Origin of the sequence: Escherichia sp. MOD1-EC4550, from assembly GCF_963876935.1 — a bacterium.
Lineage (GTDB): Bacteria > Pseudomonadota > Gammaproteobacteria > Enterobacterales > Enterobacteriaceae > Escherichia > Escherichia coli_F.
Map to the genome: position 1 here is coordinate 228439 of NZ_CAWNSE010000015.1, position 57671 is coordinate 286109.

Sequence of the window (57671 nt, forward strand, 5' to 3'; positions counted from 1 at the left end):
ACGCCTGTAACAGCCCGTTTAATCCGGCATGATTAGCCAGCAATCCCATAAAGGTTGTTGAATCAATGCTGCCAAGCGTCGCCAGCTGCCAGAAAATATATGCCACCAGGGGGATCGCACTACCGGTTATAAACACCCAGCGTAGCTTACGAATATTGCCATCCATATAACTGACAATGCTCGGCACGCTACCGTGAAAACCAAACGACGTAAAAATCACTGGGATTGCAGACAGTGCCAGCCCCTGTTGCAACGGCAGGGTTAAAAGATTCACCTTATGAATATGCGGAAGTAGCAGTACCAGCATCACCACCAGAAAAATAATTTTGGCGCTGAACAGAAAACGGTTAAATAAATCGACCAGCGAAGTTCCGACACAAACCACGCCACCGGCAACAAAAGTGAACAACAGCACGCCAGCGGTTGCCGACATTGAAATACCTGTCCAGTCGCTGATGCTGGAAGCCAACAATTCACCAGCACCGCTGATGTATGCCGCAGTCAGAGCATACATTAAGAACATCATACTGAAGCCCGTCAGCCACTGACCGTAGCGTCCCAGATAGCGTTTTGCCAGCGTGCCCAGACCGGTATCTGCCGGGACATGCTGGTACACCTCCAGTAGTAATAGCGCCGTGTAGCACATCAACGCCCAAAGCCCAATCAACAAGATTAACGTGACGCTAAAACCAACACCTGCCGCAGCCAGCGGCATTGCCAGCATGCCTGCGCCAATTGTGGTTCCCGCCACGATAAAAACACTTCCCAGAGTTCTGTTTTTCACGCTTTCTTCTGTCCTGACGATCTTTATGAGTGATATCTGCGGCGCAGGTTAAGGCATAACGGCGGATTCGTCAAACCGGCGTTACATATGGTGTAAATATAAATGTACAATAAAATGCGTTCAGTCCTGCGCTGGCGCAAAGTCTTGGTAAGCGGCAATCGCTACGCTAGCCTTTTTTTGAGGAGGAACGATGGACTCTATTCACGGTCATGAAGTGTTAAATATGATGATTGAATCAGGTGAGCAATATACGCATGCCAGTCTGGAAGCTGCGATTAAAGCGCGTTTTGGTGAACAGGTACGTTTTCACACTTGCTCGGCAGAAGGGATGACAGCGGGAGAGCTGGTAGCGTTTCTGGCAGCAAAAGGCAAATTTATACCTTCGGAAGAAGGTTTTTCGACCGATCAGAGTAAGATTTGCCGTCACTGATTTGAAACGGCGGCAGTAAACCTGCCGCCGGAGAACATTAGTTTTGTGTGTCGAGGGTAGAGAGTTCTTTGTCGATAAAATACAAACCTTCGCCGCTTTTGCCTGCAAGGCTTAATTTATCAATAATCGATTTGAACAGTTTCTCTTCTTCATGCTGCTCAGAAACATACCATTGCAGGAAATTAAATGTTGGGTAGTCCTGATTGGTCATTGCAGCATGAGCCAGTTCGTTAATTTTCTGCGTGATTAATTGTTCGTGTTTATAGGTTTCCTGGAATAATTCATCAAGTGAGGAATATTCAGCAAACGGAGATTCAACGGTATTAATACGCGGTAAGTTGCCGGTATCAGTCAGATAATCAAACAGACGCTGCATATGCGTCATCTCTTCCTGGGCGTGGCGGCGCAGGAACGCGGCAGCACCTTCGAAGGTATGATAGCTGCACCAGGCGCTCATTTGCTGATAAAGCAGTGAAGAGTACAGTTCCAGGTTCATCTGCTCATTAAGTTTTTCAATCATTTCTGGTTTCAGCATGATAGTGCTCCACAAAGGTTATATTTGTTGCTGTGGCGTCACTATAATTTGTTATTTTATTATTTGCAAAAGGTAAAATATAAACTTCATTTATTAAAAATACGAATGGGAATAAAACGCATTACCGCTATTTATTTAATCAGCGAAGATCCCCCTCGCTGATTAAAACGTTTAGAGAAAGACAGGGAAGGCGGAATGATGGCACTGATATGACAAAGTGAATTCCGTATTCAAACATAAGGAACCCGCAAAGAGGCTACAGTTGCCTACTGGCTGACCAAAGGGGATAGCGTGGGTATAGCCTTCCTGCTGGCATGCGCGATCGGCGATCCCGCGACTGACATAACGATCGGTACGGGCATGCTGCAAAAAAGCCTGATCATAAACCAACCGAACAATACCTGTTGCCGCGTCAACTTCGCCCACATGAGCCTGGCGAGTAACTGTGCACCCCGCCAGCGTTATTAATGAAAGAGTCAGAATCAGAAGTCTCATGGTCCAGCCAGAAGAGTAAAAGAAAGCAGTATTTTACGCGTTACAGCGCTGCGACAATGGCCGGAAAAGACGCCTGGCAGGCGCTATTTCTCGCCATCTGTATGTGTCAGAAATGGGGGGGGCTGCTTTTTGATTATCATTTTTATAACATTAAAGGGGTATATATGTGATTTGCATCACATAAAGATTGATTTTTGTGATGATTGTCATATTATAAGTGCAAAGACAATAACACCTGCATAACAAATAGTCGGAGTGCCGCGATGAAACTGCGCAAGATCCTGAAAAGTATGTTCAATAACTATTGCAAGACGTTCAAAGACGTACCGCCAGGCAATATGTTCCGATAACAAAAAACCTGCTCCGGCAGGTTTTTTTGTGTCCTGATGACGGTGTATGTGACTATCGCTGAAGATGTGAAGCCGCTACTATAACGGCTTTCAAAATGCTATCAGGAGTTTACGATGTCCCAGCCGCTGAATGCCGATCAGGAACTGGTTTCTGATGTGGTTGCTTGCCAGTTGGTTATCAAACAAATTCTCGACGTTCTGGATGTAATCGCGCCCGTTGAAGTTCGCGAAAAAATGTCCAGCCAGCTGAAGAATATCGACTTTACTCACCATCCCGCCGCCGCAGACCCGGTCACCATGCGGGCAATCCAAAAAGCCATCGCGCTGATTGAACTCAAGTTTACCCCACAGGGCGAATCCCATTAAAAAAACCGCTGCTTCAAACAGATGAGGCAGCGGTTTCTCAAAAACTTCATCGGGGCAATGCATTAGCGCCGATGTATGATCAATGCAGCTGGTGTGACACGACATTTAGAACATGTTGGTCGGTCTGCACAGGGCACATACCCGCAAGTTTCGCACTGCGCACTTCATCAAGAATGGTTTGCAGCAATAGGCCATCATGCTGCTGCTCTTTTTCCAGCTCGCGCAGGAAATTGACGGTTGAATCATCATTCAGTTCTTTAGCTTCATCGGCTAACTGTGCCAGCGTGCTTGAACGTTGCTCGTATTCTTCCATCGTTTTTTGGAAAAGTTCTTCCAGTGAGTTCAGTTTTTCACCGGGAACATCAATGGCTTTAACGATGGGAGTAGCGCCGACACTCTTCATAAAGTTAAACATGCGCATCATTTGGGTCACGTTACTCTGTGCCTGTGCGCGAAGGAAAGTGGCGGTGCCGTTCAGACTCTGTTCAGAACACCAGTTACTCAGGTGAAGGTAGAGATTGGATGCGTAAAACTCGCGGTTCATTTGAGAGTTGAGTTTGAGAAGCATTCCAGCGGTTGCCATACCTAATATCCTTATATCCAGAAGTGGAGAGGTGCAAGATAAATCAAAACACCATAATTACTGTTTGCAGAATAATTCCTTTCTGCCGGTCCGAAATGTGATCGTGGAGTCAATTCTGACGATGATCTGAAATAAGAATAACGTCTGAACGGGTATAAGAAAATGCTTAAATCATCAAGTTTATATATTTTTACATTTCATTGATGAAATCAATGTAACTGCAATGAATTTTAATGATGATGCTTTTTGTATCTTGTTGATATTAATAGAGGGATTTGAATTCATGATGAAGCAATGATTTTTTAAAACGTTTTTTCATTTTTGCGATATGGCTCTCAGTATACGTGTTCTGTTAATTAATGAGCACGGTGATAATTAATGGCGAAATGAATGACGCTCATTTTCCACATCTTTGAGTTGCGGTTATTACACCATTTCAAAAACTCAACGCCAGGTAATGCACCCTATTGACTGGTTAAAAAGAAGACATCCCGCATGGGTACCAAAGACAACAAGGATTTCCAGGCTAATCTTATGGATTAATCTGCTGCGTGCTCGGTGATTTGTCTGACAAATAAGCTTTTCCTTATGTCTTTTCCCGCTAAATTTATGCACGTTCTCACTGTAATTCTGCGATGTGATATTGCTCTCCTATGGAGAATTAATTTCTCGCTAAAACTATGTCAACACAGTTACTTATCTTTTAGTTAAAAGGTAATGCTTTGTTTTCCGATTAATTTAACGAAAGTCATTCGTTTTTGCCCTACACAAAACGACACTAAAGCTGGAGAGAACCATGCACAAATTTACTAAAGCCCTGGCAGCCATTGGTCTGGCAGCCGTTATGTCACAATCCGCTATGGCGGAGAACTTGAAGCTCGGTTTCCTGGTGAAGCAACCGGAAGAGCCGTGGTTCCAGACCGAATGGAAGTTTGCCGATAAAGCCGGGAAGGATTTAGGGTTTGAGGTTATTAAGATTGCCGTGCCGGATGGCGAAAAAACATTGAACGCGATCGACAGCCTGGCAGCCAGTGGCGCAAAAGGTTTCGTTATTTGTACTCCGGACCCGAAGCTCGGCTCTGCCATCGTGGCGAAAGCGCGTGGCTACGATATGAAAGTCATTGCCGTGGATGACCAGTTTGTTAACGCCAAAGGCAAGCCAATGGATACCGTTCCGCTGGTGATGATGGCAGCGACCAAAATTGGCGAACGTCAGGGCCAGGAACTGTATAAAGAGATGCAGAAACGTGGCTGGGATGTCAAAGAAAGCGCGGTGATGGCGATTACCTCCAACGAACTGGATACGGCTCGTCGCCGTACTACGGGTTCTATGGATGCGCTGAAAGCTGCAGGATTCCCGGATAAACAAATTTATCAGGTACCTACCAAATCTAACGACATCCCGGGGGCATTTGACGCTGCCAACTCAATGCTGGTTCAACATCCGGAAGTTAAACATTGGCTGATCGTCGGTATGAACGACAGCACCGTGCTGGGCGGCGTACGCGCGACGGAAGGTCAGGGCTTTAAAGCGGCCGATATTATCGGTATCGGTATTAACGGTGTGGATGCGGTGAGCGAACTGTCTAAGGCACAGGCAACCGGCTTCTACGGATCACTGCTGCCAAGCCCGGACGTACATGGTTATAAGTCCAGCGAAATGCTTTACAACTGGGTCGCAAAAGGTGTCGAACCGACCAAATTCACCGAAGTTACCGACGTGGTGTTGATCACGCGTGACAATTTTAAAGAAGAACTGGAGAAAAAAGGGTTAGGCGGTAAGTAATCTGCCGAAAAAATTCCCCTCTGCATGATGCAGAGGGGGTGTGAACGACCAGTGATTCTCGGAGACGTTATGCAACAGTCTACCCCGTATCTCTCATTTCGCGGCATCGGTAAAACGTTTCCCGGCGTTAAGGCGCTGACGGATATTAGTTTTGACTGCTATGCCGGTCAGGTTCATGCGTTGATGGGTGAAAATGGCGCAGGAAAATCAACTCTCTTAAAAATCCTCAGCGGCAACTATGCGCCAACCACGGGTTCTGTAGTGATTAATGGACAAGAAATGTCCTTTTCCGACACGACCGCGGCACTTAACGCGGGTGTGGCGATTATTTATCAGGAACTGCATCTCGTGCCGGAAATGACCGTCGCGGAAAACATCTATCTCGGCCAGCTTCCTCATAAAGGCGGCATAGTGAATCGCTCACTGCTGAATTATGAAGCGGGTTTACAACTTAAGCATCTTGGTATGGATATTGACCCGGATACGCCGCTGAAATATCTCTCTATTGGTCAGTGGCAGATGGTTGAGATTGCCAAAGCGCTGGCGCGTAACGCCAAAATCATCGCCTTTGATGAGCCAACCAGTTCCCTTTCTGCCCGTGAAATCGACAATCTTTTCCGCGTTATTCGTGAACTGCGTAAAGAAGGGCGCGTGATCTTATATGTTTCTCACCGTATGGAAGAAATATTTGCCCTCAGTGATGCCATCACCGTCTTTAAAGATGGGCGTTATGTCAAAACCTTTACCGATATGCAGCAGGTTGATCATGACGCGCTGGTGCAGGCGATGGTCGGGCGCGACATCGGCGATATCTACGGCTGGCAACCGCGTAGTTATGGCGAGGAGCGGCTGCGTCTTGATGCTGTGAAAGCACCAGGCGTGCGTACGCCAATAAGTCTGGCGGTTCGTAGTGGTGAAATTGTCGGTCTGTTTGGTCTGGTGGGGGCCGGGCGCAGTGAATTAATGAAAGGCATGTTTGGCGGGACGCAAATCACCGCCGGTCAGGTTTATATCGACCAACAGCCGATTGATATTCGTAAACCGAGCCACGCTATTGCCGCAGGCATGATGCTCTGCCCGGAAGATCGTAAAGCGGAAGGCATTATTCCTGTGCACTCCGTTCGCGACAATATCAACATCAGTGCCAGACGCAAACATGTGCTCGGCGGTTGTGTAATCAACAACGGTTGGGAAGAAAACAATGCCGATCACCACATTCGTTCGCTCAACATCAAAACGCCGGGCGCAGAGCAACTGATCATGAATCTTTCAGGCGGAAATCAGCAAAAAGCCATTCTGGGCCGCTGGTTATCGGAAGAGATGAAGGTCATTTTGCTGGATGAACCTACGCGCGGCATTGATGTTGGTGCTAAGCATGAAATTTACAACGTGATTTATGCGCTGGCAGCGCAGGGCGTGGCGGTGCTGTTTGCCTCCAGCGACTTACCTGAAGTCCTCGGCGTTGCCGACCGGATTGTGGTGATGCGCGAAGGCGAAATCGCCGGTGAATTGTTACACGAGCAGGCAGATGAGCGTCAGGCATTAAGCCTTGCGATGCCTAAAGTCAGCCAGGCAGTTGCCTGAGTAAGGAGAGTATGATGTCTTCTGTTTCTACATCGGGTTCTGGCGCACCTAAGTCGTCTTTCAGCTTTGGGCGTATCAGGGATCAGTACGGCATGTTGGTGGTGTTTGCTGTGCTTTTTATCGCCTGTGCCATTTTTGTCCCAAATTTTGCCACCTTCATTAATATGAAAGGGTTGGGCCTGGCAATTTCTATGTCGGGGATGGTGGCGTGTGGCATGTTGTTCTGCCTTGCTTCCGGTGACTTTGACCTTTCTGTCGCCTCCGTAATTGCCTGTGCGGGTGTCACCACGGCGGTGGTTATCAACCTGACTGAAAGCCTGTGGATTGGCGTGGCAGCGGGTTTGTTGCTGGGCGTTCTCTGTGGTCTGGTCAATGGCTTTGTTATCGCCAAACTGAAAATAAATGCCCTGATCACGACACTGGCAACGATGCAGATTGTTCGAGGTCTGGCGTACATCATTTCAGACGGTAAAGCGGTCGGTATCGAAGATGAAAGCTTCTTTGCCCTTGGTTACGCCAACTGGTTCGGTCTGCCTGCGCCAATCTGGCTTACCGTCGCGTGTCTGATTGTCTTTGGTTTGCTGTTGAATAAAACCACCTTCGGTCGTAACACCCTGGCGATTGGCGGGAACGAAGAGGCCGCGCGTCTGGCAGGTGTACCGGTTGTTCGCACCAAAATTATTATCTTTGTTCTCTCTGGACTGGTATCAGCGATAGCCGGAATTATTCTGGCTTCACGTATGACCAGTGGGCAGCCAATGACGTCGATTGGCTATGAGCTGATTGTTATCTCCGCCTGCGTTTTAGGTGGCGTTTCTCTGAAAGGTGGCATCGGAAAAATCTCATATGTGGTGGCGGGTATCTTAATTTTAGGTACCGTGGAAAACGCCATGAACCTGCTTAATATTTCTCCTTTCGCCCAGTACGTGGTTCGCGGCTTAATCCTGCTGGCAGCGGTGATCTTTGACCGTTACAAGCAAAAAGCGAAACGTACTGTTTGATGATTTTTTCTGCAACAATTTAGCGTTTTTTCCCACCACAGCCAGCCGCCACAACGGTTGGCTGTTCTTCGTTACAAATGGCGACCCCCGTCACACTGTCTATACTTACATGTCTGTAAAGCGCGTTCTGCGCAACACAATAAGAAAAGAGAAGGAGGAGAACCGGGTGACAGAACCGTTAACCGAAACCCCTGAACTATCCGCGAAATATGCCTGGTTTTTTGATCTCGATGGAACGCTGGCGGAAATTAAACCGCATCCCGATCAGGTGGTCGTGCCTGACAATATTCTGCAAGGACTTCAGCTACTGGCAACCGCAAGTGATGGTGCATTGGCATTGATATCAGGGCGCTCAATGGTAGAGCTTGACGCTTTGGCAAAACCTTATCGTTTCCCGTTAGCGGGCGTGCATGGGGCGGAGCGCCGTGACATCAATGGTAAAACGCATATCGTTCATCTGCCGGATGCGATTGCGCGTGATATTAGCGTGCAACTGCATACGGCTATCGCCCAGCTTCCCGGGGCGGAGCTGGAGACGAAAGGGATGGCCTTTGCGCTGCATTATCGTCAGGCTCCGCAGCATGAAGACGCATTAATGACATTAGCGCAACGTATTACTCAGATCTGGCCACAAATGGCGTTACAGCAGGGAAAGTGTGTTGTCGAGATCAAGCCGCGAGGCACCAGTAAAGGTGAGGCGATTGCTGCCTTTATGCAGGAAGCTCCCTTTATCGGGCGAACGCCGGTATTTCTGGGCGATGATTTAACCGATGAATCTGGCTTCGCTGTCGTTAACCGGCTGGGCGGAATGTCAGTAAAAATTGGCACAGGCGCAACTCAGGCATCATGGCGACTGGCGGGCGTGCCGGATGTCTGGAGCTGGCTTGAAATGATAACCACCGCATTACAACAAAAAAGAGAAAATAACAGGAGTGATGACTATGAGTCGTTTAGTCGTAGTATCTAACCGGATTGCACCACCAGATGAGCACGCCGCCAGTGCCGGTGGCCTTGCCGTTGGCATACTGGGGGCACTGAAAGCCGCAGGTGGACTGTGGTTTGGCTGGAGTGGCGAAACAGGAAATGAGGATCAGCCACTAAAAAAGGTGAAAAAGGGTAACATTACGTGGGCCTCTTTTAACCTCAGCGAACAGGATCTTGACGAATACTACAACCAATTCTCCAATGCCGTTCTCTGGCCTGCTTTTCATTATCGGCTCGATCTGGTGCAATTTCAGCGTCCTGCCTGGGATGGCTACCTACGCGTAAATGCAATGCTGGCAGATAAATTATTGCCGCTCCTGCAAGACGATGACATTATCTGGATCCACGATTATCACCTGTTGCCCTTTGCGCATGAATTACGCAAACGAGGGGTGAATAATCGCATTGGTTTCTTCCTGCATATTCCATTCCCGACGCCGGAAATCTTCAACGCGCTGCCGACATATGACACCTTGCTTGAACAGCTTTGTGATTATGATTTGCTGGGTTTCCAGACGGAGAATGATCGTCTGGCGTTCCTGGATTGCCTTTCTAACCTGACCCGCGTCACGACGCGTAGCGCAAAAAGCCATACGGCGTGGGGCAAAGCGTTTCGAACGGAAGTTTACCCGATCGGCATTGAACCGAAAGAAATAGCGAAACAGGCTGCCGGACCACTGCCGCCAAAACTGGCGCAACTCAAAGCGGAACTGAAAAACGTACAGAACATCTTTTCTGTTGAACGACTGGATTATTCCAAAGGTTTGCCGGAGCGTTTTCTCGCCTATGAAGCGTTACTGGAAAAATATCCGCAACATCACGGTAAAATTCGTTATACCCAGATTGCGCCAACGTCGCGTGGTGATGTGCAAGCCTATCAGGATATTCGTCATCAGCTCGAAAATGAAGCCGGACGAATTAATGGTAAATATGGGCAATTAGGCTGGACGCCGCTTTATTATTTGAATCAGCATTTTGACCGTAAATTACTGATGAAAATATTCCGCTACTCTGACGTGGGCTTAGTGACGCCACTGCGTGACGGGATGAACCTGGTGGCAAAAGAGTATGTTGCCGCTCAGGACCCAGCCAACCCGGGCGTACTTGTTCTTTCGCAATTTGCGGGAGCGGCAAACGAGTTAACGTCGGCGTTAATTGTTAATCCCTACGATCGTGACGAAGTTGCAGCTGCGCTGGATCGTGCATTGACTATGTCGCTGGCGGAACGTATTTCCCGTCATGCAGAAATGCTGGACGTTATCGTGAAAAACGATATTAACCACTGGCAGGAGTGCTTCATTAGCGACCTAAAGCAGATAGTTCCGCGAAGCGCGGAAAGCCAGCAGCGCGATAAAGTTGCTACCTTTCCTAAGCTTGCGTAAGTGCGGTTAATCTCCCGTAAGTGGAACTAACAGCACATCGACCTCACTTGAGGCAATCACTCTTTTCGCCGAGCAGGATGCTCGCGAAAAGAAACTGTGATTGTGATTACCGCAAATCACCAAATCGAAATGATGTTTGCGACAAACCTCCAGAATATGTTCGCTTAACTCACCGTAGGCAATAAACGTCTCGTCAACGGGATACCCCGCATCCTGAATTAACTTATCAAGAAAGCTTTGCGTTTCTTCCTGCATCACGCTGCGTAAATCTTCAAGCATCGGCGCGGCTAATTGATTGTACATTTCCGGGTCGGAAGCGAGAGTAATTAAACTGATGTGTCCCTTTACTGGACTGGCGATAGATACCGCTTTTGCTAGCAGTTGCTGACTTTCCGGTGTAACCGCAACGGCGACAAGAATATTGCTATAGCTCATAACCTGTTCCTTATTCTGTGAACTTCAGGTGACATTAAAGCTTTACTCCTAATGGAGGAAGGACGCAATTCGAACTCAGTCAAACAGGTAAATATTAGCCTGGTTATTAGTAAAAACAATTAATCAATGACGCCCAGCAATCATATAATTTCAATTGTTATTATAAGGAAAAAATGTACTAATTCCCCTTATTAAACAAATGGGTAATATATGTAAAACATTTTGTTAACATTAAGTGGGTTGTTGCCTGTCTTTGCCTTAAATCAGTTTATTGTATTGTAAGTGCCTGTTTGTAAATAGATTGACTGATTTTGCATTAGACCAATTATTTATAGCAGATGATTATTTACGGTGAGTTATTTTAACTGTGCGAAACATCTCATTTCGATTATTACGGTTTCACTTTTGCTTACCATCGGTGTGAAAAACTTTTTAACAGATTGAAATACACCCAAAACAAAAGTATGACTTATACATTTATGTTAAGTAATTGAGTGTTTTATGTGATCTGCATCACACATTATTGAAAATCGCAGTACCCCTCCGTTGTATGTGCGTGTAGTGACGAGTACAGTTGCGTCGATTTAGGAAAAATCTTAGATAAGTGTAAAGTACCCCCTCTATTTGTAAGGACCTATTAAACCCAATAAGGTGGGGCTGTTTTATTGCAGCTTATCGCAACTATTCTAATGCTAATTACTTTTTACCGGGGCTTCCCGGCGACATCACGGGGTGCGGTGATACCGCATAAAAATAAAGTTGGTTATTCTGGGTGGGAATAATGCATACCTCCGAGTTGCTGAAACACATTTATGACATCAACTTGTCATATTTACTACTTGCACAGCGTCTGATTGTTCAGGACAAAGCGTCCGCAATGTTTCGTCTCGGCATAAATGAAGAAATGGCGACAACGTTAGCGGCACTGACTCTTCCGCAAATGGTTAAGCTGGCAGAAACCAATCAACTGGTTTGTCACTTTCGTTTTGACAGCCACCAGACGATTACTCAGTTGACGCAAGATTCCCGCGTTGACGATCTCCAGCAAATTCATACCGGCATCATGCTCTCAACACGCTTGCTGAATGATGTTAATCAGCCTGAAGAAGCGCTGCGCAAGAAAAGGGCGTGATCATGAGTGAAAAAAGCATTGTTCAGGAAGCGCGGGATATTCAGCTGGCAATGGAATTGATCACCCTGGGCGCTCGTTTGCAGATGCTGGAAAGCGAAACACAGTTAAGTCGCGGACGCCTGATAAAACTCTATAAAGAACTGCGCGGAAGCCCACCGCCGAAAGGCATGCTGCCATTCTCAACCGACTGGTTTATGACCTGGGAACAAAACGTTCATGCTTCGATGTTCTGTAACGCATGGCAGTTTTTACTGAAAACCGGCTTGTGTAATGGCGTCGATGCGGTAATCAAAGCCTACCGTTTATACCTTGAACAGTGCCCGCAAGCAGAAGAAGGACCGCTACTGGCATTAACCCGTGCCTGGACATTGGTACGGTTTGTTGAAAGTGGATTACTGCAACTTTCCAGCTGCAACTGCTGCGGCGGCAATTTTATTACCCACGCTCACCAGCCTGTTGGCAGCTTTGCCTGCAGCTTATGTCAGCCGCCATCCCGGGCAGTAAAAAGACGTAAACTTTCCCAGAATCCTGCCGATATTATCCCACAACTGCTGGATGAACAGAGAGTACAGGCTGTTTAACTGATACGGTGTGGCGAAACATTCCAGCAGCGGTAACGACGTACCGCTGCTTTTTTTTGCCCCAATCGCGCGTTAACGTCTGACGACTGAACATCCTGTCATGGTCAACAGTGGAAGGATGATGTCGTGCTTATCTTATTAGGTTACCTGGTTGTTCTCGGTACAGTTTTCGGCGGTTATCTGATGACCGGTGGAAGCCTTGGAGCACTCTATCAACCCGCTGAACTGGTGATTATTGCCGGTGCAGGGATTGGGTCGTTTATCGTCGGCAATAATGGCAAAGCGATTAAAGGCACGCTGAAGGCGCTGCCGTTGCTGTTTCGTCGCTCCAAATACACCAAAGCTATGTATATGGATCTGCTGGCTCTGCTTTATCGGTTGATGGCGAAATCGCGGCAGATGGGGATGTTTTCGCTGGAACGCGATATTGAAAATCCCCGTGAGAGCGAGATCTTCGCCAGCTACCCACGCATCCTTGCGGATAGCGTCATGCTTGATTTTATCGTCGATTATCTGCGTCTGATTATCAGCGGTCACATGAATACCTTCGAAATTGAAGCCCTGATGGATGAAGAGATTGAGACGCACGAAAGCGAAGCAGAAGTCCCGGCGAACAGTCTGGCGTTGGTCGGGGACTCACTTCCGGCGTTTGGTATTGTCGCGGCTGTGATGGGGGTCGTTCACGCGTTAGGTTCAGCCGATCGTCCTGCCGCCGAGCTGGGGGCGCTTATCGCACATGCGATGGTGGGGACTTTCCTCGGTATTTTATTGGCTTACGGATTTATTTCCCCATTAGCGAGTGTTTTACGTCAGAAAAGCGCCGAAACCAGCAAAATGATGCAATGCGTCAAAGTCACACTGCTTTCTAATCTGAACGGTTACGCACCGCCTATCGCCGTTGAGTTTGGTCGCAAAACGCTCTATTCCAGCGAACGTCCGTCGTTTATTGAACTGGAAGAGCATGTGCGTGCGGTGAAAAATCCGCAACAACAGACGACAACCGAGGAAGCATGAAGAATCAAGCGCATCCGATTATTGTCGTCAAACGACGCAAAGCCAAAAGCCACGGGGCAGCACATGGATCGTGGAAGATTGCTTATGCCGACTTTATGACCGCGATGATGGCCTTTTTTCTGGTGATGTGGCTAATCTCCATCTCCAGCCCAAAAGAGCTGATTCAGATTGCGGAGTACTTCCGGACTCCACTGGCGACTGCGGTTACGGGCGGCGATCGCATTTCTAATAGTGAAAGCCCAATTCCCGGTGGGGGTGATGATTACACCCAAAGCCAGGGGGAAGTGAATAAGCAGCCGAACATCGAAGAGCTGAAAAAACGCATGGAGCAAAGTCGATTGCGGAAATTGCGTGGCGATCTCGACCAGTTGATTGAATCCGATCCGAAACTGCGGGCGTTACGTCCACATCTCAAAATCGATCTGGTCCAGGAAGGTCTACGTATTCAGATCATCGATAGCCAGAATCGCCCGATGTTCAGAACCGGCAGTGCCGACGTCGAACCCTATATGCGCGACATTCTGCGCGCCATCGCGCCCGTACTGAACGGTATTCCCAATCGTATAAGCCTCTCGGGTCATACCGATGATTTCCCTTACGCCAGTGGTGAGAAAGGTTACAGCAACTGGGAGCTTTCTGCCGATCGGGCCAATGCATCCCGCCGCGAACTGATGGTTGGCGGATTGGATGGCGGCAAAGTGTTACGTGTCGTCGGCATGGCGGCAACGATGCGCTTAAGCGATCGCGGTCCTGATGATGCTGTCAACCGTCGCATCAGCCTGCTGGTACTGAACAAACAAGCCGAACAGGCCATTTTGCATGAAAACGCCGAAAGCCAGAATGAGCCAGTAAGCGCCCTGGAAAAACCTGAGGTTGCACCACAGGTCAGTGTTCCCACAATGCCATCAGCCGAACCGAGGTGACAGCGTGAGTATGGATATAAGCGATTTTTATCAGACATTTTTTGATGAAGCGGACGAACTGTTGGCTGATATGGAGCAGCATCTGCTGGTTTTGCAGCCGGAAGCGCCAGATGCCGAACAATTGAATGCCATCTTTCGGGCTGCCCACTCGATCAAAGGAGGGGCAGGAACTTTTGGCTTCAGCGTTTTGCAGGAAACCACGCATCTGATGGAAAACCTGCTCGATGAAGCCAGACGAGGTGAGATGCAACTCAACACCGACATTATCAATCTGTTTTTGGAAACGAAGGACATCATGCAAGAACAGCTCGACGCTTATAAACAGTCGCAAGAGCCGGATGCCGCCAGCTTCGATTATATCTGCCAGGCCTTGCGTCAACTGGCATTAGAAGCGAAAGGCGAAACGCCATCTGCAGTGAGCCGATTAAGTGTGGTTGCCAAAAGTGAACCGCAAGATGAGCAGAGCCGCAATCAGTCGCCGCGACGAATTATCCTTTCTCGCCTGAAGGCCGGGGAAGTCGACCTGCTGGAAGAAGAGCTGGGGCATCTGACAACGTTAACTGACGTGGTTAAAGGGGCGGATTCTCTCTCGGCAATATTACCGGGCGACATCGCCGAAGATGACATCACAGCGGTACTCTGTTTTGTGATCGAGGCCGATCAGATTACCTTTGAAACAGCAGAAGTTTCGCCAAAAACATCTCCCCCACCAGTGCTTAAACTGGCAACCGAACAAGCGCCAACTGGACGCGTGGAGCGGGAAAAAACGACACGCAGCAGTGAATCCACCAGCATTCGTGTGGCGGTAGAAAAGGTTGATCAATTGATTAACCTCGTCGGAGAGCTGGTCATCACTCAGTCTATGCTTGCCCAGCGTTCCAGCGAACTTGACCCGGTTAATCATGGTGATTTGATTACCAGCATGGGGCAGTTACAACGTAACGCCCGTGATTTGCAGGAATCAGTGATGTCGATTCGCATGATGCCGATGGAGTATGTCTTTAGTCGCTATCCCCGGCTGGTGCGTGATCTGGCGGGAAAACTCGGCAAGCAGGTAGAACTGACGCTGGTGGGGAGTTCTACCGAACTCGACAAGAGCCTGATAGAACGCATTATCGACCCGCTGACCCACCTGGTACGCAATAGCCTCGATCACGGTATTGAACTGCCAGAAAAACGGCTCGCCACAGGTAAAAACAGCGTCGGAAATTTAATTCTGTCTGCCGAACATCAGGGCGGCAACATTTGCATTGAAGTGACCGACGATGGGGCGGGGCTAAACCGTGAGCGAATTCTGGCAAAAGCGGCCTCGCAAGGTTTGACTGTCAGCGAAAACATGAGCGACGACGAAGTCGCGATGCTGATATTTGCACCTGGCTTCTCCACGGCGGAACAGGTCACCGACGTCTCCGGGCGCGGCGTCGGCATGGACGTCGTTAAACGTAATATCCAGGAGATGGGCGGTCATGTCGAAATCCAGTCGAAGCAGGGTACTGGCACTACGATCCGCATTTTACTGCCGCTGACGCTGGCCATCCTCGACGGCATGTCCGTACGCGTTGCGGATGAAGTTTTCATTCTGCCGCTGAATGCGGTCATGGAATCACTGCAACCCCGTGAAGCCGATCTGCATCCACTGGCCGGCGGCGAGCGGGTGCTGGAAGTGCGGGGTGAATATCTGCCCATCGTCGAACTGTGGAAAGTATTCAACGTCGCGGGCGCGAAAACCGAAGCCACCCAGGGAATTGTGGTGATCTTACAAAGTGGCGGTCGCCGCTACGCCTTGCTGGTGGATCAATTAATTGGTCAACACCAGGTTGTGGTTAAAAACCTTGAAAGTAACTATCGCAAAGTCCCCGGCATTTCTGCTGCGACCATTCTTGGCGACGGCAGCGTGGCACTGATTGTTGATGTCTCCGCCTTGCAGGCGATAAACCGCGAACAACGTATGGCGAACACCGCCGCCTGAATGAGTAAAAAGGTAACAATATGACCGGTATGACGAATGTAACAAAGCTGGCCAGCGAGCCGTCAGGCCAGGAATTTCTGGTATTTACCCTTGGTGATGAAGAGTACGGTATTGATATTCTGAAAGTGCAGGAGATCCGTGGCTATGATCAGGTAACACGGATTGCGAACACGCCAACGTTTATCAAAGGCGTCACGAATCTGCGCGGTGTTATTGTGCCGATTGTGGACTTACGAATTAAGTTCAGCCAGGTGGATGTGGACTATAACGACAACACGGTAGTTATCGTCCTGAATCTCGGACAGCGGGTGGTCGGCATCGTGGTTGACGGCGTCTCAGATGTGCTTTCATTGACGGCGGAGCAAATTCGTCCGGCACCGGAATTTGCCGTGACGCTTTCAACAGAATATCTCACTGGACTCGGCGCACTGGGCGACCGCATGTTGATTCTGGTGAACATCGAAAAACTGCTGAACAGTGAAGAGATGGCGCTGTTAGATAGCGCGGCGTCAGAAGTGGCGTAATTATCCCGATTTTCTCAATTGCAATGAACCCGATGATCTGCGCATCGGGTTTTTTATGTCAATTTTGCGGTGGATGGCATCATTAATAAAGTTTCCCTCCTTCTTGCCGATAACGAGATCAACTTGTTTTCAGGAAGGTGCCTTATGATTAACCGTATCCGCGTAGTCACGCTGTTGGTAATGGTGCTGGGGGTATTCGCACTGTTACAACTTATTTCCGGCAGTCTGTTTTTTTCCTCCCTTCACCATAGCCAGAAGAGCTTTGTGGTTTCCAATCAATTACGGGAACAGCAGGGCGAGCTGACGTCAACCTGGGATTTAATGCTGCAAACGCGCATTAACCTGAGTCGATCAGCGGTGCGGATGATGATGGATTCCTCCAATCAACAAAGTAACGCCAAAGTTGAATTGCTTGATAGCGCCAGGAAAACTTTGGCCCAGGCCGCGACACATTATAAAAAATTCAAAAGCATGGCGCCGTTACCTGAAATGGTCGCTACCAGTCGTAATATTGATGAAAAATATAAAAACTATCACACAGCATTAACTGAACTGATTGATTATCTTGATTATGGCAATACTGGAGCTTATTTCGCTCAGCCAACCCAGGGAATGCAAAATGCAATGGGCGAAGCGTTTGCTCAGTACGCCCTCAGCAGTGAAAAAATGTATCGCGATATCGTCACTGACAACGCAGATGATTATCGATTTGCCCAGTGGCAACTGGCGGTTATCGCGCTGGTGGTGGTAATGATTCTGCTGGTGGCGTGGTACGGCATTCGCCGTATGTTGCTTACACCGCTGGCAAAAATTATTGCTCATATTCGCGAAATCGCCGGTGGTAACCTGGCGAATACCCTGACCATTGATGGGCGCAGTGAAATGGGCGATCTGGCGCAGAGCGTCTCACATATGCAACGCTCTTTGACTGACACCGTCACTCATGTGCGCGAAGGCTCTGATGCCATCTATGCTGGCACCCGTGAAATTGCGGCGGGCAATACCGATCTTTCTTCCCGTACTGAACAGCAAGCATCCGCGCTGGAAGAAACTGCTGCCAGCATGGAGCAACTCACCGCGACGGTGAAGCAAAATGCCGATAACGCCCGCCAGGCCTCGCAACTGGCGCAAAGTGCCTCCGACACCGCCCAGCATGGCGGCAAAGTAGTGGATGGCGTAGTGAAAACGATGCATGAGATCGCCGATAGTTCGAAGAAAATTGCCGACATTATCAGCGTTATCGACGGTATTGCCTTCCAGACTAATATCCTCGCGCTGAATGCCGCGGTTGAAGCCGCGCGAGCGGGTGAACAAGGCCGTGGTTTTGCCGTGGTGGCGGGCGAAGTGCGTAATCTTGCCAGTCGCAGCGCCCAGGCGGCAAAAGAGATCAAAGCCCTCATTGAAGACTCCGTCTCGCGCGTTGATACCGGTTCGGTGCTGGTCGAAAGCGCCGGGGAAACAATGAACAATATCGTCAATGCTGTCACTCGCGTGACTGACATTATGGGCGAGATTGCATCGGCATCAGATGAACAGAGCCGCGGCATCGATCAAGTCGCATTGGCGGTTTCGGAAATGGATCGCGTCACGCAACAGAACGCATCGCTGGTGCAGGAATCAGCTGCTGCCGCCGCTGCGCTGGAAGAACAGGCCAGTCGTTTAACACAAGCGGTTTCTGCGTTCCATCTGGCAGCCAGCCCACTCACCAATAAAACGCAAACATCATCTCGTCCTGCCAGTGAGCAACCACCGGCACAGCCACGACTGCGAATTGCTGAACAAGATCCAAACTGGGAAACATTTTAACGAGCATTGACTAACGCGGTCATTGCCGCCTGAGGGGGAGCGTTGATGTTTAATCGTATTCGAATTTCGACCACGCTGTTTTTAATTTTGATTCTCTGCGGGATCTTGCAGATTGGCAGTAACGGCATGTCTTTTTGGGCATTTCGCGATGATTTGCAACGATTGAATCAGGTCGAGCAGAGCAATCAGCAACGTGCGGCATTAGCGCAAACTCGGGCGGTGATGTTACAGGCCAGCACCGCGCTGAATAAAGCGGGCACTCTGACGGCGCTTAGCTATCCGGCAGATGACATTAAAACGTTGATGACGACGGCGCGCGCCAGTCTGACGCAATCCTCTACGTTATTTAATAGTTTTATGGCGATGACTGCGGGCAACGAGCACGTGAGGGCGTTGCAAAAAGAGACGGAGAAAAGTTTTGCCCGTTGGCACAACGATCTCGAACATCAGGCGACCTGGCTTGAAAGTAATCAACTTTCGGATTTCCTCACTGCGCCGGTGCAGGAATCACAGAATGCGTTTGACGTTAACTTTGAGGCCTGGCAGCAGGAGATCAACCATGTGCTGGAAGCCGCCAGTGCGCAAAGCCAGCGTAACTATCAGATTTCGGCGCTGGTGTTTATCAGCATGATTATTGTTGCAGCGCTCTACATCAGCAGTGCGCTGTGGTGGACGCGCAAGATGATTGTTCAACCACTGGCCATCATCGGTAGCCATTTTGACAGCATTGCTGCGGGTAATCTGGCGCGTCCGATTGCGGTATATGGTCGCAATGAGATCACCGCCATTTTTGCCAGCCTGAAGACCATGCAGAAGGCTTTACGTGGGACGGTGAGCGATGTGCGTAAGGGAAGCCAGGAGATGCACATTGGTATCGCGGAGATTGTCGCAGGCAATAACGATCTCTCAAGTCGTACCGAACAGCAGGCGGCATCGCTGGCACAAACGGCCGCCAGTATGGAGCAATTAACCGCCACGGTAGGGCAAAACGCCGATAACGCACGACAGGCGTCGGAACTGGCAAAAAATGCCGCCACAACGGCGCAGTCGGGCGGTGTTCAGGTCAGTACCATGACTCACACCATGCAGGAGATCGCCACCAGCTCGCAAAAAATTGGCGACATTATTAGCGTTATCGACGGCATTGCTTTCCAGACCAATATTCTGGCCCTGAATGCGGCAGTGGAAGCGGCTCGCGCCGGAGAGCAGGGGCGTGGTTTTGCGGTAGTGGCAGGTGAAGTGCGCAATCTTGCCAGCCGTAGCGCCCAGGCGGCAAAAGAGATCAAAGGACTGATCGAAGAGTCTGTCAATCGTGTCCAGCAGGGTTCGAAACTGGTGAATAACGCCGCCGCGACTATGACCGATATTGTCAGTTCGGTGACCCGCGTGAACGACATTATGGGAGAAATTGCCTCTGCGTCGGAAGAACAACGGCGGGGAATTGAGCAGGTTGCACAGGCTGTCAGCCAGATGGATCAGGTGACTCAGCAGAACGCCTCGCTGGTAGAAGAAGCGGCGGCGGCAACGGAACAACTGGCGAACCAGGCTGACCATCTTTCGTCGCGTGTGGCGGTATTTACCCTTGAAGAACATGAAGTAGCACGACATGAGTCGGCGCAGTTACAGATTGTGCCAGTGGTATCCTGAAGTGATTGAGAAGGCGCTATGACTTCATCTCTGCCCTGTGGGCAAACGTCTTTATTGTTACAGATGACCGAGCGCCTGGCGCTTTCCGACGCGCATTTTCGGCGGATAAGTCAATTGATCTATCAACGAGCCGGGATCGTCCTGGCCGACCATAAACGCGATATGGTCTACAACCGATTAGTTCGTCGCTTGCGTTCGCTGGGACTGACAGATTTCGGCCATTACTTGAACTTGCTGGAATCTAATCAGCACAGCGGTGAGTGGCAGGCGTTTATCAATTCGCTGACCACGAATCTGACAGCATTTTTCCGTGAGGCACACCATTTTCCTCTGCTCGCGGATCATGCCCGGCGTCGTTCTGGCGAGTATCGTGTATGGAGCGCGGCGGCTTCGACCGGCGAAGAACCGTACAGCATTGCGATGACACTGGCTGACACATTGGGCACCGCGCCCGGACGCTGGAAAGTGTTTGCCAGCGACATTGACACCGAAGTGCTGGAAAAAGCCAGAAGCGGTATTTATCGCCATGAAGAGTTGAAAAACCTGACGCCGCAGCAACTGCAGCGGTACTTCATGCGGGGGACGGGACCGCATGAAGGATTGGTGCGTGTGCGTCAGGAGCTGGCGAACTATGTTGATTTTGCCCCGCTGAATTTACTGGCGAAACAATACACCGTGCCGGGGCCGTTTGATGCGATCTTCTGTCGTAACGTCATGATCTACTTCGATCAAACTACCCAGCAGGAGATTTTGCGCCGCTTTGTTCCGCTCCTTAAACCCGACGGATTGCTGTTTGCGGGTCACTCTGAAAACTTTAGCCACCTTGAGCGCCGCTTCACGCTGCGTGGTCAGACGGTGTATGCGCTAAGTAAGGATTAACGATGAGCAAAATCAGGGTGTTATCTGTCGATGATTCGGCACTAATGCGCCAGATCATGACAGAAATCATCAACAGCCATAGCGACATGGAAATGGTGGCGACCGCCCCTGATCCGCTGGTTGCGCGTGATTTGATTAAGAAATTCGATCCCGATGTATTGACGCTGGATGTTGAAATGCCGCGGATGGACGGACTGGATTTTCTCGAAAAATTAATGCGTTTGCGTCCAATGCCCGTTGTGATGGTTTCTTCCCTGACCGGCAAAGGGTCAGAAGTTACGCTGCGCGCGCTGGAGCTGGGGGCGATAGATTTTGTCACCAAACCGCAGTTGGGTATTCGCGAAGGAATGCTGGCGTATAGCGAAATGATTGCTGAAAAGGTACGCACGGCAGCAAAGGCGAGCCTTGCGGCACATAAACCATTGTCGGCACCGACAACGCTGAAAGCGGGGCCGTTGTTGAGTTCTGAAAAACTGATTGCGATTGGTGCTTCAACGGGGGGAACTGAGGCAATTCGTCACGTCCTGCAACCGTTACCGCTTTCCAGCCCGGCACTGTTAATTACCCAGCATATGCCGCCCGGTTTCACCCGCTCTTTTGCCGACAGACTTAATAAGCTGTGCCAGATCGGGGTTAAAGAAGCCGAAGACGGAGAACGTGTCTTGCCGGGGCATGCCTATATTGCGCCGGGCGATCGGCATATGGAGCTGGCGCGTAGTGGCGCAAATTATCAAATCAAAATTCACGACGGCCCGGCGGTTAACCGTCATCGGCCTTCGGTAGATGTGTTGTTCCATTCTGTCGCCAAACAGGCGGGGCGTAATGCGGTTGGGGTGATCCTGACCGGTATGGGCAACGACGGCGCGGCGGGAATGTTGGCGATGCGTCAGGCGGGAGCATGGACCCTTGCACAAAACGAAGCAAGTTGCGTGGTGTTCGGCATGCCGCGCGAGGCCATCAATATGGGTGGTGTTTGCGAAGTGGTCGATCTTAGCCAGGTAAGCCAGCAAATGCTGGCGAAAATCAGTGCCGGACAGGCGATACGTATTTAAATCAGGAGTGTGAAATGGCGGATAAAGAACTTAAATTTTTGGTTGTGGATGACTTTTCCACCATGCGACGCATTGTGCGTAACCTGCTGAAAGAGCTGGGATTCAATAATGTTGAGGAAGCGGAAGATGGCGTCGACGCCCTCAATAAGTTGCAGGCAGGCGGTTATGGATTTGTTATCTCCGACTGGAACATGCCCAACATGGATGGCCTGGAATTGCTGAAAACGATTCGTGCGGATGGCGCGATGTCGGCATTGCCGGTGTTAATGGTGACTGCAGAAGCGAAGAAAGAGAACATCATTGCTGCGGCGCAAGCGGGGGCCAGTGGCTATGTGGTGAAGCCATTTACCGCCGCGACGCTGGAGGAAAAACTCAACAAAATCTTTGAGAAACTGGGCATGTGAGGATGCGACTATGATGCAACCATCAATCAAACCTGCTGACGAGCATTCAGCTGGCGATATCATTGCGCGCATCGGCAGCCTGACGCGTATGTTGCGCGACAGTTTGCGCGAGCTGGGGCTGGATCAGGCAATTGCCGAAGCGGCGGAAGCCATCCCCGATGCCCGCGATCGTTTGTACTATGTTGTGCAGATGACTGCCCAGGCTGCAGAGCGGGCGCTGAACAGTGTTGAAGCGTCACAACCACATCAGGATCAAATGGAGAAATCAGCAAAAGCATTAACCCAACGTTGGGATGACTGGTTTGCCGATCCGATTGACCTTGCCGATGCCCGTGAACTGGTGACAGATACGCGGCAATTTCTGGCAGATGTCCCCGCGCATACCAGCTTTACTAACGCGCAACTACTGGAAATCATGATGGCGCAGGATTTTCAGGACCTCACCGGACAGGTCATTAAGCGGATGATGGATGTCATTCAGGAGATCGAACGTCAATTGCTGATGGTGCTGTTGGAAAACATCCCGGAACAGGAGTCGCGTCCAAAACGTGAAAACCAGAGTTTGCTTAATGGACCTCAGGTTGATACCAGCAAAGCCGGTGTGGTAGCCAGTCAGGATCAGGTGGACGATTTGTTGGATAGTCTTGGATTTTGATTTGTATTGCCTGATGTGGCGTAACCGCGTCATATCAGGCGATGACGCCGCATCCGACAAACGCACACCATGCTTGATGTGTGCAGCAAAAGCCCTAAATCCCCCCTGTTTTGCCCCTTACTCAGACCATTGAACGCTTTGCGCTCTGGCATCATTCACGCTTAATACTCTTTCCAGGATTGGCGACGTGTCTGACGAGAGCGACGACAAAACAGAAGCCCCCACACCCCACCGACTTGAAAAAGCGCGGGAGGAGGGGCAGATCCCGCGTTCCCGTGAACTGACCTCACTGCTGATTTTGTTGGTGGGCGTCTGTGTTATCTGGTTTGGCGGTGTGTCGCTGGCCCGTCGATTGTCGGGCATGCTCTCCGCTGGGCTGCATTTTGATCACAATATTATCAATGACCCGAATCTGATCCTCGGGCAGATTATTCTGCTGATCAGAGAAGCCATGTTGGGGCTGCTGCCGCTGATTAGCGGCGTGGTGCTGGTGGCGCTCATTTCTCCGGTCATGCTGGGGGGGCTGGTATTTAGCGGCAAATCCTTGCAGCCAAAGTTTTCCAAACTCAACCCACTACCGGGAATTAAACGGATGTTCTCGGCACAGACTGGCGCGGAGTTGCTTAAAGCGATTTTGAAAACCATCCTGGTTGGCAGCGTGACGGGGTTTTATCTCTGGCATCACTGGCCGCAGATGATGCGCTTAATGGCTGAGTCTCCGATTACTGCCATGGGTAATGCGATGGATCTGGTTGGGCTATGCGCACTGCTGGTGGTGCTTGGTGTTATTCCGATGGTGGGATTTGACGTTTTTTTCCAAATCTTTAGCCACCTGAAAAAACTGCGTATGTCGCGGCAGGATATTCGTGATGAGTTTAAACAAAGCGAAGGCGACCCTCATGTTAAGGGGCGGATCCGTCAGATGCAGCGAGCTGCCGCACGGCGTCGGATGATGAACGATGTGCCGAAAGCGGATGTCATTGTCAATAACCCGACCCACTATTCGGTAGCGTTGCAGTATGACGAAAACAAAATGAGCGCACCGAAAGTGGTCGCTAAAGGTGCAGGGCTTGTCGCACTGCGCATTCGTGAAATTGGCGCTGAAAATAACGTCCCTACGCTTGAAGCGCCGCCGCTGGCGCGAGCGCTGTATCGACATGCGGAGATCGGTCAACAAATCCCAGGCCAACTGTACGCCGCGGTGGCGGAGGTGCTGGCCTGGGTCTGGCAACTGAAACGCTGGCGTCTGGCTGGCGGACAGCGCCCTGTTCAACCTACTCATCTTCCGGTGCCGGAAGCCCTGGATTTTATTAACGAGAAACCGACCCATGAGTAATCTGGCCGCGATGCTGCGCCTGCCCGCAAACCTGAAATCGACACAATGGCAGATCCTTGCCGGACCGATTTTGATCCTGTTGATCTTGTCGATGATGGTGCTGCCCCTGCCCGCATTCATACTCGACCTGCTGTTCACCTTCAATATTGCCTTGTCGATAATGGTGTTGCTGGTCGCGATGTTTACCCAGCGCACGCTTGAGTTTGCTGCGTTTCCGACCATTCTGTTGTTTACCACCCTGTTACGTCTGGCACTTAACGTGGCTTCAACCCGTATCATTTTGATGGAAGGGCATACTGGCGCGGCGGCGGCAGGGAAGGTGGTCGAAGCGTTCGGTCACTTCCTCGTTGGTGGCAATTTCGCTATCGGTATCGTGGTGTTCGTCATTCTCGTGATCATCAACTTTATGGTTATTACCAAAGGTGCCGGGCGTATCGCAGAAGTAGGCGCGCGCTTTGTTCTCGATGGTATGCCAGGAAAGCAGATGGCGATTGATGCCGACCTTAACGCCGGACTGATTGGTGAAGATGAGGCGAAAAAACGCCGCAGTGAAGTCACTCAGGAAGCCGATTTTTACGGCTCAATGGACGGGGCAAGTAAGTTTGTTCGCGGCGATGCCATCGCCGGGATCCTCATCATGGTCATTAACGTTGTCGGCGGATTGCTGGTCGGTGTGCTGCAACATGGCATGAGCATGGGACATGCGGCGGAAAGTTATACGCTATTGACCATTGGTGACGGTCTGGTAGCACAAATTCCGGCGCTGGTGATTTCTACCGCCGCGGGGGTTATCGTTACGCGCGTCAGCACTGATCAGGATGTTGGCGAACAGATGGTGAATCAGCTTTTCAGTAACCCGAGCGTTATGTTGTTAAGCGCCGCCGTGCTCGGTTTACTCGGCCTGGTGCCTGGAATGCCGAACCTGGTATTTTTGCTGTTCACTGCCGGATTGCTGGGGCTGGCCTGGTGGATCCGCGGACGCGAACAAAAAGCGCCTGCCGAACCAAAACCGGTAAAAATGGCAGAGAATAATGCCGTTGTCGAAGCAACGTGGAACGATGTACAACTGGAAGATTCTCTGGGAATGGAAGTGGGTTATCGCCTGATCCCGATGGTCGATTTTCAGCAGGATGGTGAACTACTGGGTCGTATTCGCAGTATTCGCAAGAAATTTGCCCAGGAGATGGGGTTTCTGCCGCCAGTGGTGCACATTCGCGACAATATGGATCTGCAACCTGCCCGCTATCGCATTTTGATGAAAGGCGTGGAGATAGGCAGTGGTGATGCTTATCCGGGGCGTTGGTTGGCGATTAACCCTGGTACCGCTGCCGGGACGTTACCTGGTGAGGCGACCGTCGATCCAGCATTTGGCCTGAATGCTATCTGGATTGAAAGTGCGCTAAAAGAACAGGCGCAGATTCAAGGGTATACCGTGGTTGAGGCCAGCACGGTGGTGGCTACGCATCTTAACCACCTCATAAGCCAGCATGCCGCAGAGCTGTTTGGTCGTCAGGAGGCGCAACAGCTGCTGGATCGTGTCGCTCAGGAGATGCCAAAGCTGACGGAAGATCTCGTTCCTGGCGTCGTCACGCTCACCACACTGCATAAAGTGCTGCAAAATCTGCTCGATGAAAAAGTCCCGATTCGCGATATGCGCACCATTCTCGAAACGCTGGCGGAACATGCGCCCATCCAAAGCGATCCACATGAATTAACCGCCGTCGTGCGCGTGGCGTTAGGACGGGCTATAACCCAGCAGTGGTTTCCTGGCAAAGATGAAGTCCATGTTATTGGCCTCGATACACCGCTGGAACGTTTGTTACTACAGGCCTTGCAGGGTGGGGGCGGACTGGAGCCTGGGCTGGCGGATCGTTTACTGGCACAAACTCAGGAAGCGCTATCCCGTCAGGAGATGCTGGGTGCGCCGCCAGTATTATTGGTGAACCACGCGCTGCGACCATTATTGTCTCGCTTCCTGCGTCGCAGCCTGCCGCAGTTAGTGGTGCTGTCGAATCTGGAACTATCAGATAACCGACATATCCGTATGACGGCGACGATTGGCGGCAAATAATGAGAGCCTTATTAGCAATATTATTGTTTCCGCTGCTGGCGCAAGCCGCCGGGGAGGGGATGTGGCAGGCGAGCAGTGTGGGCGTTACGTTGAATCACCGTGGTGAATCGATGTCGTCAGCGCCTCTTTCTTCGCGACAACCTGCATCAGGATTGATGACGCTGGTTGCGTGGCGTTATCAGCTTATCGGCCCAACTCCCGTAGGGCTGCGGGTTCGCTTGTGTTCACAATCTCGTTGTGTCGAATTAGAGGGGCAGAGCGGAACCACCGTGGCCTTTTCCGGTATACCGGCGGCAGAACCGTTGCGATTTATCTGGGAAGTGCCTGGCGGCGGGCGGTTAATTCCGCCGCTAAAAGTACAACGTAATGAAGTGATTGTGAATTATCGCTGAAGGACAAATAAAAATTACGCGCTCGCGGCATGTTTAATAAATCAGTGAAAAAGGCTCGATGTTTTGTTGCAATTATTTATCAGGAATAGCTTGCAACAAAACATGCCAAAAATATGTGAATTATCCTCTTGTCAAAGGGCTTGGATAAAAATCTTCAGAGTTACGGTATAACTGCAACTGGCGAGTTCGCGTATTGGTCTGTATGATCATACATGAGAGCCATTCTGATTCAGAATAAGGGTCACTTAAATCCTGAACGTCTTCATTTGAAAGGATTAATTCACATTCTTTGTCCCTAAAATCCAGCCAGGCTCGTTGTGATTTTTTAAGCAAGTTAAGTTGTTCGGTATCAGGTTTTTTGACACCTGTGCGTGGTACTTGTTCTATATAACGATAAGCTTCACCATAAGCTTTATTTAATTGCGCATCGACGAGATTGTATTCTTGTCGCAGGCATGATTTGATCACGTTAATGTCAGTATCATCATCTGAATTTTTTTGCCAACAATCTTTGATGGCTGAAATGTCATGGTCATTGACTATAACCGTATCTTCTGCGTAAGCCTGGCAAGAGATAATGCCTAATGTTAATACAAGAAATTTAAACACTGCGGTATTCCTTAAATTCAACCGTTATCGTTTCCCTGGGGCCGGATATTACGCTTCTGGCCTCTTATCCAACAGTGAGAAAACAGTGGCATGTCCATTTTCAGAATACATTTAGATGGCAATAAAAAAGCCTGATCAGGTAACCCTGATCAGGCTTCACTCTCACGAAAAATCGATTACATACGCTCTACTGTCTCAATACCCAGCGTATCCAGGCCCAGCTTCAGCGTCTTCGCCGTCAGTTGTGCCAGTTTCAGACGACTGTTACGCACTTCTTCGTTTTCTGCGCTGAGGATCGGGCAGTGCTCGTAGAAGCCAGAGAACAGACCGGCCAGATCGTACAGGTAAGCACACATTACATGCGGCGTGCCTTCACGGGCAACCACGGTGAGGGTTTCTTCAAACTGCAGCAGGCGAGCTGCCAGTTGTGCCTCACGATCTTCACGGATGATTACCGGGGCTGCAGCCAGTTGCTCTTCGTTAATTTCTGCTTTACGGAACACGGACAATACACGCGTGTAAGCATACTGCATGTATGGCGCGGTATTACCCTCAAACGCCAGCATGTTGTCCCAGTCGAAGATGTAGTCAGTGGTACGGTTTTTGGATAGATCTGCGTATTTAACCGCACCAATACCAACCGCATTAGCCAGTTTTTCCAGCTCATCGGCTGGCATATCCGGGTTCTTCTCTGCCACCAGACGGCGTGCGCGTTCCAGGGCTTCATCCAGCAGATCGGCCAGTTTCACCGTACCGCCAGCACGCGTTTTGAACGGTTTGCCGTCTTTGCCCAGCATCATGCCGAACATATGGTGTTCCAGCGGTACGGATTCCGGCACATAGCCTGCTTTACGGACGATCGCCCACGCCTGCATCAGGTGTTGATGCTGACGGGAGTCGATGTAATACAGCACGCGATCGGCATGCAATGTTTCATAACGATATTTCGCACAGGCGATATCAGTGGTGGTGTAGAGATAGCCACCATCTTTCTTCTGAATGATCACGCCCATCGGTTCGCCTTCCTTGTTTTTGAACTCATCAAGGAATACGACGGTTGCGCCTTCGCTTTCTACAGCCAGACCTTTGGCTTTGAGATCAGCCACGATACCCGGCAGCATCGGGTTGTACAGGCTTTCGCCCATCACGTCATCACGAGTCAGCGTCACGTTCAGACGATCGTAGGTGATCTGGTTCTGCGTCATGGTGATGTCGACTAGTTTGCGCCACATCTCACGGAAGTATTCGTCACCGCTTTGCAGTTTTACCACGTAGTTACGTGCACGCTCAGCGAACGCTTCATCTTCATCGTAATGCTTTTTCGCATCGCGGTAGAAACCTTCAAGATCAGCCAGCTCCATTTCACCGGCATTTTCCTGCTGCTGCTTTTCCAGCCATGCAATCAGCATACCGAACTGAGTGCCCCAGTCGCCGACGTGGTTTGCGCGAATCACTTTGTGACCGAGGAACTCCAGAGTACGAACTGCTGCGTCACCAATAATGGTAGAGCGCAGGTGACCAACGTGCATCTCTTTCGCCACGTTTGGCGCAGAGTAGTCAACCACAATGGTCTGTTTTTCTGGCGTAGCAACACCGAGACGATCGGACGCCAGCGCCTGCTGAACATGTTCAGCCAGGAATGCCGGATCAAGGAAAATGTTGATAAAGCCAGGACCCGCGATCTCAACTTTGCTGGCGATACCGTTAAGATCCAGATGAGTCAGCACCTGCTCTGCTAATTGTCGCGGTGCCATACCCAGTTTTTTAGCAACTGCCATCATGCCGTTAGCCTGATAGTCGCCGAACTGAACTTTTGCTGACTGACGAACCTGCGGTTCGCAATCCGCAGGCGCGCCTGCCGCAATCATGGCCTGACGGACTTTTTCTGAGAGAAGAGCCTGAATATTCACCGGAATACCTTACATTGATGAAGCGAGCAAAAATTGCCCGCACCAGTTAAAGAAATTAGGGCGGGAGTATACTGCAAATGGCTGTTTTCGTCAGCAACGTGCGCGTGGTGTATTGCCGTTTTCACTATTGCATCAGAAGCGGCGTGAAATCAGCGGTTGGTTGGCGCAGGGCAACAGGGTAAATTAACGCTTTTACTGAAAGACGAAGAGTGATTATGGCGAACTGGCAATCTATCGACGAGCTGCAGGATATTGCATCGGATTTACCGCGATTTACCCACGCATTAGATGAACTTTCCCGCCGTCTGGGGTTGGATATCACTCCACTGACTGCCGATCACATTTCTTTGCGTTGCCATCAAAACGTCACCGCTGAACGCTGGCGTCGCGGGTTTGAACAGTGCGGCGAGCTTTTGTCAGAAAATATGATCAATGGCAGGCCGATTTGTCTGTTTAAATTGCATGAACCGGTACAGGTTGCGCACTGGCAGTTTTCCATTGTGGAGCTACCGTGGCCCGGGGAAAAACGTTACCCGCACGAAGGTTGGGAACATATTGAAATCGTTCTGCCGGGCGATCCAGAAACGCTGAATTCCCGTGCGCTGGCATTGTTTTCTGATGAAGGACTCAGCCTGCCGGGGATCTCAGTTAAAACCAGTTCGCCAAAAGGTGAGCATGAGCGATTACCGAATCCGACGCTGGCGGTCACCGATGGCAAAACGACCATTAAATTTCATCCGTGGTCCATTGAAGAGATCGTTGCCAGCGAGCAGTCGGCGTAATTAAGGAGCAAAAATGGCATTACTGGAAATTTGCTGTTACAGCATGGAATGCGCGCTAACGGCGCAGCAAAACGGCGCAGACAGAGTTGAATTATGCGCAGCCCCAAAAGAGGGGGGCTTAACGCCGTCGTTGGGGGTATTGAAATCCGTGCGCCAGCGGGTGACGATCCCTGTGCATCCAATTATTCGCCCACGCGGTGGTGATTTTTGCTACAGCGACGGTGAGTTTACCGCCATTCTTGAGGATGTGCGCACAGTCCGCGAATTAGGTTTTCCTGGACTGGTGACGGGCGTTCTCGATGTTGACGGGAATGTCGATATGCCACGAATGGAAAAAATAATGGCTGTTGCCGGTCCGCTGGCAGTGACTTTTCATCGCGCCTTCGATATGTGCGCTAACCCTTTAAATACACTCAATAATCTTGCGGAATTGGGCGTTGCTCGGGTACTGACATCAGGGCAAAAATCAGACGCACTGCAAGGTTTATCAAAAATTATGGAACTTATTGCCCATGGTGATGCTCCAATCATTATGGCCGGAGCAGGAGTCCGTGCAGAAAACCTGCACCACTTCCTCGATGCCGGAGTGCTGGAAGTCCATAGCTCCGCGGGAGCGTGGCAAGCCTCACCAATGCGTTATCGTAATCAAGGATTGTCCATGTCATCAGATGCACACGCGGACGAGTATTCGCGTTATGTCGTAGACGGGGCGGCGGTTGCAGAAATGAAAGGAATCATTGAACGCCGTCAGGCCAAATGATTTTTACCGTTGCATCATGTCGCCCAATATGATGCTTGCTCGTACCAGGCCCCTGCAATTTCAACAGGGGCCTTTTTTTATCCCCGAGAAGTATAAAAAACGAACGATTTCTGTGATCAGTTGAGCGCGTGACAGTGCGCATAGCGTTGTGCTAAAAATTTTTATATATTCATATTAATTATGTAATTTAAATTACTAAAACTGACAAATATATATTCTAAATAACAACTGGGTTATTCCTTAGCAATTAATGATTACATTGTAATAAATCATATTCTTTATCGATTATTTCAGGCAGTGTTGTGCCGAATTATGCAAGCGGTCAATTCGTTGTATATTTAATTATACAATGATTTCGGTGTTCTGGAATTAATTAGAGGAATCTATGCGAGGGAAAAAACGCATTGGGTTATTATTTTTGCTGATAACGGTTGTGGTTGGTGGCGGCGGGTTATTACTGGCGCAAAAAGCCTTACATAAAACGTCGGATACCGCATTTTGCCTTTCCTGCCACTCGATGAGTAAACCTTTTGAGGAATATCAGGGAACTGTCCACTTTTCTAACCAGAAAGGGATACGTGCGGAATGTGCCGATTGCCATATTCCAAAGTCAGGGGTGGATTATTTATTTGCTAAATTAAAAGCTTCTAAAGATATTTATCATGAATTTGTTAGCGGCAAAATAGACAGTGACGATAAGTTCGAAGCGCATCGTCAGGAAATGGCCGAAACAGTATGGAAAGAATTAAAAGCAACTGATTCTGCAACGTGTCGTAGTTGCCATTCTTTTGATGCCATGGATATTGCCTCGCAAAGTGAATCTGCGCAGAAAATGCATAACAAAGCGCAAAAGGACGGCGAAACCTGTATCGATTGTCATAAAGGCATTGCCCATTTTCCACCAGAAATAAAAATGGATGACAACGCGGCGCATGAGCTGGAAAGTCAGGCCGCTACTTCAGTTACCAATGGCGCACATATTTATCCTTTCAAAACTTCTCGCATAGGCGAGCTGGCTACCGTGAATCCTGGTACCGATCTCACCGTCGTTGATGCCAGTGGCAAACAGCCGATCGTTCTGTTGCAGGGTTATCAAATGCAGGGCAGTGAAAACACGCTCTACCTGGCGGCAGGTCAACGGCTGGCGCTAGCCAAATTAAGTGAAGAAGGTATCAAGGCGTTAACGGTAAACGGGGAATGGCAGGCTGACGAATACGGCAATCAATGGCGTCAGGCGTCTTTACAGGGTGTGCTTACCGATCCCGCATTAGCGGACCGTAAACCGCTATGGCAATACGCTGAAAAACTTGACGATACCTATTGCGCTGGTTGCCATGCCCCTATTGCCTCCGACCATTACACCGTCAATGCATGGCCGTCCATTGCCAAAGGAATGGGGGCGCGAACCAGCATGAGCGAAAACGAACTGGACATTTTGACGCGGTACTTCCAGTACAACGCCAAAGATATTACCGAGAAACAGTGATCCTCGTTGATCAGGGAGGAAGTTATGACATTAACAAGACGTGAATTTATTAAACACAGCGGTATTGCCGCTGGGGCGCTGGTGGTGACATCGGCTGCACCGTTACCTGCATGGGCAGAAGAGAAGGGCGGCAAAATCCTCACCGCAGGCCGTTGGGGAGCGATGAACGTAGAAGTGAAGGATGGCAGGATTGTTTCTTCGACAGGCGCGCTGGCGAAAACCATACCAAACTCCTTACAGTCTACAGCGGTGGATCAGGTACACACCACGGCGCGTATTCAGCATCCGATGGTGAGAAAAAGCTTTCTTGATAATCCACTGCAACCGGCGAAAGGTCGTGGCGAAGATACTTATGTACAGGTGAGCTGGGAACAAGAATTAAAACTTATTCATGAGCAACACGATCGCATTCGCAAAGCTAACGGACCATCGGCCATTTTTGCCGGATCTTACGGCTGGCGCTCTTCTGGCGTGTTACATAAAGCGCAAACCTTACTGCAACGTTATATGAATCTTGCGGGCGGTTATTCAGGGCATAGCGGCGATTATTCAACCGGGGCGGCACAGGTAATCATGCCGCACGTGGTGGGTTCCGTGGAGGTGTATGAACAGCAGACCTCCTGGCCACTGATTCTGGAAAACAGCCAGGTTGTGGTGCTGTGGGGGATGAACCCGCTGAATACCTTAAAAATTGCCTGGAGCAGTACCGATGAGCAAGGGCTGGAATACTTCCATCAGCTGAAAAAATCTGGCAAACCAGTGATTGCCATTGATCCTATCCGCTCCGAAACCATCGAATTCTTTGGCGATAATGCCACCTGGATCGCGCCGAATATGGGCACCGACGTGGCACTGATGTTAGGGATTGCACATACCCTGATGACACTAGGCAAACACGATAAAGTGTTCCTTGAAAAATACACCACCGGGTATCCGCAGTTTGAAGAGTACCTCGCAGGTAAGAGCGATAATACGCCGAAGAGCGCGGCCTGGGCGGCGGAAATTACTGGCGTACCGGAAGCGCAGATAGTCAAACTCGCTGAACTGATGGCGGCAAATCGCACAATGCTGATGGCAGGCTGGGGAATTCAACGCCAGCAATATGGTGAACAGAAACACTGGATGCTGGTGACGCTGGCGGCGATGTTAGGGCAGATTGGTACACCGGGCGGCGGGTTTGGTTTCTCTTATCATTACTCAAACGGTGGCAACCCGACGCGTGTTGGCGGCGTGCTGCCGGAAATGTCTGCGGCGATTGCCGGACAGGCCAGCGAGGAAGCTGATGATGGCGGAATGACGGCGATTCCTGTCGCCCGTATTGTTGATGCGCTGGAAAATCCTGGCGGCAAATATCAGCATAACGGTAAAGAACAAACGTATCCGAATATCAAAATGATCTGGTGGGCGGGTGGCGGTAACTTTACCCATCACCAGGATACCAATCGTCTGATTAAAGCATGGCAGAAACCGGAGATGATCGTCGTTTCTGAATGCTACTGGACCGCAGCTGCTAAACATGCAGATATCGTATTACCGATCACCACATCGTTTGAGCGCAATGACTTGACGATGACCGGTGATTACAGCAACCAGCATATTGTACCGATGAAGCAGGCAGTCGCTGCGCAATTTGAAGCGCGTAACGATTTTGATGTGTTTGCCGATCTTGCTGAATTACTCAAACCTGGCGGAAAAGAGATCTATACCGAAGGTAGAGATGAAATGGCGTGGCTGAAATTTTTCTATGATGCCGCTCAGAAAGGTGCGCGTGCGCAACGCGTGACTATGCCGATGTTTAATGCTTTCTGGCAGCAAAATAAACTGATCGAAATGCGCCGCAGCGAGAAGAACGAACAGTACGTTCGTTATGGTGATTTCCGCGCCGATCCGGTGAAAAATGCGCTGGGTACGCCAAGCGGCAAAATTGAGATTTACTCCAAAACGCTGGAAAAATTTGGCTATAAGGATTGCCCGGCACACCCAACCTGGCTTGCGCCTGATGAGTGGAAAGGTTCCGCTGACGAGAAGCAGTTGCAGCTTCTGACCGCACATCCGGCACACCGTTTACACAGTCAGCTTAACTATGCGGAACTGCGTAAAAAATATGCGGTTGCCGATCGTGAACCGATCACTATTCACACCGAAGATGCTGCTCGCTTTGGTATTGCGAATGGCGATCTGGTGCGTGTCTGGAACAAACGTGGTCAGATTCTGACAGGCGCGGTGGTGACTGACGGGATCAAAAAAGGCGTGGTATGCGTGCATGAAGGTGCATGGCCAGATCTGGAAAATGGCTTGTGTAAAAACGGCAGTGCGAACGTGTTAACGGCGGATATCCCCAGCTCTCAGCTGGCAAATGCCTGTGCCGGTAACTCTGCGCTGGTGTATATCGAAAAATATACGGGCAATGCACCGAAGTTAACGGCGTTTGATCAGCCAGCTGTTCAGGCATAAGACGTGAAAAGCGCCCGGAAACGGGCGCTGAGGTTATGCAAACGTAAAACTGCCTGATGCGCTATGCTTATCAGACCTACATAGTCCCTGCAACATATTGAATTAAAAAGGCTTTGTAGGCCGGATAAGGCGTTCACGCCGCATCCGGTAGTAATACCAGACCTTTACGGCTTGCGCGCAATCAGTACCGCGCGTTTAGGCGCAGGATAACCTTCTACCGTCTTACCCGGATCATGCGGGTCGAGAAAATCGGCCAGCGATTCAGTAACCATCCATTCGGTGCGTCGCTGCTCTTCGGTCGTGGTAACGCTCACATCCGCAATGCGGATATCAACAAAACCACACTTCTTCAGCCAGTTTTTCAACGCCAGGGCTGACGGGATGAAATAAACATTGCGCATTTGCGCGTAACGATCGCCTGGTACCAACACTGTGTTTTCATCGCCATCAATAACCAGCGTTTCCAGCACCAGTTCACCTTCATTCACCAGTTGATCTTTTAACTGCCAGAGATGCTCCAGCGGTGAACGACGATGATAAAGCACGCCCATCGAAAAGACGGTATCAAAGGCTTTCAGTGCCGGAAGTTGTTCAATGCCTAACGGCAGCAGATGCGCCCGTTGGTCGTTACCCAATAGTTTACGCACCGCTTCAAACTGGCATAGGAACAGTTGCGTAGGGTCGATACCCACCGCCAGATGTGCGCCTGCGCCAATCATGCGCCACATGTGATAACCGCTGCCGCAGCCGACATCAAGAATGGTGCGCCCGGTTAAATCAGAAAGATGGGGCAGAACACGATCCCATTTCCAGTCAGAACGCCATTCGGTATCGATGTTCACGCCATACAGTGAAAACGGCCCTTTGCGCCACGGCATGAGGTTGCGCATCAGTGTTTCAATGCGCTTAATCTGCCCGGCGCTCAGTGGCTCTTCGCTTTCTGCCGTCACGCTATGTAGTAAATCAAGACGATACGGTTTAATTTCAGGCAGAAATTCCACCGCATTGGACCACTGTTTAAACAGACCGTGCTGCTGTTCGCGCTGCCAGCTGGCAATCTGCGCGGGCAGCGTTTCCAGCCAGTGTGAAAGATGATTTTTGGCAATCAGAGAATAAAAGTTACCAAAGTCGATCATGCAGCGTCCTCTGCTTTTAATGCCACCAGTGAACCAAAGTTAAAGCACTGGAACCATAGCTCGCTATGTTCAAAACCGGCTTGATGCAGGCGAGCTTTATGTGTTTCCACGGAATCGGTCAGCATGACATTTTCCAGCATACTGCGCTTCTGGCTGATCTCCAGTTCACTGTAACCGTTGGCACGTTTAAAGTCGTGGTGCATGTTGAACAGCAGTTCACCAACTTTGGCATCTTCGAAACTGAATTTTTCTGAAAGCACCAGCGCGCCGCCCGGATTCAGCCCTTGATAAATTTTATCCAGTAACGCCTGACGCTCTGAAGGTTCCAGGAATTGCAGGGTAAAATTCAGCACAACCATCGATGCATTTTCAATGGTGATATCGCGAATATCACCTTCAATAACGTCTACTGGCGTAGGGGCTTTATAAGCGTCAATATGACGACGGCAGCGTTCAATCATCGCCGGAGAGTTGTCGATGGCGATAATTTTGCAATTATCATGATGAATATTGCGACGCACTGAGAGCGTCGCCGCGCCCAGAGAACAACCCAGATCGTAAACCTGCGTACCAGGTTGAACGAAGCGTTCGGCTAACATACCAATCATGGAAATAATATTGGAGTAGCCGGGAACGGAACGCTGGATCATATCCGGGAAGACTTCGGCTACCCGTTCATCAAAGGTCCAGTCGCCCAGTCTGGCGATAGGGGCAGAAAATAGCGTGTCGCGGTGAGACATAACGTAAAAATCCGGGAAAAAGAAAGTGGCGTATTGTGCGCTAACGCAGGGAGAAAACCAACTCCCAGGGCATATACCAAAGATTCGCCAGCACCATCAGCAACAGCGCACACCAGGTGGCGCTCATGCCAGAACGTCGCCAGCGGAACAGACGGTGATGAAAACCGTAATAATGCATCAGACGACCAGCAAGCAAAACGATGCCGCAAATATGCACCATCCAGGTTTCTGCGCCATTCATTTCCATAAACAGCATCAACACAATCGCGATGGGAATATATTCCACCGCGTTACCATGAATGCGAATAGCGCTTTGCAGTTCGCTAAAACCGCCGTCACCATAGGCAACGCGGTACTGCATTCGCAGGCGAACGACATCAAAAGAGAACTTCATTAATAACAACGCACTTAAAACGGCATATAGCGCGCTTACCATACAAACTCCCTTTAAAATGGCCGATGGCACCTGTCTATGATAGGTGGCAAATTCAGAAAAGAGAAGATTGCTGTGGAATAGCCGGAACTGCTCCGATCTCTGGAAGTGTTTTACGTAAGCCTTCCCACAGGGTATGTACCAGTTCCGGTGCCTGGGCAATATCTGGCGTATGTAAAAAAAGATAAGGCGTAGTGGTCTGATGCCACTGCGCTAATTTTTGTAACCAGACCTGAAATAATTCCCGGTTTTGCGTCATATCATCACTACCGATAAAACGGATCAGCGGATTTGTCGCCGTCAGCACAGCATGTACGGGAACTTTAGGTTTTTTCCGTTGAGCGTCGCGAATAGCTTCACTGTGTGGGCGTGCTGCATGAACCGGGCGGCTGTCTAAAATCACCCGATTAACGCCGCGCTGATGTAAACCGCGATTAAGTGTTTGTTCCTCTTCCCCTTTGGCGAAAAACTGTGGATGGCGGACTTCCACACCATAATTAAACTCGCCGGGAAGAGAGTCGAGAAAATGCCAAAGCGCAGGCAGATCCCGTGGGCCAAATGTGGCAGGCAGTTGCAGCCAGTATTGCCCAATGCGCGGCGCTAACGGTGACAAGCGAGTCAAAAATTCAGTTACTAAATCATCGCAATGCCGTAATGCTGCCTGATGCGAAATGGTCGCCGGAAACTTAAAACAGAAGCGAAAATTATCTGTGGTCTGCTCACGCCAGCGCAGGACAACCTCGGATTTCGGCAGGGCGTAAAGCGTGGTGTTGCCCTCCACACAGTTAAAGTGGCGGGCATACTCTTCAAGGCTGGTGATCCCCAACCGCACCCATTTAGGATGCGACCATTGCGGCAGACCGATGTAAATCATAATGCGTTGAGGATCTCTTCCACACTGCGCACACGGGCGATGCGTGGGTAGATATGGTTGATGCTGTTATTGTGCTGCTCGGCGCTGGCGGCGCTGCAGGCGTCTTCGGCAATCACCAGATTAAAACCGAGTTCCCAGGCATTGCGGGCGGTGGATTCAACACCGATATTGGTCGAGATCCCACATAATACTATTGTATCGATACCCCGGCGGCGTAATTGCAACTCCAGATCCGTACCGTAAAACGCACCCCATTGACGTTTGATGATTTCGATATCGCTGTCGGTTGCACCTAATGCAGCAGGATGTTGCCACCAGTTTTCGGGTAACACTTTAGCGGGGGAGGGGGCATCAACCGGCTGTTTTAATGCTTCGGCATAATCGGCAGACCAGCCAACGCGCACCAGAAACACGGGCTGACCGCTCGCGCGAAATTTCGCCGCCAGCTTCCCGGCGCGATTAACCACCTCATCGGCAGTATGCGGGCCACCGGCAAAAGGTAAGATGCCTTCTTGTAAATCAATCACCACCAGCGCAGTGGTTTTAGCATTCAGTTCAAGCATGTTGTCTCCTGATAAAACGAAATCGTGCCTTTCACCTTAATGCGATTAGCTGATGGCGGAACGACAAATTTTGTTAATTTTTATGAGTTCGGGCAACACCTTTATAGCAAACTGGCGTAGAGTCTGATTTCAGGCCCGATATAAAGTGGTAACGAGGCGTTCCAGCGCGGGCCAGGCTCTTACGGTGCGGCAGAATTTCCAGTATAATAGCCGCCTTTTTTCATTCAGTTGTGACATACAGCTAACGCTGCGACTTGGTCACCTGCGCAGCAGGGGGCATCCGCCGGCAGCTAAGTTAAGGGATATCTCATGCGTACAGAATATTGTGGACAGCTCCGTTTGTCCCACGTGGGGCAGCAGGTGACTCTGTGTGGTTGGGTCAACCGTCGTCGTGATCTTGGTAGCCTGATCTTCATCGATATGCGCGACCGCGAAGGTATCGTGCAGGTATTTTTCGATCCGGATCGTGCGGACGCGTTAAAGCTGGCCTCTGAACTGCGTAATGAGTTCTGCATTCAGGTCACGGGCACCGTACGTGCGCGTGACGAAAAAAATATCAACCGCGATATGGCGACCGGCGAAATCGAAGTGCTGGCCTCCTCGCTGACCATCATCAACCGCGCAGACGTTCTGCCGCTTGACTCTAACCACGTCAACACCGAAGAAGCGCGACTGAAATACCGCTACCTCGACCTGCGTCGTCCGGAAATGGCTCAGCGCCTGAAAACCCGCGCTAAAATCACCAGCCTGGTGCGCCGTTTTATGGATGACCACGGCTTCCTCGACATCGAAACTCCGATGCTGACCAAAGCCACGCCGGAAGGCGCGCGTGACTACCTGGTGCCTTCTCGTGTGCACAAAGGGAAATTCTACGCACTGCCGCAGTCTCCGCAGCTGTTCAAACAGCTGCTGATGATGTCTGGTTTTGACCGCTACTATCAGATTGTAAAATGCTTCCGTGACGAAGACCTGCGTGCTGATCGTCAGCCTGAATTCACCCAGATCGATGTGGAAACCTCTTTCATGACCGCGCCGCAAGTGCGTGAAGTGATGGAAGCGCTGGTACGCCATTTGTGGCTGGAAGTGAAGGGCGTGGATCTCGGTGATTTCCCTGTAATGACCTTTGCGGAAGCAGAACGCCGTTATGGTTCTGATAAACCGGATCTGCGTAACCCGATGGAACTGACTGACGTTGCTGATCTGCTGAAATCCGTTGAGTTCGCGGTATTCGCAGGTCCGGCGAACGATCCGAAAGGCCGCGTTGCCGCTCTGCGTGTTCCGGGTGGCGCATCGCTGACCCGTAAGCAGATCGACGAATACGGTAACTTCGTTAAAATCTACGGCGCGAAAGGTCTGGCGTACATCAAAGTTAACGAACGTGCGAAAGGTCTGGAAGGTATCAACAGCCCGGTAGCGAAGTTCCTCAACGCTGAAATCATCGAAGCCATCCTGGATCGTACTGCCGCGCAAGATGGCGATATGATTTTCTTCGGTGCTGATAACAAGAAAATTGTTGCCGACGCGATGGGCGCATTGCGTCTGAAAGTGGGTAAAGACCTTGGTCTGACCGACGAAAGCAAATGGGCACCGCTGTGGGTTATCGACTTCCCGATGTTTGAAGACGACGGTGAAGGCGGCCTGACGGCAATGCACCATCCGTTCACCTCACCGAAAGACATGACGGCGGCAGAGTTGAAAGCTGCACCGGAAAATGCGGTGGCGAACGCTTACGATATGGTCATCAATGGTTACGAAGTGGGCGGTGGTTCTGTGCGTATCCATAATGGGGATATGCAGCAGACGGTGTTTGGTATTCTGGGGATCAACGAAGAGGAACAGCGCGAGAAATTCGGCTTCCTGCTCGACGCCCTGAAATACGGTACTCCGCCGCACGCAGGTCTGGCATTCGGTCTTGACCGTCTGACCATGCTGCTGACCGGTACCGACAACATCCGTGACGTTATCGCCTTCCCGAAAACCACGGCGGCAGCGTGTCTGATGACCGAAGCGCCAAGCTTTGCTAACCCGACTGCTCTGTCCGAGCTGAGCATTCAGGTTGTGAAGAAGGCAGAGAATAATTGATATGACTTATAAGCGTCCCGTTTCTATTCTGGTGGTTATTTATGCGCAAGATACGAAACGGGTGCTGATGTTACAGCGGCGTGATGATCCCGATTTCTGGCAGTCGGTAACCGGCAGCGTGGAAGAGGGGGAAACCGCGCCGCAAGCCGCCATGCGCGAAGTAAAGGAAGAGGTCACCATTGATGTTGTCGCTGAACAACTGACCTTAATTGACTGTCAGCGCACGGTGGAGTTTGAAATTTTTTCACATTTACGTCATCGCTATGCGCCGGGCGTAACGCGTAATACGGAATCTTGGTTCTGTCTTGCACTCCCGCACGAGCGCCAGATCGTTTTCACTGAACATCTGGCCTACAAGTGGCTTGATGCGCATGCTGCGGCGGCGCTCACAAAGTCATGGAGCAACCGGCAGGCGATTGAACAGTTTGTAATTAACGCTGCCTGAACAGGCAGGGCTACCTGGAGATATTTTTATGGCAGGTCATAGTAAATGGGCCAACACCAGACATCGTAAAGCTGCGCAGGATGCTAAGCGCGGTAAAATCTTCACTAAAATCATTCGTGAGCTGGTAACCGCGGCTAAGTTGGGCGGTGGCGATCCGGATGCTAACCCGCGTCTGCGAGCAGCTATTGATAAAGCACTGTCTAACAACATGACCCGTGACACCCTGAACCGCGCAATTGCCCGTGGTGTGGGTGGTGATGATGATGCAAACATGGAAACCATCATCTACGAAGGTTACGGTCCTGGCGGCACGGCAATCATGATTGAATGTCTGTCTGATAACCGCAACCGTACCGTTGCTGAAGTGCGTCACGCATTCAGCAAATGTGGCGGTAACCTCGGTACTGATGGTTCCGTAGCCTATCTGTTCAGCAAAAAAGGCGTGATCTCCTTCGAGAAAGGCGATGAAGACACCATCATGGAAGCAGCACTGGAAGCAGGTGCTGAAGACGTTGTGACCTATGATGACGGCGCGATTGATGTCTACACTGCATGGGAAGAAATGGGTAAAGTACGCGACGCTCTGGAAGCTGCAGGTCTGAAAGCAGACAGCGCGGAAGTTTCCATGATCCCGTCCACCAAAGCTGATATGGATGCAGAAACCGCACCGAAACTGATGCGTCTGATCGATATGCTGGAAGATTGCGACGACGTGCAGGAAGTCTACCATAACGGTGAAATCTCTGATGAGGTTGCAGCGACTCTCTGATGAGGCCTGCTAAACAGCAAAACGGAGACGCGTGATGGCTATTATTCTCGGCATTGACCCGGGTTCGCGCGTGACCGGCTATGGCGTCATCCGCCAGGTGGGCAGGCAGCTGTCCTACCTGGGTAGCGGATGTATACGCACCAAAGTAGATGATTTACCGTCTCGTCTTAAGCTCATCTATGCGGGCGTGACGGAAATCATCACCCAGTTCCAGCCTGATTATTTCGCCATTGAACAAGTCTTTATGGCTAAAAATGCCGACTCGGCCCTGAAGCTGGGGCAGGCGCGTGGCGTGGCGATTGTGGCGGCGGTGAATCAGGAATTACCGGTATTTGAATACGCGGCACGTCAGGTAAAACAAACGGTGGTAGGTATTGGTAGTGCCGAAAAAAGCCAGGTGCAGCATATGGTCCGCACTTTGCTGAAACTGCCCGCTAACCCGCAGGCGGACGCCGCCGATGCGCTGGCAATTGCCATCACCCACTGCCACGTTAGTCAGAATGCGATGCAGATGAGCGAATCGCGGCTGAACCTGGCGAGAGGGCGACTGCGTTAAGTTATACCGCCTCGGTCAATTCAGGCTGAGGCGTTCCTACTCCCTCCGCATGAATCAACACCAAACCCGGATGATGCCACAAACTGGCTGGCGTGACGGTTTTACGCTCCCACGGAATCGAACCTAAAAACCAGAATTTCCAGAAAGTGAGTTTTGCATTCGGATTGCTGTTTAGCAGTTCTCCAAACGTCTCAATTTCACCCACCGGGATACATAGCGCCTCTTTATAAATATCAAAAACGAATTTTGAACAGAACTGGCGGGAAGATTCGTATTTAAAACCGGTGTGGTAGAACTTATGCAACCGGGCAGGGACCTTTTCGACAAGAGCAAGTTTCTGCTCTGCGGTTAAACCTCCTGCCAGGCGGCGAACACCGTAGCGTTGATCGGTCGACCGTTCAATAAATCGTGACAAAGTTGTGATTGTGGAGAGCGGAACTCGACTCTCCGCAACCAGGTAATCATCACCGTCATGTCCGATGATTATCCCCACATGGTTGCTCCAGCATTTCGAGGCTGCAGAGATTTGCCCAAACAGGCGAGCACCGATGCAGGTAAAAACAATATCACCGGTTTCATATTTAGCTGGGTAATTTATTTTCACTATATCAATCCATTATTTATATATAAAACAGCATCTATCTTTCGTGATGGTAAAGCATTAGCATTGTATTGTAATAATGACAAGGAATGTTTTATGCGGTTATTTATTAATGTGATAATTATAGTTTCGATCAGTCAATGCGTGAATGTATTTGCTCAAGATAATGTCATTCGCTATCCCTGGCGATATGGACGTATTTCTTTAAATGAGAATAATGAGTTTGTGCCTCAAATTATTCATATGCGTGATGATATCTACGGCGTGGGTGAAGCTGGTGCAAGCCTTAACGATGCGAGAATGGCGCAAAGTGGTGTCACCGTGAGGCTTAGCGTTATACAGCAGGGGCAGGTGGTGAATGCTTTACTGGATTTCTACAATAGCAATAATCAACCTGCTTATATCTTTGAAGGTGGTTTGATGCCTTGCAATAAAGCCTTTGACATCACAACAAGCAACATTGTCCTTGATGGGATGTGTGGAATTTATGATGGGGTCGATGGCTGGCAAGTTATTCCTGCGGGTGATCATTATAAAGAATCATTTTCACTCACTCAGGCTTTTGAATTTCTGCCGGGAAAACATCATTATAAAATTAATGCCGGAAGTTTTATCATCAGAGTGGGGGATGATATTTTTGCAAGAGAGGACGCCGAAAGCATTCTTTTTGATTTGATTAACTGGCGATATGGCTATGTGCTAAAAAGTTATGAAAGGGTGTCGAAGGGGGATTTGATGGCAGGATATTATGCTCTGTATGAATACTCAGGCGCTGACATAATTGATGAGTATGATATTTACTCAAACCAGGTCTCGATTGATCTTAATGGTGACGAGTTAGCGCATACGGAGTCATATCAGTGGCGTATTGATAGTGGAATGATCCCGCAAAAATTCAGCGTTCAGGGACTCGCTGAATGATTAGTCCTCTACCTGCTTGCCAGATACAGAGGCGCGGATGAATTTATCAAGCGTATTCAATCAGCTTTTAATCTCATTTGCTCTTGCCGGGACGTTGATATTAAGCACCTATCTCATGGAAGCTCACTACCCACGTTTCAGGAAGCCAATTGCGCTCTTTTACTTCTTTTTAGCGATTTATACCAGTTATGCTGCCGTTCTGGAGTATGAGTACCACCGCAATAGCTTGACTACGCTCGCAAAAGTTTCTTCGGTTCGTTATACCAGTAATTTTGAGCGTAGCGCCTCGCACTCCTGCAATTTACTGCGGGGAGGAAGGATTGATTGCACGGGGCTGTATGCCTATGACCTGACCTGGCAGATTGACGGTAAGACCTGGAATTTGCATGTTGAGGACAAGCGTATAAAACCAGGAATCACCATGTGCGTGAAGGTTGTAAAAGATCGCCCCGCCATCGGGAAACCCTGTGAAAACGTGTTTTTCAATATCAGCCCTTTGCCGATTCTGATAGCTATATGGGCAATAAGCGCATTTATATTTGCGGTCTTACTCCTTCACCAACTAAAAAAATGCCGCGAATGGAAGCACGCCAGCAAGGAACGTGGAAAAATTGGCCATTAGAAGTCAAAGAAAGAGTGCGATGTAAGGTGATTCATAGAAAATTTCAGATACCGTGAGCCAAAGGATTATCAGTTCTGAAATGATTTAATATCATCCCTCGCTGGATATCTATCCAGCATTTTTTTATCATACAGCATTATCTTTGATTCATTACGCAGGAGCGTCATGTGATAGGCAGACTCAGAGGCATCATCATTGAAAAACAACCCCCGCTGGTATTAATTGAAGTGGGCGGCGTAGGCTATGAAGTGCATATGCCGATGACCTGTTTTTATGAACTCCCTGAAGCGGGTCAGGAAGCGATCGTTTTCACCCACTTTGTGGTGCGTGAAGACGCGCAACTGCTGTACGGTTTTAACAATAAACAAGAGCGCACGTTGTTCAAAGAGTTGATCAAAACCAACGGCGTTGGGCCTAAACTGGCATTGGCAATCCTCTCCGGAATGTCAGCGCAGCAGTTCGTTAATGCCGTTGAGCGTGAAGAAGTGGGGGCTCTGGTGAAACTGCCGGGTATTGGCAAAAAAACCGCCGAACGCTTGATTGTCGAAATGAAAGACCGATTTAAAGGTTTACATGGCGATCTCTTTACGCCAGCTGCCGACCTGGTACTCACGTCACCTGCGAGCCCGGCGACCGACGATGCTGAACAGGAAGCGGTTGCCGCGCTGGTGGCGCTGGGCTATAAACCACAAGAAGCAAGCCGCATGGTGAGCAAAATCGCTCGCCCTGACGCCAGCAGTGAAACATTAATTCGCGAAGCCCTGCGCGCCGCGTTATGAGGTAAAGGATGATTGAAGCAGACCGTCTGATTTCTGCCGGTACCACTTTGCCGGAAGATGTGGCAGATCGCGCCATTCGCCCCAAATTACTGGAAGAGTATGTTGGTCAACCGCAGGTTCGTTCACAGATGGAGATTTTCATCAAAGCAGCGAAACTGCGCGGCGATGCCCTCGATCATCTGTTGATTTTTGGTCCTCCGGGGTTGGGTAAAACTACGCTTGCCAACATTGTCGCCAATGAAATGGGCGTGAATTTACGCACGACTTCTGGTCCAGTGCTGGAAAAGGCGGGCGATCTGGCCGCGATGCTCACTAACCTTGAACCGCATGACGTGCTGTTTATTGATGAGATCCACCGTCTTTCGCCAGTGGTGGAAGAGGTGTTGTATCCGGCAATGGAAGACTACCAACTGGATATTATGATTGGTGAAGGTCCGGCGGCACGCTCCATTAAAATTGACTTGCCGCCGTTTACTCTGATTGGTGCAACCACGCGCGCAGGTTCGCTGACATCACCGTTGCGCGATCGTTTTGGTATTGTGCAGCGTCTGGAGTTTTATCAGGTGCCGGATCTGCAATATATTGTCAGTCGCAGCGCACGCTTTATGGGGCTTGAGATGAGTGATGACGGCGCGCTGGAAGTTGCTCGTCGCGCTCGCGGTACTCCACGCATTGCCAACCGTCTGCTGCGTCGAGTGCGTGACTTCGCCGAAGTGAAGCACGATGGCACCATCTCGGCGGATATCGCCGCCCGGGCACTGGATATGCTGAATGTTGATGCTGAAGGTTTCGATTATATGGACCGCAAATTGTTGCTGGCGGTAATCGATAAGTTCTTTGGTGGGCCGGTAGGTCTGGATAACCTGGCGGCAGCCATTGGCGAAGAACGTGAAACCATTGAGGATGTACTGGAACCTTATTTGATTCAGCAAGGCTTTTTGCAGCGTACACCGCGCGGGCGTATGGCGACAGTGCGGGCGTGGAACCACTTCGGAATTACGCCGCCAGAAATGCCGTAAGTCGGATAAGGCATTCAAGCCTAATCCGACAATTGTGCAAAGTGCCTGATGCGACGCTGTACGCGTTTTATCAGGCCCTGTCAGAAATAACGATACCGTAAGTCGGATAAGACGTTCACATCGCATCCGACATTTTAGGTTTAAATTAGATGGCCTGCTTTTTCATCATACTGATAATAAATAACAGTGCCGCACATAGCACTACCGACGGACCCGCCGGCGTATCGTAAAATGCGGAAAAGGTTAAACCGCCAGTTACTGCCACCATTCCCACCAAAACAGCGACACCGGCCATCTGTTCCGGCGTGCGGGCAAAGCGACGCGCTGTAGCTGCAGGAATAATCAGCAGCGAAGTAATAATCAACGCGCCGACAAATTTCATCGCTACACCAATCGTCAATGCTGTCACCAGCATCAACAACAATTTCACGCGCTGTAATTTCACACCATCAACAAACGCCAGATCAGGGCTAATCGTCATTGACAGCAAATTGCGCCATTGCCAGAACAGAATCGCCACCACGATGACCACGCCAATCGCAATAGAGATGAGATCTTCTGGCGTCACTGCCAGCAAATCACCGAACAGGTAAGCCATCAAATCAACACGAATGTTAGACATCAGACTAACGACCACCAGGCCCAGCGACAGGGCACTGTGCGCCATAATCCCTAATAACGTGTCGATCGCCAGCTGTGGGCGCTTCTCCAGCCATACCAGACCGCCCGCCAGCAGCAGCGTAACGGCAATTACCGCATAGAATGGATTCACGTCCAGCAACAAACCAAACGCGACGCCAAGTAATGAGGCATGAGCCAGTGTATCACCGAAATAAGACATACGACGCCAGACCACAAACGAACCCAGCGGACCCGCGGCACAGGCGAGCATGATCCCGGCTAACCAACCAGGAAATAATAATTCAATCATGAGCGATCATTTCCCCGACGCAAAACAATTCGTCCCTGTAAATCGTGACGATGATTATGATGATGGCGATAGATACCCAGTTGTTCAGCACCACGAGGACCAAACATAGAAATAAACTCCGGATGCAGGGAAACAACTTCCGGTGTGCCGGAACAACAAATGTCGTGATTCAGGCAAAGCACTTCATCGGTTTTTGCCATTACCAGATGCAGATCGTGAGAGACCATTAAAACGCCACAATCCAGTTCGCGACGCAACTGGTCAATAAGGTCATATAACGCCACCTGACCATTCACATCCACGCCCTGAGTGGGTTCATCCAGCACTAATAATTGCGGTCGATTTAACAATGCTCGCGCTAACAATACACGCTGTGTTTCGCCACCCGAGAGCTTTTGCATCGGTGCGTTAATCAGATGCCCGGCCTGGACACGTTTCAGTGCAGGCAAAATATCTTCTTTATGTGTGCCAGGGCGTAAGCGTAAAAATCGATTTACGGTCAGTGGCAATGTGGTGTCGAGATACAGCTTCTGCGGTACGTAGCCGATGCGCAGTTTTCCGTTGCGCTTGATAACCCCTTCATCGGGTGTTACCAGTCCGAGCACTACCCGTACCAGTGTCGACTTACCTGCGCCATTTGGCCCAAGTAAAGTTAAAATTTTTCCAGGTTTAAGTTCCAGCGACACATCAGAGAGGACGCGGCGTTGGCCGAAAGAAACCGAGACATTTTCCAGGGAAACCAGACTTGTCATGTTAATTTTAGTCTTGCAGTAGTCATGAAATGTTATAATATCACACTTCTCATATTCATTACGATGATTGGTCGCATTATGTTACATAAAAAAACGCTTCTTTTCGCAGCATTATCTGCCGCTCTCTGGGGCGGTGCAACACAGGCCGCAGATGCTGCCGTTGTCGCTTCGATTAAACCCGTTGGGTTCATCGCTTCTGCCATTGCTGATGGGGTAACAGAAACGGAGGTTTTACTACCTGACGGCGCTTCAGAACATGATTATTCACTGCGTCCATCAGATGTAAAACGCTTACAGAACGCGGACTTAGTCGTTTGGGTTGGCCCGGAGATGGAAGCGTTCATGCAAAAACCGGTAAGTAAATTACCTGAAGCGAAACAGGTAACGATTGCGCAGCTAGAGAATGTGAAACCGCTGCTGATGAAAAGTATTCACGGCGATGATGATGATCACGACCACGCGGAAAAAAGTGACGAAGATCACCATCACGGCGATTTCAACATGCATCTTTGGCTTTCCCCAGAGATAGCGCGGGCTACAGCGGTTGCAATCCATGGAAAATTAGTGGAACTTATGCCGCAAAGTCGAGCCAAACTTGACGCCAACCTGAAGGATTTTGAGGCACAATTAGCCTCAACCGAAAAGCAGGTTGGTAACGAGCTCGCGCCGCTCAAGGGGAAAGGTTATTTCGTTTTTCACGATGCTTACGGCTATTTCGAAAAACAGTTCGGACTGACACCGCTTGGTCATTTTACCGTTAACCCTGAGATTCAACCTGGCGCGCAGCGTTTACATGAAATAAGAACACAGTTGGTTGAGCAAAAAGCAACCTGCGTTTTTGCTGAGCCACAGTTCAGGCCAGCGGTCGTTGAGAGCGTCGCACGAGGGACATCCGTTCGTATGGGAACGTTGGATCCCCTGGGGACGAATATCAAACTGGGTAAAACAAGCTATTCAGAATTCCTGAATCAATTAGCCAACCAGTATGCGAGCTGCCTGAAAGGAGATTAATGAGGAAGTGATTACGTGCAACAGATAGCCCGCTCTGTCGCCCTGGCGTTTAATAATTTACCGCGACCACACCGCGTTATGTTGGGGTCGCTCACCGTTCTTACTCTGGCCGTCGCTGTCTGGCGGCCCTATGTTTATCACCGCGATGCCACGCCAATTGTCAAAACCATTGAGCTGGAACAGAACGAAATTCGTTCGCTCTTACCTGAAGCCAGTGAGCCGATTGATCAAGCTGCACAAGAAGATGAAGCCATTCCCCAGGATGAACTGGATGACAAAATCGCCGGTGAAGCGGGCGTGCATGAATATGTTGTTTCCACTGGCGATACGCTAAGCAGCATTCTCAATCAGTATGGTATTGATATGGGTGATATCACCCAACTGGCTGCTGCCGACAAAGAATTGCGTAACCTGAAAATCGGTCAACAACTCTCCTGGACATTAACCGCGGACGGCGAACTGCAGCGCCTCACCTGGGAAGTGTCTCGTCGGGAAACCCGAACCTATGACCGTACTGCCGCTAACGGTTTTAAAATGACCAGCGAAATGCAGCAAGGAGAGTGGGTCAACAATCTGCTGAAAGGTACCGTCGGGGGAAGCTTTGTTGCCAGCGCCAGAAACGCCGGTTTAACCAGCGCCGAAGTGAGCGCAGTGATTAAAGCCATGCAGTGGCAAATGGATTTCCGCAAACTGAAAAAAGGCGATGAATTTGCGGTGTTAATGTCACGAGAAATGCTTGATGGCAAACGTGAGCAAAGCCAGCTGCTGGGCGTACGTTTGCGTTCAGAAGGTAAAGATTATTACGCAATCCGCGCTGAAGATGGCAAATTCTACGATCGTAACGGTACTGGTCTGGCGAAAGGATTCTTGCGATTCCCGACGGCGAAACAGTTCCGTATCTCGTCTAACTTTAACCCGCGTCGTACTAATCCGGTGACTGGTCGTGTTGCGCCACACAGAGGTGTTGATTTCGCCATGCCACAGGGTACGCCGGTGCTTTCAGTGGGTGACGGTGAAGTGGTGGTTGCCAAACGCAGTGGCGCAGCAGGTTATTATGTGGCTATTCGTCATGGTCGCAGCTACACCACGCGTTATATGCACTTGCGTAAGATTCTGGTGAAACCAGGACAGAAGGTGAAACGTGGCGACCGTATCGCGCTTTCCGGTAATACCGGACGTTCAACCGGGCCGCATCTGCACTATGAAGTATGGATAAACCAGCAGGCCGTAAACCCGCTGACGGCAAAACTGCCGCGTACCGAAGGGCTGACCGGCTCCGATCGTCGCGAATTCCTGGCGCAGGCCAAAGAGATTGTGCCGCAGCTACGGTTTGATTAATTAACATCCATTCGCAGCCGGTACGCAGTCAGTACCGGCTTTTTTTATTTGGTGCGGGGCAAGTTGCGCCGCTACACTATCACCAGATTGATTTTTGCCTTATCCGAAACTGGAAAAGCATGGAAACGAAAAAAAATAATAGCGAATACATTCCTGAGTTTGATAAATCCTTTCGCCACCCGCGCTACTGGGGGGCATGGCTGGGCGTAGCAGCGATGGCGGGTATCGCTTTAACGCCGCCAAAGTTCCGTGATCCCATTCTGGCACGGCTGGGACGTTTTGCCGGACGACTGGGAAAAAGCTCACGCCGTCGTGCGTTAATAAATCTGTCGCTCTGCTTTCCAGAACGTAGTGAAGCTGAACGCGAAGCGATTGTTGATGAGATGTTTGCCACTGCGCCGCAAGCGATGGCAATGATGGCTGAGTTGGCAATACGCGGGCCAGAGAAAATTCAGCCGCGCGTTGACTGGCAAGGGCTGGAGATCATCGAAGAGATGCGGCGTAATAACGAGAAAGTGATCTTTCTGGTGCCGCACGGCTGGGCCGTCGATATCCCTGCCATGCTGATGGCCTCGCAAGGGCAGAAAATGGCAGCGATGTTCCATAATCAGGGTAACCCGGTTTTTGATTATGTCTGGAACACGGTGCGTCGTCGCTTTGGCGGTCGTCTGCATGCGAGAAATGATGGTATTAAGCCTTTCATCCAGTCGGTACGTCAGGGCTACTGGGGATATTATTTACCCGATCAGGATCATGGCCCCGAGCACAGTGAGTTTGTTGATTTCTTTGCCACCTATAAAGCGACGTTGCCCGCGATTGGTCGATTGATGAAAGTGTGCCGTGCGCGCGTTGTACCGCTGTTTCCAATTTATGATGGCAAGACGCATCGTCTGACGATTCAGGTGCGCCCACCGATGGATGATCTGTTAGAGGCGGATGACCATACGATTGCGCGGCGGATGAATGAAGAAGTCGAGATTTTTGTTGGTCCGCGACCAGAACAATACACCTGGATATTAAAATTGCTGAAAACTCGCAAACCGGGCGAAATCCAACCGTATAAGCGCAAAGATCTTTATCCCATCAAATAAAAAAAGCCTCTCGCGAGGAGAGGCTTCCGCCGTGTGATAAGTTCAAGTTTGCTTCAGAAGATTCGAAATCTGTTGAACTATCATTGAACTGTAGGCCGGATGAGGCGTTTTCGCCGCATCCGGCAACGTACTTACTCTACCGTTAAAATACGCGTGGTATTAGTAGAACCCACGGTACTCATCACGTCGCCCTGGGTGACAATCACCAGGTCACCAGACATCAAGTAACCTTTATCGCGCAGCAGATTAACCGCTTCGCTGGCAGCTGCGACGCCGTCATTGGCGCTATCAAAGTGCACCGGCGTAACGCCACGATAGAGAGCAGTCAGATTCAGCGTACGTTCATGGCGCGACATAGCGAAAATCGGCAGACCGGAGCTGATACGGGAGGTCATCAGAGCGGTACGACCCGATTCGGTCATAGTGATGATCGCCGTAACGCCTTTCAGGTGGTTAGCCGCGTACATTGCTGACATGGCGATAGCTTCTTCCACATTGTCGAACTGAACGTCCAGACGGTGTTTAGAAACGTTGATGCTCGGGATTTTTTCCGCACCCAGGCAAACACGCGCCATGGCTGCAACGGTTTCTGAAGGATACTGACCAGCAGCAGTTTCTGCAGACAGCATCACAGCGTCAGTACCATCCAGAACGGCGTTTGCTACGTCCATGACTTCTGCACGGGTCGGCATCGGGTTAGTAATCATTGACTCCATCATCTGGGTCGCAGTGATTACCGCGCGGTTTAACTGACGTGCACGACGGATCAACGCTTTCTGAATGCCGACCAGTTCCGGGTCGCCAATTTCCACACCGAGGTCGCCACGTGCAACCATTACCACATCAGAGGCGAGGATAATGTCATCCATTGCATCCTGGCTGCAAACGGCTTCCGCACGTTCAACTTTGGCGACAATTTTTGCATCACAACCTGCGTCGCGAGCCAGGCGGCGTGCATAGTTCAGATCTTCGCCGCAGCGCGGGAAGGAAACAGCCAGGTAATCTACGCCAATCAACGCCGCAGTCTTAATGTCTGCTTTGTCTTTTTCGGTCAGCGCTTCAGCCGACAAACCACCGCCGAGTTTGTTGATACCTTTATTGTTGGAGAGCGGACCGCCGACGGTCACTTCGGTGAATACTTTCATGCCTTGAACTTCCAGTACTTTTAACTGGACGCGACCATCGTCCAGCAGCAGGATGTCACCAGGCACGACGTCAGCAGGCAGGCCTTTGTAGTCGATACCGACTTTTTCTTTATCGCCTTCACCTTTACCCAGGTTGGCGTCGAGCAGGAATTTATCCCCAATATTGAGGAAAACTTTGCCTTCTTTAAAGGTGGATACACGGATTTTGGGCCCCTGGAGGTCACCCAGAATAGCCACATGACGCCCCAGTTTTGCGGCAATCTCACGAACTTTATCCGCGCGCATTTTGTGATCTTCAGGAGAGCCGTGAGAAAAGTTCATCCGTACAACGTTTGCACCCGCAGCGATAACTTTCTCAAGGTTATTATCGCGATCTGTTGCTGGGCCTAACGTGGTAACGATTTTTGTTCTGCGAAGCCTTCTGGACATGTAATACTCCGTTGACTGAAACAACCAGGTGTTGCTTGAACATGAAATCCGAATGAAATAACGCCGTTATGGCGATAAAGTAATCTCATTCGGATGTCGTATAAGATTAGAACAGTGACAGTCGTTTTTAGCGATCGTCACTTAAATTAAGTAACTGCTTATCAAAACGCGATTCCTTCAGCGCTTCCTTGACCCGCTTCAAGTTATCTCTGAATTTTGCACCGCGTCGCAAAGTAAAACCTGTTGCCAGCACATCTATCACGGTCAGCTGTGCAAGTCGAGAAACCATGGGCATATAAATGTCAGTATCTTCCGGTACATCGAGGGTAATTGCTAGCGTTGCTTCTCGGGCAAGCGGGGTACCCGCAGAGGTGAGGGCAATCACCATGGCGTCGTTTTCCCGTGCCAACTGCGCCAACTCGACCAGATTTTTTGTTCTTCCAGTGTGAGAAATCAGCACCACCACGTCTCCGTCGCTACAATTCATACAACTCATGCGTTGCAGCACGATATCATCGGAGTACACCACCGGAACATTAAAACGAAAGAACTTATTCATCGCATCGTGGGCAACGGCGGCAGAAGAGCCTAATCCAAAAAACGCGATTTTTTTGGCCTGAGTGAGCAAGTCGACGGCGCGGTTAACGGCAGATTTATCCAGTGAATGACGGACATGATCGAGCGTCGCCATTGCCGACTCAAATATTTTTCCCGTGTATGATTCAACGCTGTCATCTTCATTGACGTTGCGATTAACATAGGGGGTGCCATTCGCCAGACTTTGTGCCAGATGCAGTTTAAAATCAGGAAAACCGCGCGTGTCCATACTGCGACAGAAACGATTCACCGTCGGTTCACTAACATTGGCCTCCAGCGCCAGAGCAGCAATACTCGAATGGATCGCGTTATCGGGCGAAGCCAGAATGACCTCGGCAACTTTGCGCTCTGATTTGCTCAAATGTTCCAGCTGAGACTGGATTTTTTCCAGCATATTCATGATGTAAAGAGACTCACGGGTAATGACGATTTCCGCACTGAAAGAAATCGAAATGCAGTTTTGACAGATATTACGCCTGTGCGCTGTGTTAATGACAAAAGCAGATAAAAAAGTTGTTATTTTTTTTCATAACATGATCAGTGTCAGATTTTTACCCAATGGAAAACGATGATTTTTTTATCAGTTTTGCCGCACTTTGCGCGCTTTTACTGTAATCGCACGGGTGGATAAGCGTTTACAGTTTTCGCAAGCTCGTAAAAGCAGTACAGTGCACCGTAAGAAAATTACAAGTATACCCTGGCTTAAGTACCGGGTTAGTTAACTTAAGGAGAATGACATGGCGGTAACGCAAACAGCCCAGGCCTGTGACCTGGTCATTTTCGGCGCGAAAGGCGACCTTGCGCGTCGTAAATTGCTGCCTTCCCTGTATCAACTGGAAAAAGCCGGTCAGCTCAACCCGGACACCCGGATTATCGGCGTAGGGCGTGCTGACTGGGATAAAGCGGCATATACCAAAGTTGTCCGCGAGGCACTCGAAACTTTCATGAAAGAAACCATTGATGAAGGTTTATGGGACACCCTGAGTGCACGTCTGGATTTTTGTAATCTCGATGTCAATGACACAGCTGCATTCAGCCGTCTCGGCGCGATGCTGGATCAAAAAAATCGTATCACCATTAACTACTTTGCCATGCCGCCCAGCACTTTTGGTGCAATCTGCAAAGGGCTTGGTGAGGCAAAACTGAATGCTAAACCGGCACGCGTAGTCATGGAGAAACCGCTGGGGACGTCGTTGGCGACCTCGCGGGAAATCAACGATCAGGTTGGCGAATACTTCGAGGAGTGCCAGGTATACCGTATCGACCACTATCTTGGTAAAGAAACGGTGCTGAACCTGTTGGCGCTGCGTTTTGCTAACTCCCTGTTTGTGAATAACTGGGACAATCGCACTATTGATCATGTTGAGATTACCGTGGCAGAAGAAGTGGGGATCGAAGGGCGCTGGGGCTATTTTGATAAAGCCGGTCAGATGCGCGATATGATCCAAAACCACCTGCTGCAAATTCTTTGCATGATTGCGATGTCTCCGCCGTCTGATTTGAGTGCAGACAGCATCCGCGATGAAAAAGTCAAAGTACTGAAGTCTCTGCGCCGCATTGACCGCTCCAACGTGCGCGAAAAAACCGTACGCGGGCAATATACTGCGGGCTTCGCCCAGGGCAAAAAAGTGCCGGGCTATCTGGAAGAAGAGGGCGCGAACAAGAGCAGCAATACAGAAACCTTCGTGGCGATCCGTGTCGACATTGATAACTGGCGCTGGGCCGGTGTGCCATTCTACCTGCGTACTGGTAAACGTCTACCGACCAAATGTTCTGAAGTCGTGGTCTATTTCAAAACACCTGAACTGAATCTGTTTAAAGAGTCGTGGCAGGATCTGCCGCAGAATAAACTGACTATCCGTCTGCAACCTGATGAAGGCGTGGATATCCAGGTACTGAATAAAGTTCCTGGCCTTGACCACAAACATAACCTGCAAATCACCAAGCTGGACTTGAGCTATTCAGAAACCTTTAATCAGACGCATTTAGCAGATGCCTATGAACGTCTGCTGCTGGAAACCATGCGCGGTATTCAGGCACTGTTTGTACGTCGTGATGAAGTAGAAGAAGCCTGGAAATGGGTGGACTCCATTACTGAGGCGTGGGCGATGGACAATGATGCGCCGAAACCGTATCAGGCCGGAACCTGGGGACCGGTTGCCTCGGTGGCGATGATTACTCGTGATGGCCGTTCCTGGAATGAGTTTGAGTAATATCTGCACTCATCCTTTATGGTTATTTTACCGGTAACATGATCTTGCACAGATTGTAGAACAATTTTTACACTTTCAGGCCTCGTGTGGATTCACCCACGAGGCTTTTTTTATTACACTGACTGAAACGTTTTTGCCCTATGAGCTCCGGTTACAGGCGTTTCAGTCATAAATCCTCTGAATGAAACGCGTTGTGAATCATCCTGCTCTGACAACTCAATTTCAGGAGCCTTTATGAATCCACAATTGTTACGCGTAACAAATCGAATCATTGAACGTTCGCGCGAGACTCGCTCTGCTTACCTCGCCCGGATAGAACAAGCGAAAACTTCGACCGTTCATCGTTCGCAGTTGGCATGTGGTAACCTGGCACACGGTTTCGCTGCCTGCCAGCCAGAAGACAAAGCCTCTTTGAAAAGCATGTTGCGTAACAATATCGCCATCATCACTTCCTATAACGACATGCTCTCCGCACACCAGCCTTATGAACACTATCCAGAAATCATTCGTAAAGCCCTGCATGAAGCGAATGCGGTTGGTCAGGTTGCGGGCGGTGTTCCGGCGATGTGTGATGGTGTCACCCAGGGGCAGGATGGAATGGAATTGTCGCTGTTAAGCCGCGAAGTGATTGCGATGTCTGCGGCGGTGGGTCTGTCCCATAACATGTTTGATGGTGCGCTGTTCCTCGGTGTGTGCGACAAGATTGTCCCCGGGCTGACGATGGCAGCCCTGTCGTTTGGGCATTTGCCTGCGGTGTTTGTGCCGTCAGGTCCGATGGCAAGCGGTTTGCCAAATAAAGAAAAAGTGCGGATTCGCCAGCTTTATGCTGAAGGTAAAGTGGACCGCATGGCGCTGCTGGAGTCAGAAGCTGCGTCTTATCATGCTCCAGGGACATGTACTTTCTACGGTACCGCCAATACGAATCAGATGGTGGTGGAGTTTATGGGGATGCAGTTGCCGGGCTCTTCTTTTGTTCATCCGGATTCTCCGCTGCGCGATGCTTTGACCGCAGCCGCTGCGCGCCAGGTTACACGCATGACCGGTAATGGTAATGAATGGATGCCGATCGGTAAGATGATAGATGAGAAAGTGGTGGTGAACGGTATCGTTGCACTGCTGGCGACCGGTGGTTCCACTAACCACACCATGCACCTGGTGGCGATGGCGCGCGCAGCCGGTATTCAGATTAACTGGGATGACTTCTCTGACCTTTCTGATGTTGTACCGCTGATGGCACGTCTCTACCCGAACGGTCCGGCCGATATTAACCACTTCCAGGCGGCAGGTGGCGTACCGGTTCTGGTGCGTGAACTGCTCAAAGCAGGCCTGCTGCATGAAGATGTCAATACGGTGGCAGGCTTTGGTCTGTCTCGTTATACCCTTGAACCATGGCTGAATAATGGTGAACTGGACTGGCGGGAAGGGGCGGAAAAATCACTCGACAGCAATGTGATCGCTTCCTTCGAACAACCTTTCTCTCATCATGGTGGGACAAAAGTGTTAAGCGGTAACCTGGGCCGCGC

The 57671-nt window shown here is 50.1% G+C and carries 58 protein-coding genes (2 of these 58 only partly in view); 41 read left to right on the forward strand and 17 right to left on the reverse strand.

Annotated features, from left to right (window positions below):
- On the reverse strand, nucleotides 1-784 hold the 5' portion of the coding sequence (gene tyrP, locus AACU19_RS12790; RefSeq protein WP_000797564.1) for a tyrosine transporter TyrP. Its footprint begins 428 nt before the window's first position; 784 of the gene's 1212 nt are visible here — the first part of the coding sequence; its start codon is at nucleotides 782-784; its stop codon lies off the left edge, out of view.
- A 190-nt stretch (nucleotides 785-974) separates the two neighbouring features.
- On the opposite strand from tyrP, the gene AACU19_RS12795 reads away from it, so the two are divergent.
- Nucleotides 975-1214 (forward strand): YecH family metal-binding protein, encoded by a 240-nt coding sequence (locus AACU19_RS12795; protein ID WP_000377231.1) that lies wholly within the window; start codon nucleotides 975-977, stop codon nucleotides 1212-1214.
- Between the two features lie 37 nt (nucleotides 1215-1251).
- Here the strand turns inward: AACU19_RS12795 and ftnA are convergent, their stop codons facing one another.
- Both ftnA and AACU19_RS12805 read right to left on the reverse strand, forming a co-directional pair.
- Complete coding sequence (ftnA, locus tag AACU19_RS12800) at nucleotides 1252-1749, reverse strand: non-heme ferritin (RefSeq protein WP_000917208.1); 498 nt, start codon at nucleotides 1747-1749, stop codon at nucleotides 1252-1254.
- A gap of 171 nt (nucleotides 1750-1920) precedes the next feature.
- Nucleotides 1921-2244, reverse strand: a complete 324-nt coding sequence (locus AACU19_RS12805; RefSeq protein ID WP_001237859.1) for a YecR-like lipofamily protein — start codon at nucleotides 2242-2244, stop codon at nucleotides 1921-1923.
- Between the two features lie 263 nt (nucleotides 2245-2507).
- Here AACU19_RS12805 and azuC point away from each other — a divergent pair, with 263 nt between their 5' ends.
- Together azuC and yecJ are read left to right on the forward strand one after the other, a co-directional pair.
- Nucleotides 2508-2594 (forward strand): stress response protein AzuC, encoded by an 87-nt coding sequence (gene azuC / locus AACU19_RS12810; RefSeq protein WP_010723106.1) that lies wholly within the window; start codon nucleotides 2508-2510, stop codon nucleotides 2592-2594.
- Nucleotides 2595-2708: 114 nt separating this feature from the next.
- Nucleotides 2709-2960: a DUF2766 family protein YecJ gene (gene yecJ, locus AACU19_RS12815; protein WP_000082120.1), complete on the forward strand. Its 252-nt coding sequence runs from the start codon at nucleotides 2709-2711 to the stop codon at nucleotides 2958-2960.
- Between the two features lie 79 nt (nucleotides 2961-3039).
- Here the strand turns inward: yecJ and AACU19_RS12820 are convergent, their stop codons facing one another.
- The gene (locus tag AACU19_RS12820) at nucleotides 3040-3543 is read right to left on the reverse strand and encodes a non-heme ferritin-like protein (protein ID WP_105278983.1); all 504 of its coding nucleotides are present in this window, start codon (nucleotides 3541-3543) and stop codon (nucleotides 3040-3042) included.
- A gap of 796 nt (nucleotides 3544-4339) precedes the next feature.
- On the opposite strand from AACU19_RS12820, the gene araF reads away from it, so the two are divergent.
- The 5 genes from araF to otsA all read left to right on the forward strand — a co-directional run bounded on the left by araF (nucleotide 4340) and on the right by otsA (nucleotide 10280).
- On the forward strand, nucleotides 4340-5329 hold the full coding sequence (gene araF, locus AACU19_RS12825) for an arabinose ABC transporter substrate-binding protein AraF (RefSeq protein ID WP_105278984.1): 990 nt from the start codon (nucleotides 4340-4342) through the stop codon (nucleotides 5327-5329).
- Nucleotides 5330-5398: 69 nt separating this feature from the next.
- The gene (gene araG, locus AACU19_RS12830; protein WP_001187819.1) at nucleotides 5399-6913 is read left to right on the forward strand and encodes an arabinose ABC transporter ATP-binding protein AraG; all 1515 of its coding nucleotides are present in this window, start codon (nucleotides 5399-5401) and stop codon (nucleotides 6911-6913) included.
- Between the two features lie 14 nt (nucleotides 6914-6927).
- Nucleotides 6928-7914, forward strand: a complete 987-nt coding sequence (araH, locus tag AACU19_RS12835) for an arabinose ABC transporter permease AraH (protein WP_105278985.1) — start codon at nucleotides 6928-6930, stop codon at nucleotides 7912-7914.
- 166 nt (nucleotides 7915-8080) lie between these two features.
- Nucleotides 8081-8881, forward strand: coding sequence for a trehalose-phosphatase (otsB, locus tag AACU19_RS12840; RefSeq protein WP_001353142.1), 801 nt, complete (start codon nucleotides 8081-8083; stop codon nucleotides 8879-8881).
- The gene (otsA, locus tag AACU19_RS12845; protein WP_039020709.1) at nucleotides 8856-10280 is read left to right on the forward strand and encodes an alpha,alpha-trehalose-phosphate synthase; all 1425 of its coding nucleotides are present in this window, start codon (nucleotides 8856-8858) and stop codon (nucleotides 10278-10280) included. Before otsB ends, otsA begins: the two co-directional genes overlap by 26 nt.
- Before the next feature lie 6 nt (nucleotides 10281-10286).
- Here the strand turns inward: otsA and uspC are convergent, their stop codons facing one another.
- Entirely contained in the window at nucleotides 10287-10715 is a 429-nt protein-coding gene (gene uspC / locus AACU19_RS12850; RefSeq protein WP_105278986.1) for a universal stress protein UspC, read from the reverse strand.
- A gap of 781 nt (nucleotides 10716-11496) precedes the next feature.
- Between uspC and flhD the strand changes: the two genes are divergently transcribed.
- From flhD to flhE, 15 genes are all read left to right on the forward strand, one after another.
- The gene (gene flhD / locus AACU19_RS12855) at nucleotides 11497-11847 is read left to right on the forward strand and encodes a flagellar transcriptional regulator FlhD (RefSeq protein WP_001295647.1); all 351 of its coding nucleotides are present in this window, start codon (nucleotides 11497-11499) and stop codon (nucleotides 11845-11847) included.
- Nucleotides 11848-11849: 2 nt separating this feature from the next.
- Nucleotides 11850-12428 (forward strand): flagellar transcriptional regulator FlhC, encoded by a 579-nt coding sequence (flhC, locus tag AACU19_RS12860; RefSeq protein WP_001291603.1) that lies wholly within the window; start codon nucleotides 11850-11852, stop codon nucleotides 12426-12428.
- 126 nt (nucleotides 12429-12554) lie between these two features.
- Complete coding sequence (motA, locus tag AACU19_RS12865) at nucleotides 12555-13442, forward strand: flagellar motor stator protein MotA (RefSeq protein WP_000906336.1); 888 nt, start codon at nucleotides 12555-12557, stop codon at nucleotides 13440-13442.
- Nucleotides 13439-14365 carry a flagellar motor protein MotB gene (motB, locus tag AACU19_RS12870; protein ID WP_000795625.1) on the forward strand — a complete coding sequence of 309 codons (927 nt, stop codon included), beginning with the start codon at nucleotides 13439-13441 and terminating at the stop codon, nucleotides 14363-14365. The genes motA and motB overlap by 4 nt, the downstream gene beginning before the upstream one ends.
- Nucleotides 14366-14369: 4 nt before the next feature.
- On the forward strand, nucleotides 14370-16334 hold the full coding sequence (gene cheA, locus AACU19_RS12875) for a chemotaxis protein CheA (protein ID WP_105278987.1): 1965 nt from the start codon (nucleotides 14370-14372) through the stop codon (nucleotides 16332-16334).
- 20 nt (nucleotides 16335-16354) lie between these two features.
- A complete protein-coding gene (gene cheW, locus AACU19_RS12880) occupies nucleotides 16355-16858 on the forward strand; it encodes a chemotaxis protein CheW (RefSeq protein WP_105271416.1) in 504 nt (167 codons plus the stop codon).
- 144 nt (nucleotides 16859-17002) lie between these two features.
- Entirely contained in the window at nucleotides 17003-18664 is a 1662-nt protein-coding gene (gene tar / locus AACU19_RS12885; protein WP_001353143.1) for a methyl-accepting chemotaxis protein II, read from the forward strand.
- A gap of 45 nt (nucleotides 18665-18709) precedes the next feature.
- Nucleotides 18710-20311, forward strand: a complete 1602-nt coding sequence (gene tap / locus AACU19_RS12890) for a methyl-accepting chemotaxis protein IV (protein ID WP_105278988.1) — start codon at nucleotides 18710-18712, stop codon at nucleotides 20309-20311.
- 18 nt (nucleotides 20312-20329) lie between these two features.
- Complete coding sequence (gene cheR / locus AACU19_RS12895) at nucleotides 20330-21190, forward strand: protein-glutamate O-methyltransferase CheR (RefSeq protein WP_000204337.1); 861 nt, start codon at nucleotides 20330-20332, stop codon at nucleotides 21188-21190.
- A gap of 2 nt (nucleotides 21191-21192) precedes the next feature.
- Nucleotides 21193-22242, forward strand: coding sequence for a protein-glutamate methylesterase/protein glutamine deamidase (gene cheB / locus AACU19_RS12900; RefSeq protein ID WP_105278989.1), 1050 nt, complete (start codon nucleotides 21193-21195; stop codon nucleotides 22240-22242).
- A gap of 14 nt (nucleotides 22243-22256) precedes the next feature.
- Complete coding sequence (gene cheY, locus AACU19_RS12905; protein WP_000763867.1) at nucleotides 22257-22646, forward strand: chemotaxis response regulator CheY; 390 nt, start codon at nucleotides 22257-22259, stop codon at nucleotides 22644-22646.
- Between the two features lie 10 nt (nucleotides 22647-22656).
- Entirely contained in the window at nucleotides 22657-23301 is a 645-nt protein-coding gene (cheZ, locus tag AACU19_RS12910; protein WP_000983609.1) for a protein phosphatase CheZ, read from the forward strand.
- A 187-nt stretch (nucleotides 23302-23488) separates the two neighbouring features.
- Complete coding sequence (flhB, locus tag AACU19_RS12915) at nucleotides 23489-24637, forward strand: flagellar biosynthesis protein FlhB (RefSeq protein WP_039020714.1); 1149 nt, start codon at nucleotides 23489-23491, stop codon at nucleotides 24635-24637.
- The gene (gene flhA, locus AACU19_RS12920) at nucleotides 24630-26708 is read left to right on the forward strand and encodes a flagellar biosynthesis protein FlhA (protein WP_000066967.1); all 2079 of its coding nucleotides are present in this window, start codon (nucleotides 24630-24632) and stop codon (nucleotides 26706-26708) included. Before flhB ends, flhA begins: the two co-directional genes overlap by 8 nt.
- On the forward strand, nucleotides 26708-27100 hold the full coding sequence (flhE, locus tag AACU19_RS12925) for a flagellar protein FlhE (protein WP_001202066.1): 393 nt from the start codon (nucleotides 26708-26710) through the stop codon (nucleotides 27098-27100). The genes flhA and flhE overlap by 1 nt, the downstream gene beginning before the upstream one ends.
- A gap of 120 nt (nucleotides 27101-27220) precedes the next feature.
- Here flhE and AACU19_RS12930 read toward each other — a convergent pair whose 3' ends face one another.
- On the reverse strand, nucleotides 27221-27709 hold the full coding sequence (locus tag AACU19_RS12930; protein WP_001297434.1) for a lysozyme inhibitor LprI family protein: 489 nt from the start codon (nucleotides 27707-27709) through the stop codon (nucleotides 27221-27223).
- A gap of 90 nt (nucleotides 27710-27799) precedes the next feature.
- Between AACU19_RS12930 and yecV the strand changes: the two genes are divergently transcribed.
- Entirely contained in the window at nucleotides 27800-27844 is a 45-nt protein-coding gene (yecV, locus tag AACU19_RS12935) for a protein YecV (protein ID WP_211180499.1), read from the forward strand.
- Nucleotides 27845-27885: 41 nt separating this feature from the next.
- On the opposite strand, the gene argS is transcribed toward yecV, so the two are convergent.
- Nucleotides 27886-29619, reverse strand: coding sequence for an arginine--tRNA ligase (argS, locus tag AACU19_RS12940; RefSeq protein WP_039020715.1), 1734 nt, complete (start codon nucleotides 29617-29619; stop codon nucleotides 27886-27888).
- Nucleotides 29620-29834: 215 nt separating this feature from the next.
- Between argS and AACU19_RS12945 the strand changes: the two genes are divergently transcribed.
- The 4 genes from AACU19_RS12945 (at nucleotide 29835) to torZ (ending at nucleotide 35101) form a co-directional block, all read left to right on the forward strand.
- Nucleotides 29835-30401 (forward strand): VOC family protein, encoded by a 567-nt coding sequence (locus AACU19_RS12945; protein ID WP_105278990.1) that lies wholly within the window; start codon nucleotides 29835-29837, stop codon nucleotides 30399-30401.
- A gap of 13 nt (nucleotides 30402-30414) precedes the next feature.
- Nucleotides 30415-31161, forward strand: a complete 747-nt coding sequence (cutC, locus tag AACU19_RS12950) for a copper homeostasis protein CutC (protein WP_105278991.1) — start codon at nucleotides 30415-30417, stop codon at nucleotides 31159-31161.
- A gap of 385 nt (nucleotides 31162-31546) precedes the next feature.
- A complete protein-coding gene (locus AACU19_RS12955) occupies nucleotides 31547-32647 on the forward strand; it encodes a NapC/NirT family cytochrome c (RefSeq protein WP_105278992.1) in 1101 nt (366 codons plus the stop codon).
- A 24-nt stretch (nucleotides 32648-32671) separates the two neighbouring features.
- A complete protein-coding gene (torZ, locus tag AACU19_RS12960) occupies nucleotides 32672-35101 on the forward strand; it encodes a trimethylamine N-oxide reductase TorZ (protein WP_105278993.1) in 2430 nt (809 codons plus the stop codon).
- Nucleotides 35102-35265: 164 nt separating this feature from the next.
- Here torZ and cmoB read toward each other — a convergent pair whose 3' ends face one another.
- Genes cmoB through AACU19_RS12985 form a run of 5 tightly spaced genes read right to left on the reverse strand, consistent with a single transcriptional unit; the run spans nucleotide 35266 to nucleotide 38847 of the window.
- Nucleotides 35266-36237 (reverse strand): tRNA 5-methoxyuridine(34)/uridine 5-oxyacetic acid(34) synthase CmoB, encoded by a 972-nt coding sequence (cmoB, locus tag AACU19_RS12965; protein WP_000564757.1) that lies wholly within the window; start codon nucleotides 36235-36237, stop codon nucleotides 35266-35268.
- Nucleotides 36234-36977 (reverse strand): carboxy-S-adenosyl-L-methionine synthase CmoA, encoded by a 744-nt coding sequence (gene cmoA / locus AACU19_RS12970; protein WP_000019597.1) that lies wholly within the window; start codon nucleotides 36975-36977, stop codon nucleotides 36234-36236. The genes cmoB and cmoA overlap by 4 nt, the downstream gene beginning before the upstream one ends.
- Before the next feature lie 40 nt (nucleotides 36978-37017).
- Nucleotides 37018-37413: an MAPEG family protein gene (locus tag AACU19_RS12975; protein WP_000252980.1), complete on the reverse strand. Its 396-nt coding sequence runs from the start codon at nucleotides 37411-37413 to the stop codon at nucleotides 37018-37020.
- Between the two features lie 52 nt (nucleotides 37414-37465).
- Nucleotides 37466-38284 (reverse strand): DUF72 domain-containing protein, encoded by an 819-nt coding sequence (locus AACU19_RS12980; protein WP_000639288.1) that lies wholly within the window; start codon nucleotides 38282-38284, stop codon nucleotides 37466-37468.
- Nucleotides 38281-38847, reverse strand: a complete 567-nt coding sequence (locus AACU19_RS12985) for a hydrolase (protein WP_000891621.1) — start codon at nucleotides 38845-38847, stop codon at nucleotides 38281-38283. The genes AACU19_RS12980 and AACU19_RS12985 overlap by 4 nt, the downstream gene beginning before the upstream one ends.
- 309 nt (nucleotides 38848-39156) lie before the next feature.
- On the opposite strand from AACU19_RS12985, the gene aspS reads away from it, so the two are divergent.
- The 4 genes from aspS to ruvC are packed head-to-tail and all read left to right on the forward strand — an operon-like array spanning nucleotide 39157 to nucleotide 42699.
- Nucleotides 39157-40929 carry an aspartate--tRNA ligase gene (aspS, locus tag AACU19_RS12990; RefSeq protein ID WP_001258663.1) on the forward strand — a complete coding sequence of 591 codons (1773 nt, stop codon included), beginning with the start codon at nucleotides 39157-39159 and terminating at the stop codon, nucleotides 40927-40929.
- Nucleotides 40922-41374, forward strand: a complete 453-nt coding sequence (gene nudB / locus AACU19_RS12995) for a dihydroneopterin triphosphate diphosphatase (RefSeq protein ID WP_077626310.1) — start codon at nucleotides 40922-40924, stop codon at nucleotides 41372-41374. The genes aspS and nudB overlap by 8 nt, the downstream gene beginning before the upstream one ends.
- A gap of 28 nt (nucleotides 41375-41402) precedes the next feature.
- A complete protein-coding gene (locus AACU19_RS13000; protein ID WP_000907234.1) occupies nucleotides 41403-42143 on the forward strand; it encodes a YebC/PmpR family DNA-binding transcriptional regulator in 741 nt (246 codons plus the stop codon).
- Between the two features lie 34 nt (nucleotides 42144-42177).
- The gene (gene ruvC / locus AACU19_RS13005) at nucleotides 42178-42699 is read left to right on the forward strand and encodes a crossover junction endodeoxyribonuclease RuvC (protein WP_001295503.1); all 522 of its coding nucleotides are present in this window, start codon (nucleotides 42178-42180) and stop codon (nucleotides 42697-42699) included.
- A 1-nt stretch (nucleotide 42700) separates the two neighbouring features.
- Here the strand turns inward: ruvC and AACU19_RS13010 are convergent, their stop codons facing one another.
- Nucleotides 42701-43264 carry a YebB family permuted papain-like enzyme gene (locus AACU19_RS13010; protein ID WP_241957779.1) on the reverse strand — a complete coding sequence of 188 codons (564 nt, stop codon included), beginning with the start codon at nucleotides 43262-43264 and terminating at the stop codon, nucleotides 42701-42703.
- Between AACU19_RS13010 and AACU19_RS13015 the strand changes: the two genes are divergently transcribed.
- The 4 genes from AACU19_RS13015 (at nucleotide 43172) to ruvB (ending at nucleotide 46641) form a co-directional block, all read left to right on the forward strand.
- Nucleotides 43172-44221 carry a hypothetical protein gene (locus tag AACU19_RS13015; RefSeq protein ID WP_235841535.1) on the forward strand — a complete coding sequence of 350 codons (1050 nt, stop codon included), beginning with the start codon at nucleotides 43172-43174 and terminating at the stop codon, nucleotides 44219-44221. The two genes, AACU19_RS13010 and AACU19_RS13015, sit on opposite strands and share 93 nt — an antisense overlap.
- Nucleotides 44222-44258: 37 nt before the next feature.
- Nucleotides 44259-44843: a hypothetical protein gene (locus AACU19_RS13020; RefSeq protein WP_105278995.1), complete on the forward strand. Its 585-nt coding sequence runs from the start codon at nucleotides 44259-44261 to the stop codon at nucleotides 44841-44843.
- A 167-nt stretch (nucleotides 44844-45010) separates the two neighbouring features.
- Entirely contained in the window at nucleotides 45011-45622 is a 612-nt protein-coding gene (gene ruvA / locus AACU19_RS13025) for a Holliday junction branch migration protein RuvA (protein WP_000580323.1), read from the forward strand.
- An 8-nt stretch (nucleotides 45623-45630) separates the two neighbouring features.
- Complete coding sequence (ruvB, locus tag AACU19_RS13030; RefSeq protein ID WP_105278996.1) at nucleotides 45631-46641, forward strand: Holliday junction branch migration DNA helicase RuvB; 1011 nt, start codon at nucleotides 45631-45633, stop codon at nucleotides 46639-46641.
- A 145-nt stretch (nucleotides 46642-46786) separates the two neighbouring features.
- Here ruvB and znuB read toward each other — a convergent pair whose 3' ends face one another.
- Both znuB and znuC read right to left on the reverse strand, forming a co-directional pair.
- The gene (gene znuB / locus AACU19_RS13035; protein ID WP_105278997.1) at nucleotides 46787-47572 is read right to left on the reverse strand and encodes a zinc ABC transporter permease subunit ZnuB; all 786 of its coding nucleotides are present in this window, start codon (nucleotides 47570-47572) and stop codon (nucleotides 46787-46789) included.
- The gene (znuC, locus tag AACU19_RS13040) at nucleotides 47569-48324 is read right to left on the reverse strand and encodes a zinc ABC transporter ATP-binding protein ZnuC (protein WP_105278998.1); all 756 of its coding nucleotides are present in this window, start codon (nucleotides 48322-48324) and stop codon (nucleotides 47569-47571) included. The genes znuB and znuC overlap by 4 nt, the downstream gene beginning before the upstream one ends.
- A 78-nt stretch (nucleotides 48325-48402) precedes the next feature.
- Here znuC and znuA point away from each other — a divergent pair, with 78 nt between their 5' ends.
- The 3 genes from znuA (at nucleotide 48403) to lpxM (ending at nucleotide 51764) form a co-directional block, all read left to right on the forward strand.
- Nucleotides 48403-49335, forward strand: coding sequence for a zinc ABC transporter substrate-binding protein ZnuA (znuA, locus tag AACU19_RS13045; protein ID WP_105279009.1), 933 nt, complete (start codon nucleotides 48403-48405; stop codon nucleotides 49333-49335).
- Between the two features lie 15 nt (nucleotides 49336-49350).
- The gene (gene mepM, locus AACU19_RS13050) at nucleotides 49351-50673 is read left to right on the forward strand and encodes a murein DD-endopeptidase MepM (protein WP_001184045.1); all 1323 of its coding nucleotides are present in this window, start codon (nucleotides 49351-49353) and stop codon (nucleotides 50671-50673) included.
- A gap of 119 nt (nucleotides 50674-50792) precedes the next feature.
- Nucleotides 50793-51764 (forward strand): lauroyl-Kdo(2)-lipid IV(A) myristoyltransferase, encoded by a 972-nt coding sequence (gene lpxM / locus AACU19_RS13055; protein WP_000448381.1) that lies wholly within the window; start codon nucleotides 50793-50795, stop codon nucleotides 51762-51764.
- Between the two features lie 131 nt (nucleotides 51765-51895).
- On the opposite strand, the gene pyk is transcribed toward lpxM, so the two are convergent.
- Both pyk and hexR read right to left on the reverse strand, forming a co-directional pair.
- The gene (gene pyk, locus AACU19_RS13060) at nucleotides 51896-53338 is read right to left on the reverse strand and encodes a pyruvate kinase (protein WP_000091148.1); all 1443 of its coding nucleotides are present in this window, start codon (nucleotides 53336-53338) and stop codon (nucleotides 51896-51898) included.
- 127 nt (nucleotides 53339-53465) lie between these two features.
- The gene (hexR, locus tag AACU19_RS13065) at nucleotides 53466-54335 is read right to left on the reverse strand and encodes a DNA-binding transcriptional regulator HexR (RefSeq protein WP_001056701.1); all 870 of its coding nucleotides are present in this window, start codon (nucleotides 54333-54335) and stop codon (nucleotides 53466-53468) included.
- A 337-nt stretch (nucleotides 54336-54672) separates the two neighbouring features.
- Between hexR and zwf the strand changes: the two genes are divergently transcribed.
- Nucleotides 54673-56148, forward strand: coding sequence for a glucose-6-phosphate dehydrogenase (gene zwf, locus AACU19_RS13070; protein ID WP_000301730.1), 1476 nt, complete (start codon nucleotides 54673-54675; stop codon nucleotides 56146-56148).
- A gap of 234 nt (nucleotides 56149-56382) precedes the next feature.
- A protein-coding gene (edd, locus tag AACU19_RS13075; RefSeq protein WP_001069467.1) for a phosphogluconate dehydratase crosses the window boundary here: on the forward strand, nucleotides 56383-57671 show its 5' portion. The gene runs 523 nt beyond the window's last position; the window shows 1289 of its 1812 coding nt (coding positions 1-1289); it begins with the start codon at nucleotides 56383-56385; its stop codon lies beyond the right edge, outside the window.

Bases quoted from the DNA above. Each gene is read 5' to 3' on its own strand.
- AACU19_RS12795 (WP_000377231.1), top strand. From the start codon at position 975: ATGGACTCTATTCACGGTCATGAAGTGTTAAATATGATGATTGAATCA.
- ftnA (WP_000917208.1), bottom strand. From the start codon at position 1,749: ATGCTGAAACCAGAAATGATTGAAAAACTTAATGAGCAGATGAACCTG.
- AACU19_RS12805 (WP_001237859.1), bottom strand. From the start codon at position 2,244: ATGAGACTTCTGATTCTGACTCTTTCATTAATAACGCTGGCGGGGTGC.
- azuC (WP_010723106.1), top strand. From the start codon at position 2,508: ATGAAACTGCGCAAGATCCTGAAAAGTATGTTCAATAACTATTGCAAG.
- yecJ (WP_000082120.1), top strand. From the start codon at position 2,709: ATGTCCCAGCCGCTGAATGCCGATCAGGAACTGGTTTCTGATGTGGTT.
- AACU19_RS12820 (WP_105278983.1), bottom strand. From the start codon at position 3,543: ATGGCAACCGCTGGAATGCTTCTCAAACTCAACTCTCAAATGAACCGC.
- araF (WP_105278984.1), top strand. From the start codon at position 4,340: ATGCACAAATTTACTAAAGCCCTGGCAGCCATTGGTCTGGCAGCCGTT.
- araG (WP_001187819.1), top strand. From the start codon at position 5,399: ATGCAACAGTCTACCCCGTATCTCTCATTTCGCGGCATCGGTAAAACG.
- araH (WP_105278985.1), top strand. From the start codon at position 6,928: ATGTCTTCTGTTTCTACATCGGGTTCTGGCGCACCTAAGTCGTCTTTC.
- otsA (WP_039020709.1), top strand. From the start codon at position 8,856: ATGAGTCGTTTAGTCGTAGTATCTAACCGGATTGCACCACCAGATGAG.
- uspC (WP_105278986.1), bottom strand. From the start codon at position 10,715: ATGAGCTATAGCAATATTCTTGTCGCCGTTGCGGTTACACCGGAAAGT.
- flhD (WP_001295647.1), top strand. From the start codon at position 11,497: ATGCATACCTCCGAGTTGCTGAAACACATTTATGACATCAACTTGTCA.
- flhC (WP_001291603.1), top strand. From the start codon at position 11,850: ATGAGTGAAAAAAGCATTGTTCAGGAAGCGCGGGATATTCAGCTGGCA.
- motB (WP_000795625.1), top strand. From the start codon at position 13,439: ATGAAGAATCAAGCGCATCCGATTATTGTCGTCAAACGACGCAAAGCC.
- cheW (WP_105271416.1), top strand. From the start codon at position 16,355: ATGACCGGTATGACGAATGTAACAAAGCTGGCCAGCGAGCCGTCAGGC.
- tar (WP_001353143.1), top strand. From the start codon at position 17,003: ATGATTAACCGTATCCGCGTAGTCACGCTGTTGGTAATGGTGCTGGGG.
- tap (WP_105278988.1), top strand. From the start codon at position 18,710: ATGTTTAATCGTATTCGAATTTCGACCACGCTGTTTTTAATTTTGATT.
- cheR (WP_000204337.1), top strand. From the start codon at position 20,330: ATGACTTCATCTCTGCCCTGTGGGCAAACGTCTTTATTGTTACAGATG.
- cheB (WP_105278989.1), top strand. From the start codon at position 21,193: ATGAGCAAAATCAGGGTGTTATCTGTCGATGATTCGGCACTAATGCGC.
- cheY (WP_000763867.1), top strand. From the start codon at position 22,257: ATGGCGGATAAAGAACTTAAATTTTTGGTTGTGGATGACTTTTCCACC.
- cheZ (WP_000983609.1), top strand. From the start codon at position 22,657: ATGATGCAACCATCAATCAAACCTGCTGACGAGCATTCAGCTGGCGAT.
- flhA (WP_000066967.1), top strand. From the start codon at position 24,630: ATGAGTAATCTGGCCGCGATGCTGCGCCTGCCCGCAAACCTGAAATCG.
- flhE (WP_001202066.1), top strand. From the start codon at position 26,708: ATGAGAGCCTTATTAGCAATATTATTGTTTCCGCTGCTGGCGCAAGCC.
- AACU19_RS12945 (WP_105278990.1), top strand. From the start codon at position 29,835: ATGGCGAACTGGCAATCTATCGACGAGCTGCAGGATATTGCATCGGAT.
- cutC (WP_105278991.1), top strand. From the start codon at position 30,415: ATGGCATTACTGGAAATTTGCTGTTACAGCATGGAATGCGCGCTAACG.
- AACU19_RS12955 (WP_105278992.1), top strand. From the start codon at position 31,547: ATGCGAGGGAAAAAACGCATTGGGTTATTATTTTTGCTGATAACGGTT.
- torZ (WP_105278993.1), top strand. From the start codon at position 32,672: ATGACATTAACAAGACGTGAATTTATTAAACACAGCGGTATTGCCGCT.
- cmoB (WP_000564757.1), bottom strand. From the start codon at position 36,237: ATGATCGACTTTGGTAACTTTTATTCTCTGATTGCCAAAAATCATCTT.
- cmoA (WP_000019597.1), bottom strand. From the start codon at position 36,977: ATGTCTCACCGCGACACGCTATTTTCTGCCCCTATCGCCAGACTGGGC.
- AACU19_RS12975 (WP_000252980.1), bottom strand. From the start codon at position 37,413: ATGGTAAGCGCGCTATATGCCGTTTTAAGTGCGTTGTTATTAATGAAG.
- AACU19_RS12980 (WP_000639288.1), bottom strand. From the start codon at position 38,284: ATGATTTACATCGGTCTGCCGCAATGGTCGCATCCTAAATGGGTGCGG.
- AACU19_RS12985 (WP_000891621.1), bottom strand. From the start codon at position 38,847: ATGCTTGAACTGAATGCTAAAACCACTGCGCTGGTGGTGATTGATTTA.
- aspS (WP_001258663.1), top strand. From the start codon at position 39,157: ATGCGTACAGAATATTGTGGACAGCTCCGTTTGTCCCACGTGGGGCAG.
- AACU19_RS13000 (WP_000907234.1), top strand. From the start codon at position 41,403: ATGGCAGGTCATAGTAAATGGGCCAACACCAGACATCGTAAAGCTGCG.
- ruvC (WP_001295503.1), top strand. From the start codon at position 42,178: ATGGCTATTATTCTCGGCATTGACCCGGGTTCGCGCGTGACCGGCTAT.
- AACU19_RS13015 (WP_235841535.1), top strand. From the start codon at position 43,172: ATGTCCGATGATTATCCCCACATGGTTGCTCCAGCATTTCGAGGCTGC.
- AACU19_RS13020 (WP_105278995.1), top strand. From the start codon at position 44,259: ATGAATTTATCAAGCGTATTCAATCAGCTTTTAATCTCATTTGCTCTT.
- ruvB (WP_105278996.1), top strand. From the start codon at position 45,631: ATGATTGAAGCAGACCGTCTGATTTCTGCCGGTACCACTTTGCCGGAA.
- znuB (WP_105278997.1), bottom strand. From the start codon at position 47,572: ATGATTGAATTATTATTTCCTGGTTGGTTAGCCGGGATCATGCTCGCC.
- znuC (WP_105278998.1), bottom strand. From the start codon at position 48,324: ATGACAAGTCTGGTTTCCCTGGAAAATGTCTCGGTTTCTTTCGGCCAA.
- znuA (WP_105279009.1), top strand. From the start codon at position 48,403: ATGTTACATAAAAAAACGCTTCTTTTCGCAGCATTATCTGCCGCTCTC.
- lpxM (WP_000448381.1), top strand. From the start codon at position 50,793: ATGGAAACGAAAAAAAATAATAGCGAATACATTCCTGAGTTTGATAAA.
- pyk (WP_000091148.1), bottom strand. From the start codon at position 53,338: ATGTCCAGAAGGCTTCGCAGAACAAAAATCGTTACCACGTTAGGCCCA.
- hexR (WP_001056701.1), bottom strand. From the start codon at position 54,335: ATGAATATGCTGGAAAAAATCCAGTCTCAGCTGGAACATTTGAGCAAA.
- zwf (WP_000301730.1), top strand. From the start codon at position 54,673: ATGGCGGTAACGCAAACAGCCCAGGCCTGTGACCTGGTCATTTTCGGC.